Source organism: Shewanella sp. SM71, from assembly GCF_025653905.1.
GTDB classification, from domain to species: Bacteria; Pseudomonadota; Gammaproteobacteria; order Enterobacterales; family Shewanellaceae; genus Shewanella; species Shewanella oncorhynchi.
The window spans coordinates 57,672-115,342 of sequence record NZ_JAKKRW010000011.1; the positions used below are offsets into that span (position 1 = coordinate 57,672).

49 protein-coding genes (2 of these 49 cut by a window edge) are annotated in these 57,671 nt (G+C 47.0%); 28 read left to right on the forward strand and 21 right to left on the reverse strand.

Annotated features, from left to right (window positions below):
• Positions 1 to 703: the 3' portion of a heme o synthase gene (gene cyoE / locus L5L97_RS12330; RefSeq protein WP_263182183.1), read on the forward strand. Its footprint begins 230 nt before the window's first position; the window shows 703 of its 933 coding nt (coding positions 231-933); the start codon falls outside the window, past its left edge; it ends in the stop codon at positions 701 to 703.
• Between the two features lie 111 nt (positions 704 to 814).
• Here cyoE and L5L97_RS12335 read toward each other — a convergent pair whose 3' ends face one another.
• From L5L97_RS12335 to L5L97_RS12355, 5 genes are all read right to left on the reverse strand, one after another.
• Complete coding sequence (locus tag L5L97_RS12335; RefSeq protein ID WP_263182184.1) at positions 815 to 1,339, reverse strand: protein disulfide oxidoreductase; 525 nt, start codon at positions 1,337 to 1,339, stop codon at positions 815 to 817.
• A 25-nt stretch (positions 1,340 to 1,364) separates the two neighbouring features.
• Positions 1,365 to 2,249 carry a DsbA family protein gene (locus L5L97_RS12340; RefSeq protein WP_263147337.1) on the reverse strand — a complete coding sequence of 295 codons (885 nt, stop codon included), beginning with the start codon at positions 2,247 to 2,249 and terminating at the stop codon, positions 1,365 to 1,367.
• A gap of 122 nt (positions 2,250 to 2,371) precedes the next feature.
• Positions 2,372 to 4,483 carry a protein-disulfide reductase DsbD family protein gene (locus L5L97_RS12345; protein WP_263147335.1) on the reverse strand — a complete coding sequence of 704 codons (2,112 nt, stop codon included), beginning with the start codon at positions 4,481 to 4,483 and terminating at the stop codon, positions 2,372 to 2,374.
• A gap of 279 nt (positions 4,484 to 4,762) precedes the next feature.
• Entirely contained in the window at positions 4,763 to 5,191 is a 429-nt protein-coding gene (locus L5L97_RS12350; protein WP_263182185.1) for a hypothetical protein, read from the reverse strand.
• Between the two features lie 402 nt (positions 5,192 to 5,593).
• The gene (locus tag L5L97_RS12355) at positions 5,594 to 6,343 is read right to left on the reverse strand and encodes a 3-oxoacyl-ACP reductase family protein (protein WP_263182186.1); all 750 of its coding nucleotides are present in this window, start codon (positions 6,341 to 6,343) and stop codon (positions 5,594 to 5,596) included.
• Positions 6,344 to 6,528: 185 nt separating this feature from the next.
• Between L5L97_RS12355 and L5L97_RS12360 the strand changes: the two genes are divergently transcribed.
• On the forward strand, positions 6,529 to 7,449 hold the full coding sequence (locus L5L97_RS12360) for a LysR family transcriptional regulator (protein ID WP_263182188.1): 921 nt from the start codon (positions 6,529 to 6,531) through the stop codon (positions 7,447 to 7,449).
• A 46-nt stretch (positions 7,450 to 7,495) separates the two neighbouring features.
• Here the strand turns inward: L5L97_RS12360 and L5L97_RS12365 are convergent, their stop codons facing one another.
• Positions 7,496 to 8,143: a CatB-related O-acetyltransferase gene (locus tag L5L97_RS12365; protein WP_263182189.1), complete on the reverse strand. Its 648-nt coding sequence runs from the start codon at positions 8,141 to 8,143 to the stop codon at positions 7,496 to 7,498.
• A gap of 227 nt (positions 8,144 to 8,370) precedes the next feature.
• The gene (locus tag L5L97_RS12370) at positions 8,371 to 9,117 is read right to left on the reverse strand and encodes a class I SAM-dependent methyltransferase (RefSeq protein ID WP_063882138.1); all 747 of its coding nucleotides are present in this window, start codon (positions 9,115 to 9,117) and stop codon (positions 8,371 to 8,373) included.
• A gap of 266 nt (positions 9,118 to 9,383) precedes the next feature.
• Between L5L97_RS12370 and L5L97_RS12375 the strand changes: the two genes are divergently transcribed.
• Both L5L97_RS12375 and L5L97_RS12380 read left to right on the forward strand, forming a co-directional pair.
• Entirely contained in the window at positions 9,384 to 11,648 is a 2,265-nt protein-coding gene (locus tag L5L97_RS12375) for a GGDEF domain-containing phosphodiesterase (protein WP_105250693.1), read from the forward strand.
• Positions 11,649 to 11,741: 93 nt separating this feature from the next.
• Positions 11,742 to 12,587, forward strand: a complete 846-nt coding sequence (locus tag L5L97_RS12380; protein WP_263182190.1) for a 23S rRNA (adenine(2030)-N(6))-methyltransferase RlmJ — start codon at positions 11,742 to 11,744, stop codon at positions 12,585 to 12,587.
• Between the two features lie 57 nt (positions 12,588 to 12,644).
• Here the strand turns inward: L5L97_RS12380 and L5L97_RS12385 are convergent, their stop codons facing one another.
• The 3 genes from L5L97_RS12385 to L5L97_RS12395 are packed head-to-tail and all read right to left on the reverse strand — an operon-like array spanning position 12,645 to position 15,053.
• Positions 12,645 to 13,400: a lytic transglycosylase domain-containing protein gene (locus tag L5L97_RS12385; RefSeq protein WP_263162538.1), complete on the reverse strand. Its 756-nt coding sequence runs from the start codon at positions 13,398 to 13,400 to the stop codon at positions 12,645 to 12,647.
• Positions 13,400 to 14,437 (reverse strand): DUF3137 domain-containing protein, encoded by a 1,038-nt coding sequence (locus tag L5L97_RS12390; protein WP_131524448.1) that lies wholly within the window; start codon positions 14,435 to 14,437, stop codon positions 13,400 to 13,402. The genes L5L97_RS12385 and L5L97_RS12390 overlap by 1 nt, the downstream gene beginning before the upstream one ends.
• A gap of 49 nt (positions 14,438 to 14,486) precedes the next feature.
• Positions 14,487 to 15,053 (reverse strand): LemA family protein, encoded by a 567-nt coding sequence (locus L5L97_RS12395; protein ID WP_131524447.1) that lies wholly within the window; start codon positions 15,051 to 15,053, stop codon positions 14,487 to 14,489.
• 559 nt (positions 15,054 to 15,612) lie between these two features.
• Here L5L97_RS12395 and L5L97_RS12400 point away from each other — a divergent pair.
• On the forward strand, positions 15,613 to 17,235 hold the full coding sequence (locus tag L5L97_RS12400; RefSeq protein ID WP_263182192.1) for an AbgT family transporter: 1,623 nt from the start codon (positions 15,613 to 15,615) through the stop codon (positions 17,233 to 17,235).
• A gap of 56 nt (positions 17,236 to 17,291) precedes the next feature.
• On the opposite strand, the gene L5L97_RS12405 is transcribed toward L5L97_RS12400, so the two are convergent.
• The 5 genes from L5L97_RS12405 to L5L97_RS12425 all read right to left on the reverse strand — a co-directional run bounded on the left by L5L97_RS12405 (position 17,292) and on the right by L5L97_RS12425 (position 23,851).
• Positions 17,292 to 17,615 (reverse strand): hypothetical protein, encoded by a 324-nt coding sequence (locus tag L5L97_RS12405; protein WP_113940205.1) that lies wholly within the window; start codon positions 17,613 to 17,615, stop codon positions 17,292 to 17,294.
• A 37-nt stretch (positions 17,616 to 17,652) separates the two neighbouring features.
• Positions 17,653 to 17,916, reverse strand: a complete 264-nt coding sequence (locus tag L5L97_RS12410) for a hypothetical protein (RefSeq protein ID WP_263182194.1) — start codon at positions 17,914 to 17,916, stop codon at positions 17,653 to 17,655.
• Between the two features lie 141 nt (positions 17,917 to 18,057).
• Positions 18,058 to 21,192 (reverse strand): efflux RND transporter permease subunit, encoded by a 3,135-nt coding sequence (locus tag L5L97_RS12415; protein ID WP_105250702.1) that lies wholly within the window; start codon positions 21,190 to 21,192, stop codon positions 18,058 to 18,060.
• A gap of 9 nt (positions 21,193 to 21,201) precedes the next feature.
• Complete coding sequence (locus L5L97_RS12420; protein ID WP_105250703.1) at positions 21,202 to 22,347, reverse strand: efflux RND transporter periplasmic adaptor subunit; 1,146 nt, start codon at positions 22,345 to 22,347, stop codon at positions 21,202 to 21,204.
• A gap of 814 nt (positions 22,348 to 23,161) precedes the next feature.
• Positions 23,162 to 23,851, reverse strand: a complete 690-nt coding sequence (locus L5L97_RS12425) for a DNA-3-methyladenine glycosylase I (protein ID WP_173497830.1) — start codon at positions 23,849 to 23,851, stop codon at positions 23,162 to 23,164.
• Positions 23,852 to 24,057: 206 nt separating this feature from the next.
• Here L5L97_RS12425 and L5L97_RS12430 point away from each other — a divergent pair, with 206 nt between their 5' ends.
• On the forward strand, positions 24,058 to 24,705 hold the full coding sequence (locus L5L97_RS12430) for a glutathione S-transferase family protein (protein WP_131524442.1): 648 nt from the start codon (positions 24,058 to 24,060) through the stop codon (positions 24,703 to 24,705).
• Between the two features lie 24 nt (positions 24,706 to 24,729).
• On the opposite strand, the gene L5L97_RS12435 is transcribed toward L5L97_RS12430, so the two are convergent.
• Together L5L97_RS12435 and prlC are read right to left on the reverse strand one after the other, a co-directional pair.
• Positions 24,730 to 25,260, reverse strand: a complete 531-nt coding sequence (locus L5L97_RS12435) for a thioesterase family protein (RefSeq protein ID WP_011791203.1) — start codon at positions 25,258 to 25,260, stop codon at positions 24,730 to 24,732.
• A gap of 176 nt (positions 25,261 to 25,436) precedes the next feature.
• Positions 25,437 to 27,476, reverse strand: coding sequence for an oligopeptidase A (gene prlC / locus L5L97_RS12440; RefSeq protein WP_263182195.1), 2,040 nt, complete (start codon positions 27,474 to 27,476; stop codon positions 25,437 to 25,439).
• A gap of 269 nt (positions 27,477 to 27,745) precedes the next feature.
• Here prlC and L5L97_RS12445 point away from each other — a divergent pair, with 269 nt between their 5' ends.
• The 17 genes from L5L97_RS12445 (at position 27,746) to L5L97_RS12525 (ending at position 48,118) form a co-directional block, all read left to right on the forward strand.
• Positions 27,746 to 28,537: a hypothetical protein gene (locus L5L97_RS12445; protein ID WP_263182196.1), complete on the forward strand. Its 792-nt coding sequence runs from the start codon at positions 27,746 to 27,748 to the stop codon at positions 28,535 to 28,537.
• A 152-nt stretch (positions 28,538 to 28,689) separates the two neighbouring features.
• The gene (locus L5L97_RS12450) at positions 28,690 to 29,256 is read left to right on the forward strand and encodes a hypothetical protein (protein WP_263182240.1); all 567 of its coding nucleotides are present in this window, start codon (positions 28,690 to 28,692) and stop codon (positions 29,254 to 29,256) included.
• A gap of 146 nt (positions 29,257 to 29,402) precedes the next feature.
• Complete coding sequence (gene gorA, locus L5L97_RS12455; RefSeq protein WP_263182197.1) at positions 29,403 to 30,758, forward strand: glutathione-disulfide reductase; 1,356 nt, start codon at positions 29,403 to 29,405, stop codon at positions 30,756 to 30,758.
• A 182-nt stretch (positions 30,759 to 30,940) separates the two neighbouring features.
• Positions 30,941 to 31,141 carry a DUF1656 domain-containing protein gene (locus L5L97_RS12460; RefSeq protein ID WP_131524438.1) on the forward strand — a complete coding sequence of 67 codons (201 nt, stop codon included), beginning with the start codon at positions 30,941 to 30,943 and terminating at the stop codon, positions 31,139 to 31,141.
• A 6-nt stretch (positions 31,142 to 31,147) separates the two neighbouring features.
• Positions 31,148 to 32,011 (forward strand): HlyD family secretion protein, encoded by an 864-nt coding sequence (locus L5L97_RS12465; RefSeq protein ID WP_113940195.1) that lies wholly within the window; start codon positions 31,148 to 31,150, stop codon positions 32,009 to 32,011.
• Between the two features lie 5 nt (positions 32,012 to 32,016).
• Entirely contained in the window at positions 32,017 to 34,161 is a 2,145-nt protein-coding gene (locus tag L5L97_RS12470; protein WP_263182198.1) for an FUSC family protein, read from the forward strand.
• 84 nt (positions 34,162 to 34,245) lie between these two features.
• Complete coding sequence (locus tag L5L97_RS12475; protein ID WP_263182200.1) at positions 34,246 to 34,422, forward strand: hypothetical protein; 177 nt, start codon at positions 34,246 to 34,248, stop codon at positions 34,420 to 34,422.
• Positions 34,423 to 34,425: 3 nt separating this feature from the next.
• Entirely contained in the window at positions 34,426 to 35,922 is a 1,497-nt protein-coding gene (gene putP, locus L5L97_RS12480) for a sodium/proline symporter PutP (RefSeq protein WP_168826179.1), read from the forward strand.
• Between the two features lie 11 nt (positions 35,923 to 35,933).
• A complete protein-coding gene (gene proB / locus L5L97_RS12485; RefSeq protein WP_263182202.1) occupies positions 35,934 to 37,034 on the forward strand; it encodes a glutamate 5-kinase in 1,101 nt (366 codons plus the stop codon).
• Between the two features lie 48 nt (positions 37,035 to 37,082).
• Complete coding sequence (locus L5L97_RS12490; RefSeq protein WP_263182203.1) at positions 37,083 to 38,330, forward strand: glutamate-5-semialdehyde dehydrogenase; 1,248 nt, start codon at positions 37,083 to 37,085, stop codon at positions 38,328 to 38,330.
• A gap of 402 nt (positions 38,331 to 38,732) precedes the next feature.
• Complete coding sequence (locus L5L97_RS12495) at positions 38,733 to 40,919, forward strand: TonB-dependent siderophore receptor (protein ID WP_263182204.1); 2,187 nt, start codon at positions 38,733 to 38,735, stop codon at positions 40,917 to 40,919.
• Positions 40,920 to 40,958: 39 nt separating this feature from the next.
• On the forward strand, positions 40,959 to 41,600 hold the full coding sequence (locus tag L5L97_RS12500) for a DUF4198 domain-containing protein (protein ID WP_263182205.1): 642 nt from the start codon (positions 40,959 to 40,961) through the stop codon (positions 41,598 to 41,600).
• A 26-nt stretch (positions 41,601 to 41,626) separates the two neighbouring features.
• Positions 41,627 to 42,676 carry an efflux RND transporter periplasmic adaptor subunit gene (locus L5L97_RS12505; protein WP_263182206.1) on the forward strand — a complete coding sequence of 350 codons (1,050 nt, stop codon included), beginning with the start codon at positions 41,627 to 41,629 and terminating at the stop codon, positions 42,674 to 42,676.
• Positions 42,677 to 42,680: 4 nt separating this feature from the next.
• Positions 42,681 to 45,848, forward strand: coding sequence for an efflux RND transporter permease subunit (locus tag L5L97_RS12510; RefSeq protein WP_263182207.1), 3,168 nt, complete (start codon positions 42,681 to 42,683; stop codon positions 45,846 to 45,848).
• Entirely contained in the window at positions 45,841 to 46,209 is a 369-nt protein-coding gene (locus tag L5L97_RS12515; RefSeq protein WP_173248398.1) for a hypothetical protein, read from the forward strand. Before L5L97_RS12510 ends, L5L97_RS12515 begins: the two co-directional genes overlap by 8 nt.
• A complete protein-coding gene (locus L5L97_RS12520; RefSeq protein ID WP_263182209.1) occupies positions 46,206 to 47,795 on the forward strand; it encodes a PepSY-associated TM helix domain-containing protein in 1,590 nt (529 codons plus the stop codon). The genes L5L97_RS12515 and L5L97_RS12520 overlap by 4 nt, the downstream gene beginning before the upstream one ends.
• The gene (locus L5L97_RS12525) at positions 47,792 to 48,118 is read left to right on the forward strand and encodes a DUF3325 domain-containing protein (RefSeq protein ID WP_263173906.1); all 327 of its coding nucleotides are present in this window, start codon (positions 47,792 to 47,794) and stop codon (positions 48,116 to 48,118) included. Before L5L97_RS12520 ends, L5L97_RS12525 begins: the two co-directional genes overlap by 4 nt.
• A gap of 195 nt (positions 48,119 to 48,313) precedes the next feature.
• On the opposite strand, the gene L5L97_RS12530 is transcribed toward L5L97_RS12525, so the two are convergent.
• Entirely contained in the window at positions 48,314 to 49,222 is a 909-nt protein-coding gene (locus L5L97_RS12530) for a hypothetical protein (RefSeq protein WP_263182211.1), read from the reverse strand.
• Positions 49,223 to 49,769: 547 nt separating this feature from the next.
• Positions 49,770 to 51,302 (reverse strand): DUF3612 domain-containing protein, encoded by a 1,533-nt coding sequence (locus L5L97_RS12535; RefSeq protein ID WP_263173909.1) that lies wholly within the window; start codon positions 51,300 to 51,302, stop codon positions 49,770 to 49,772.
• A gap of 255 nt (positions 51,303 to 51,557) precedes the next feature.
• Here L5L97_RS12535 and L5L97_RS12540 point away from each other — a divergent pair, with 255 nt between their 5' ends.
• Both L5L97_RS12540 and L5L97_RS12545 read left to right on the forward strand, forming a co-directional pair.
• Complete coding sequence (locus tag L5L97_RS12540) at positions 51,558 to 52,121, forward strand: malate synthase (protein ID WP_011845404.1); 564 nt, start codon at positions 51,558 to 51,560, stop codon at positions 52,119 to 52,121.
• Positions 52,122 to 52,407: 286 nt separating this feature from the next.
• Positions 52,408 to 53,358 carry a YeiH family protein gene (locus L5L97_RS12545; RefSeq protein WP_263173910.1) on the forward strand — a complete coding sequence of 317 codons (951 nt, stop codon included), beginning with the start codon at positions 52,408 to 52,410 and terminating at the stop codon, positions 53,356 to 53,358.
• A 23-nt stretch (positions 53,359 to 53,381) separates the two neighbouring features.
• Here the strand turns inward: L5L97_RS12545 and L5L97_RS12550 are convergent, their stop codons facing one another.
• Together L5L97_RS12550 and L5L97_RS12555 are read right to left on the reverse strand one after the other, a co-directional pair.
• Positions 53,382 to 53,528, reverse strand: coding sequence for a hypothetical protein (locus L5L97_RS12550; protein ID WP_105253023.1), 147 nt, complete (start codon positions 53,526 to 53,528; stop codon positions 53,382 to 53,384).
• A 113-nt stretch (positions 53,529 to 53,641) separates the two neighbouring features.
• Entirely contained in the window at positions 53,642 to 54,187 is a 546-nt protein-coding gene (locus L5L97_RS12555) for a helix-turn-helix transcriptional regulator (protein WP_105250726.1), read from the reverse strand.
• Positions 54,188 to 54,332: 145 nt separating this feature from the next.
• On the opposite strand from L5L97_RS12555, the gene L5L97_RS12560 reads away from it, so the two are divergent.
• The 3 genes in view from L5L97_RS12560 to L5L97_RS12570 are tightly spaced (at most 1 nt apart) and all read left to right on the forward strand, a layout consistent with a single transcriptional unit that may run on beyond the window.
• On the forward strand, positions 54,333 to 55,556 hold the full coding sequence (locus L5L97_RS12560; RefSeq protein WP_263182212.1) for a metal transporter: 1,224 nt from the start codon (positions 54,333 to 54,335) through the stop codon (positions 55,554 to 55,556).
• Positions 55,553 to 56,581 carry a membrane fusion-like protein gene (locus L5L97_RS12565; RefSeq protein WP_263182214.1) on the forward strand — a complete coding sequence of 343 codons (1,029 nt, stop codon included), beginning with the start codon at positions 55,553 to 55,555 and terminating at the stop codon, positions 56,579 to 56,581. Before L5L97_RS12560 ends, L5L97_RS12565 begins: the two co-directional genes overlap by 4 nt.
• 1 nt (position 56,582) lies before the next feature.
• Positions 56,583 to 57,671: the beginning of an efflux RND transporter permease subunit gene (locus tag L5L97_RS12570; protein WP_263182215.1), read on the forward strand. Its footprint extends 1,965 nt past the window's final position; 1,089 of the gene's 3,054 nt are visible here — the first part of the coding sequence; it begins with the start codon at positions 56,583 to 56,585; its stop codon lies off the right edge, out of view.

Genomic DNA, 57,671 nt, shown 5'->3' on the forward strand with positions numbered 1-57,671 from the left:
CGACGCCAAGATGCAGCGAACCTGCAAACGCGTGACCGTCACGGGCGAAATTGCCGTGGGTAACGTACTCGCGTTTGGACTCGCCTTAGGCGTGTTGGGCTTTAGCATCTTAGCCTTGTTTACCAATGCATTAGCCCTGCTATTTGCCGTTATTGGTTACATCGTTTATGTGGGGGTTTATAGCCTCTACATGAAACGTAACTCAGTGTATGGCACTTTAGTTGGCAGCTTCTCTGGCGCAGTACCGCCCGTGGTTGGCTATTGCAGTGTGACAGGGCAAATGGACATGGGCGCAGCTATTTTGCTGTTGATGTTCAGCCTATGGCAGATGCCACATTCCTATGCCATCGCGATTTTCCGTTTTAATGACTATGCGACAGCCAATATTCCTGTGCTACCGGTTGCAGAAGGCATGACCAAGGCAAAACTGCATATCGTGCTTTATATTGCTGTGTTCGCCTTAGTCAGTGCGCTGTTGCCACTCGCGGGTTACACAGGTATCGCCTTTATGGCAGTCACCTGTGCCACTAGCCTGTGGTGGCTTGCCATGGCATTAAAAGGTTATCGCCACGGCGTCGACATGCACCGCTGGGCTCGCCAAGTGTTTGGTTTTTCAATCATCACTATTACGGCGCTCAGTGTGACTATGGCGCTCGACTTCCAAGTCGTGAGTCAGGCGCCACTGCTCACCTTAGTGAAGTAAATCCTAAGCTTTCAGCTAGTTGTCTAGTCCTGAAATAAGTTGATAATACAAAAGCGCTAACCTAGATTAGCGCTTTTTTTCTCCCTTAAAACAGCCCCTGATGTATCACTTCTAAGTGAACATCATTCGCCACCACATGCCTGGCAGGCTAGTAAAGCCAGTCGTGTAGTGTTTTAACTCGCCATCTTTAAAGATCATAATGGTTGGCGTCGCCTGCAATGACCAATCACGGGCAATCTTGCTGTCACTATCGTTAATAGTGTCAAAGCCATAATCCTGATGCTGAAGATATTTTCTCAGTTTCTCATCCTCCCCCGAATTCATGGCAACCGTCACCACGGGGTAATAGGCCGACATTTGATTGACCGCCGGGCTGACAAAATTACACACAGGGCACCAAGTGCCCCAGAAGTACACCAATACCGCCTGATCTTGGCTGAGCGTGGCAATATCAAGCATCTCCCCAGCCAACGTCGTCCCTTGGAGCTGCGGCAAATTATCCCGCGGAATATCTTTGCCGCGCCAGATGTCCATCACGCTGGTCACGATAATGACAATGAGCAGCAAAAGTGCCAGCTGCTTAATCCAGCCCAATATGCGTTTAGGTAAAGATGTCGAAACTTGTTCGGCGCTCATATTTTCAGTTTCCTTTGGCGGCATCTTAACTGCCCTTCTGCGTCTTATCTTTAGCGGCAATCGCGGCTTCAAGCTGCTCTTTTAACACTTCGTAAGGCACTAATCCGGGAATAAGCGTATCGGCCACTATCATACTTGGCGTGCCACCTATGCCTAACTCATTCATTAATTTCACATTATCATCGACCATTTTAGCGACGCGCTCATCTGTGTTGCCGACCCAGCGCTCGGTTGCCGTCAGTTTAGCGACCTTAGCGATGGCGGCGGCATCGAGTCCACGCGGGCTCGACATCAACATATCCTTCACCTTGAGATACTTTTCAGGCTCGTTTAACCAAACCGTTTGGGCAAAATCGACCGCCATTTTGGAGCCTTCGCCCTGCAGCGGCACCATTTTGACTATGATTTTTAACTGCGGAAATTCTTCAATCAGCTGGTTCAGCGAAGGCTCGATTTTCTTGCAGTATGGGCAGTTAAAATCGGTGAAGTACACCATCTCAATCTCAGGTGTCGCAGCGCCCTTCCACGGATCGCTTTTGATCTCATACATGGCTTTATGATGGGTCACAAGACTGGTTTGCATGGCTGTATTTGCCCCCTCTTGCTCCCTTGCTTGCCACGCAATAATCGCCTCTCTCATTAGGTCAGGATCATTGATCAAGGCATCTTTAAGAATCGCTCGCACCTCTTGTTGCTGCGCCGCCGATAAACTGCTGTCCTTGGCATAGGCCATGGTGCTCACCGAAGGCAAGGAAACCACCAGCATTGCCATGGCGACAACCGAGACAGCAAACATCTGCAACTTGCGATGTTTGAATAAAGAGCTAAATTTCGACATTTTGGTGCCTCCGATGACTTGAGTATTCTGCATTGATTCAGTGATGTTTTGTGCTTCAATTGTCTGTTTCATAATCAATTTCCATTGTTTCAGGTCAGGGGCTTCCTGACCTGAGTATTTGTTGAGTGTCACTCGGCGAGCTACCGTACGAGATTGGCTAGTGATATTGCCGAGTGAACGGCTAGTCGTTAGCGTTATTTCCCTGCCGCTACGGATGACTTTTCAGGGGACGCAGAGGCCTGTTCAATCGCAGCAAGCACAAGGTCAGTCGATAGAATTTCCGGTAACTCAATCCCTTGCGGTGCACCCGGGCCGTAAACCACGTTGAATGGCACCCCGAAACGATTATGGCTTTGCAGGTAGTGAGTTATGGGCTCAGAAGGCGTGGTCCAATCGCCCTTCATCGGCAAAATATGCGGCTGTTGCAACAGGCTATAGACTGGATCTTGCAAGATCACGCCAACTTTATTGGCCTTACAGGTAATGCACCAATCGGCAGTGACATCGACAAACACAGTTTTGCCTTTGGCAACCTGCTGATTAATCAATGCTTGATCCAATGGCGTCCAAGCAAGATCCGCAGGTAAAGGTTTAGCCCACTGGTTCGCCGTCATAAATGCAATAACCGCCGACAGTAAAATGCCGATACCTAAGCAGCTCACAATAGCAATCGCGCCATATTTCTTAGCCATAAACACCATAAATATCAGTGTAATGACACCCGCTAATGGCCACAGGTAGAGCACATCAATAAAGCTGGCCAACAGGCTAATCAGCCACAAACTGGTGATGAGCAACATGCCGGAGAAAAACACTTTGACTGTATTCATCCAGCGACCGGGTTTAGGGAAATAACCCGCCACTTGCGGAAATGCCGCCACAATCAACCAAGGGAACGCCATACCCACGGCCAACGCGGTAAAGATGGCAAACAGGCTCAGTACATCGGCGCCCAAGGCGAAGGCGACCGCAGTCCCCAAAAATGGTGCACTGCACGGTGTCGCCAGCAGCGTCGCAAACATGCCTTGTAAAAAATGGCCGCTGTTATTATTGCCGCCCGTTGTCGCCAACTTGGTTTGCACGTTAGAGGGTAAGTTGATCTCAAACACACCTAACATATTGAAGGCAAACACTGTGGTCACCAGCGCCATAAAGCCGATAAACCAAGGGTTTTGGAACTGCACACCCCAACCAATCGCTTGACCCGTGAGCTTAAGCATTAAGATAAAGCCAGCCAGTAACCAGAATGAGGCCAATATCCCCAGCGCTGATGCGATGAACTGTTGGCGGATTTGATTACGCTTCAGATCAGGCGCAGCAACCACTGAACTGAGCTTCATGCCGAGAACGGGTAACACGCAGGGCATGACGTTTAAGATCAAACCACCGATAAGCGCTAACAAAATCATGCCAAATATCGAGGTACTTGCTTGGGAAATCACCACAGGCTTAACCTCGGCGCTGTATTCCAACGCCCGCTCGCTATCGGCGACAGTTATGTTCAGTGATTTACCCAAAACTTCAGGCTCGCCCAGCCAACTTTTACCGCTAAAAATCCCAATCAATTGCTTGCCGTTAGCATCTCTTTCGCTTGGCTTTAAGCTCACTAGCTTGAATGTGGTATCTGGCTCGCCATCGATAATCACGGTTGGACTCTGCCAGTTGGCATCATTGAGTCTGACTTCAAGTTGACCTTTGGCGGCATCCCAACCCATTGTCACCGCAGGATTCTGGCCCTCTTGGGACAACACTTTTTGTGGCACAAGCGACACGGCCTTGTTATAAGCCAACATGGCATCGGTATCCGCTTGCAGCGCATTGGGCGTGAAGTCGAGACTAATCTGATAATCCGTCAGTACACAGATAGTGGTACAGGTCGACAAGGTCACTTTGCCACGCAGCTGAGTTGGAGCAGCGATATCATCGACTTTTAGGGTTAAGGGAAAGGTGGTATTACCTTTGTAACCAAAGGTTTGTAATCCCAATAATGAGAATTCCTCTGGCGCTGGCCACCTCCAATCTACTTGCTGTAGATTGCGAGAGCCATTCCATTTTATCGTCGGCGCGATACCGCCTTCACCAGGGCTGCGCCAATAGGTTTTCCAATCACCCTCAAGTTGTACTTCAAGCACCGCGGGCAAAGTATTCGTTGCGGGATCAACTTCGCCCGTCAGCATAAAGCGTACTTTGGCTGGCGGGTGATTATCGTTAACTAACCACCCCGTCGATGCGGCCAATAGCGACGGGCTCGTCACTATTAAGGCGAGTATCCAGAATCTGGTTAACATGGATTTTAATGTACTCATTTTGTCCCCATTGGCATGAACCGTTCGTTATGCCCTGTAAATGCTTGCTTTACTGCTTAACTCTGCCCCCATTACAAAGGGCGTGATGGCTTAAGAAAAATCAGTGTGATAGCAGGCTTAATTCAAGAAATTTGATAGGAGAGAGGATGTGTAAAAGCGGACGTTCTGCAGCTGGGTAATGGTCCTTTTAACCGGTAAACGGGTAAGAAAAGCCAACTATCGAGCTAGAGAATGGGCGTCAGAATAAACTCACCTATCAGTTTGATAAGTAAATTATTTCTATTCTTGAAAGCGACAGAGAGTGAGATGTATTCGCCTAGGTTTAGCTTGATAACCTTGTATGGGTAACAGTGTTATCACGCGGGAGGCGCGGGGAAGTAACGGCAGTAGGAACAACAGGATAAGAAATGGGATGCTACTCGGAGTGTCGATACAGGTTCGGATCGATTTCTCAGACAATTCACATTTTTTAGGATCGCTTTTGACCAGCTCAGTACCCGCCATTTGGGCATCGACGTGACTAGCCATATTGCTTGAAGCTGAGCTGCTGTTTAAAGCTAAACTTGAGTTTAAAACTGAGTTGGCGCCAAAACCAGCTCCAGAAAAAGACGTAGCCGACATCGCTTGCGCGCTCGACTCTTTGAGCAACAAGTTAAGTATTCCACTGTTTTGAGTCAAACAGAACAAGGTCAGAATGGTAAACACCATCACGCCCCATAAGTTGCCTGTTTGCTTAGTCAATAACGTAAAAATTTGGATTTCTCTTCGTCTTATTCTTTGATTATAAAGATAAAAATAAACGTCTATTAACAGCTAGCTGCAGATAAGACCGGCGGATTGTAACAATAGTTCATCAACAAGCAAATTATTTTGGCTTGCCTGAGTCAAACCATAGTCCACCATTTCAATAAAACCGCGCTTTGCTGACGGATAATTTGAGTAACAACGACCTAAGTTCTTACCATCATACCCAACAAGTTTTTATGCTCTAACATATTGATTCTAAATAACTAGCCACAACTTAAGCAAAGCCCGCCAGAGTGACTCTTGTGCAGGCTTATTAATGACTGGAATCAAACTTTTTGCCTAAAAGATAAATACAGACAAAGCTTATGCAGAAAACCCACCATCAATCATCAAGCTCGCCCCTGTGATATAGCCCGCTTCTGGGCCCGCAATAAAGGCGACAAAGCTAGCGATCTCTTCGGCTTTACCGTAACGCCCTAGTGCGCCTATCGCCTTAACGGGCTCAGATGAATCACCGTTATCAGGGTTCATATCGGTATCCACAGGTCCAGGCTGAATATTGTTCACCGTAATAGCTCGTGGGCCTAAATCCCGCGCTAATCCCTTGGCCAAACCGACTAAGGCCGATTTACTCATGCCGTAAATCGCACCACCTACAAACGGAATACGCTCAGCGTTCGTGCTACCGATATTGATGATGCGGCCGCCGTCATTCATGTGCAGCGCGGCTTCTTGGCTCGCCACAAACACACTGCGCACATTAATGTTAATGGTTCGCTCCCAGTCCTCTAACGTCAGGTTCTCGATGCTATCCCAAATCAACGTGCCCGCATTATTGACCACTATATCTAAGCCACCGAAATGCGCTTTGGTCTCGCGGATGGCACGACGAATCGCCTCCGGCTCTGTGCTGTCGGCCTTAATGGCAATGGCTTGACCGCCATGAGTGATAACTTCGTCCACCAGCAATTGTGATTGGGCCTCAGATGACACATAGGTAAAGGCAACCGCTGCGCCGTCACTCGCTAAACGTTTAACAATGGCGGCACCGATACCACGACTACCACCTTGTACAAAAGCCACTTTACCTTGCAGATTATTCGACGATTTCATAGTTTGCTCACTCAATAGGAGGTTAAGGTTTATTGTATAGAAAAACCTTTTTAATCAATTACAAAATGACGTTCGCTTGTACGTTAACGCTCATTTTCATACTGTGGTAGTAGCTTACGCGATTCACTTGCCATGATTAAGTCACTAAAATGACCTTCACTAAGTCCTATAAGGAATTAATTGCCGTGATAAATAATCAATTTGTTGAGATACGCCATTTCGTCACAGTTGCCCAGCTCGGCAGTTTTACCTTAGCGGCACAGGCGTTAGGCATGACTGGTTCGGCGCTCAGTAAAAGCATAGTGCGATTAGAAACCCGCTTAGGCACTAAGCTACTGCACCGCACCACAAGGCGTGTAAGCTTAACCAATGATGGCGATTCGTATCTCACAGATTGCCAAAATGCCATGGCAATCCTAGACAATGCACAGAGCCGACTCGGCAGCGAACAGCAAATTCCCTCAGGTCGAGTGCGAGTGGATTTACCCGTCACTTTTGGGCGGCGATATATACTGCCAACCCTATTATCACTATCGCAAAAATATCCCAAGCTCGAGTTATCCATTACCTTTAACGATAGAGCGACTGACTTGTTCAGTGACGGCATTGATTTGGCGGTGCGTGTCGGACAACTCGGCGACACTGTGGATTTAGTCGCCCGTAGATTAGGAGAACAACGCCGAGTGATCTGCGCATCTCCCGCCTATTTCGCTCGACTTGGCACTCCACAAGGCAAAGAAGATCTCAGCCAGCACCAATGCATTGTCGGCTGGCCGCTTGGGCAGCAACATCGCTGGTTACTTAAAAATGAGGATGGGATCATCGAGGCTTATGACATTCCAGTACGCCACGAAATCGCTGATTGCGAAGCCATTTTAGCGGCCACACTGGCGGGAGTGGGTTTAGCGCAAGTGCCAATATGGTTGGTTGAGGACTATCTTAAAACTGGTGAACTTATCTCGGTACTGGACGAACTCGCCAGTGACGACACACCCATCCACTTGATTTGGCTTAAAACCCCTTACCTCCAACCAAAGCTACGGGTGATCATCGAAGAACTGGTCGACTTAGCGAAAGCGCCCAAAAGCAGATTTAAGGCAGGATAAGTAAAAGGCCTCGACTAAGCGCGACCTTTCACTTTGGGACTAACGGCTATTTATTTTGATGTACAGATTGGTCATAGAGAGTGATCGCTTTGCTGAGCGCGTCAAAATCCGCCGAACACAAATACCGCTTTAAGCTTTCAAACTTTTCGGCAGGCCAATCGTAGATTTTTAACACCAGTAACTCAGTAATAACGTCTTTATCAAACCGATACTTGATTAATTTCGCGGGTGATCCCGCCACAATACTGTAGGGTTCGATATTTTGGGTGACAACACTATTTGCGGCAACAACCGCACCTTCACCTATCGTCACACCTGGCATCAACATACATCTCATGCCTAACCAAGCCCCATCACCAATATGAGTATCACCTTTGCCTACGTAGGCATCCTCGATGAAATCCATAAAGGGGTATAAACAAAACCAATCTGCTCTATGCGTATGATTTCCGCCCATTAAGATCACAACTTCGGCAGCGATACACACATAATTACCGATATAAAGTTTATCGATAGACCACTTAGGTTCCCACTCACGGCTCACTTCATCGCCATGAAGATATCTCACCGCTGCTCCCTCAAAGCCAGCATCCCAGCAATCACTGTAATAGCTATGCTGACCTTTGACTATGATATTGGGATTGGTGACCACCTCGTGCAATAACTGAACTTTTGACCAATGCTTGTTCCGCATTGCAAATCCTCTTTATAAACAAAATAGTTAATACGAAACATAATGTTATGAGAAGTTTCACATTAGAATAGTCAGTGAATACGCGGCTGTTTTAGCAGAGGAATGAGTTTCATATAAAAAATCACAAGTGGGTATAAAAAAGAAAATAGCCCATAAAACTGAAATATCGGCATGGGCTAGCCGTTGTCACTGAAAGCATACAATGTTCGCGATGAGAAAAATCTTCGCTATTTCATCGCGGCTTTTACGTAGACATCGAAACGGTTTTTCTTGGTTTCAATAACCGTATTAGGTTTAACCCCATCCAAATCTTCGGCATAATCAGGGCGCTTAACGACGACACGTTTAGTTGCTAAAGCTAAAGCTGGGGTGAGTAAGCCATCGGCATCTAAATCGGCACCGACTAAGGATTGGAATACACGCATTTCTTTTTTAACAAGGGCCGATTTATCACGGTGGGGGTACATAGGATCGAGGTAAACCACATCCACCTCTTGTGCCAATTTCGATAGTGCTTCTAGGCTAGATCCATGAAATAGGCGCATCCGCTCACGCATCCAATCGCCAATTTCAGCATCTTGATAGGCGCGGCGTAAGCCATCTTCAAGTAATGCGGCAACCACAGGATGACGTTCAACCATAGTTACTGTACAACCAAGGCTTGCGAGCACAAATGCATCGCGCCCTAAACCCGCAGTGCCATCGACCACACTCGGTGTTACCCCTTGCTTTAATCCCACCGCTTTAGCGATAGATTGGCCACGACCGCCACCAAACTTACGTCTATGAGCGACGGCGCCAGTCACAAAATCCACCACTATGCCATCGAGCTTAGGCTCATCGCGTTTATGCAGTGATAAAGTATCTGATTCAAAACGCAATTCGAAGGTCGCATTCGCATCGTAGACGAGTTGCCAACGTGCACAAATATCCACAAGTGTTGGGTATTGCTGATTGAAAAAAATCGGGGTCACAGGCTGTCTTCTAACCAACGAAAATGATGGCCATTATGCCTAAAAATCTCGTTTATGAATATGCTAGTAAGCAAAACACATCACCAAGCTCATCACTGTATTAGCCAATTTGTCTCAGTGCGCCCTTAATAATTCAAACAAGTATCACACTGTAATATACTGATTTATAAAGGCGGCAATCTATTTGTATAACAGTTTAGTGATTTATGTTATATGTTACGTCCCCAGCCAACCTGCGTGACTTCCGTACGGGATAAGGACTTTTTTTGCTTCAATGGCTAAAAGGTTTTTTGTTTATCAGGGAGCAAGATTTTTTAAATCCTGACAAAACTATATTAAAAACCAGCTTATTGCGGATTATTCTGCTCAGTGGTGCCATCTTGACCACTAGCATAGTGCTGCATAGCTCTTTAATTGCGTATGAGTTAAACCTCACTTTCATTATCAGCATTACGGTCAGTTTTTTAACCGTACTATTCCTGTCTTTATGGTTTACGCGCAAATATTTACTCGTCAGCTCTATCAGCCTGCTGGCTATGGTTATTGCAGCCTGTTTATCTATGCTGTTGTTTATCCCTGACTTTAACTTATCGCAGGTGGGTATTACTTTCTTATATACCTTGCCCTTGATGGCGCTTTTCCTGTTTGGCAGAAAAGTCGCTTTTATTATGATGTGTTTCAACGTATTGCCTTTTTTACTGCTACTGCGTAACCAAAACCTGCCCCCCATTATTGATATTGATATCAGCCTACCTGCGACCCACGCTTATCTAAACGGTTTGCTGTTTATGTTTTTTAATATCTGCATCCCGTTGTCGGCAATGCGCCTGCTAAAAACCCAGAAAATCCATGCGCAGCAAATGATCCAGCATCAAAATGCACTGCAACATACATTAGATCAATATGCTGAAATCTTTGAAAATAATGGTACAGCCTCCTTCTTCTGCAATGAGGATGGAGTCATTCTCAACCTGAATAATGCCGCGAGGGAAATCGCTGGAGAAGTCACACTAAACAGCACTCGCCTATGTGACATTTTTGAACTTACCGAAGATACCAGCACGAATTTACTGGCGGCCTCGTTTCCGACCCATTTAAAGAACAATAACAGCACTAAATATCTGCTGCAAAAAGCCTCATTACAGCACCATGATACTTTGTTGTTTCACTGCCACGATGTCACTGAACAGGCTAACCATGCGATTGAGCTGAGTCGACTTAAAAAGCACCACATCAGCACGCATTTCTATGATTTAGTGACGGGATTACCCAACGAAAATCACTGGTATAACCCAGCGCCAAGCTTGATCCATCAGGAAATGACCGTAGCCTTAATCAAAATTGATAATCTTAGCCAAATTAATGCTGCTTTCGGTATCAGCGTCGGAGATGCCATCCTAAAAGCCTTTGCTATTGAACTCAAAAATCGCTTTGGTCATATCGCAAAAATATACCGATTTAGAGGAGCATCGTTTGCACTCGAGTTTACTAGCCTGCCGCTTATCTCCCCTGAAAACCTAGCGCTACAATTACGCGAGCGTATTCCAACAAACCTACAACTTAAGCAAGAACAACAGACTGAATATCATCTCGAGTGCAGAGTCGGTTGCAGCTCAGGTAATAAAGCCTCACCGCAGCAAGCCGCAGAGCAATGTTTAATTGCCATAAAACAAACCACCCAAGCTAGCCCAGTGATGGTGTATTACATTGGTTTGATTAACAATCTTCTCGAAGCTTCATCGCAAAAAGCCAGAATCCGTGACGCACTGAAACACAACCGCCTTGAAATGTGGCTGCAACCTAAAGTGATGGCCAATGGCCACATTACTAGCTTTGAAGCGCTAGCCAGAATGTTTGATGAAGACGGCACTATGATCATGCCGAACACTTTTATCCCCATCATAGAGTCATCTCAATTGCAGGCGATTTTTGCGATAAAAGTCTTCAGGCAATTACTACAACTGATCCGTTCTTGGCCTAAAAATGTACCTCTGGTCAGGATTGCCTTTAATTTATCTGGGCAAGATATTCTGTCGGATCGCTTCTTTAAAGTGTTAATCCAAACCTATATGAATCATCCTGAACTCATCCCATTGTTGGAAATTGAAATTACTGAAACCTCTGTATTTTCAACCCATAAAGAAACAGGCCGACGCCTAAACACCTTAGCTCGCATGGGGGTTTCTATCGCTATTGACGATTTTGGCACTGGCCATGCGTCATTAAGCCAGCTCATTGATATCAGTGCCGACACAATTAAAATCGACCGTTACTTTGTCAGTCAAATGGGCATTAGTGAACGCCATACCCAAATTGTTAACGCTGCCATCCTGTTAGCCAAGAGCTTAAAACTCAACGTCATTGCCGAAGGTATCGAAACCGAAGCCCAGTTATTGCAACTCACTGCGCTAGGATGCGAACAATTTCAAGGTTATTTATTCGGTAAACCCGCACCAGCGAATCTCTGGCTGAAAACCTTTCAAATGCAAACCCCCACACATTGGTTTGCCAATAAAAAGAGCGCCAACTGAGGCATTAAATTTACGCCTAGAAGCATCGCAGGTATAATTGGCGACTGGCATTTGCCTCTCTTTGCTATGTTTGCAAATTACTAGGATTACCCCATGTTAAGTTACCGCCATGGTTATCACGCTGGCAATTATGCCGATGTGTTGAAACACGCCATCTTGCTACAAACCTTGCAGCTGATGCACAAAAAAGACAAACCACTCGTGTATATCGATACCCACGCAGGTGCGGGTGGTTATGCTTTAAGCGATGAATTTGCACAGAAAACAGGTGAATACCTCGAAGGTGTAGCTAAGCTTTGGGATAAAACTGACCTACCACAATCGCTGCAGGACTATGTCGCCGCCGTGCGCCATTTTAATGAAGAAAATCCAGAAGAACTCAACTTCTACCCAGGTTCACCCGCCATTATCGACATGGAGCTAGGGCCTAAAGATCGCATGGTCTTGCACGAGCTGCACAGCACTGATTATGTGTTATTGGATGATTATTTCTGCGAAGACAGACAAGTTAAAGTGATCAAAGGTGATGGCTTAAAAGGCCTTATCGCCGCAGTACCACCATTAGAGCGTCGTGCTCTGGTGCTAGTCGATCCTAGCTACGAGATGAAAACCGACTACCAAGATGTGGCCGAAACCCTGATAAAAGCACACAAACGTTTTGCTACGGGTGTGTTTATCCTGTGGTATCCAGTCGTAAATCGCGCTCAGACCGAAGGTATGCTATCGCGCCTAACCAACAGTAGCATTAAACGTCAACTGAGAATTGAACAAGCCATTAAGCCCGATTCAGATGAATTTGGCATGACTGCGGCAGGATTATGGATCATCAATCCACCTTGGCAGTTAGACGAAATCGCAACTGAATTAATGGATTACTTGGGTAAAACACTTGGACAAGTGGACGGTAGCATTACCGTAAAATGGGAAGTCGGCGAGTAACCTTCGACTCAAATAGCGGCGATGATCTCCGGATTTTCGCCACTTCATTTCAGCTTGCTAAACGTCCTTCTGCTCGCGGTAACGCTTCAATAAAATTTTCACACGCTCAACATAGGCTTGGGTTTCAGGATAGGGCGGAATGCCATTATACTGAACCACGGTCGTCGGCCCCGCATTGTAAGCCGCGCAGGCCAATGCGACATCACCATTGAACTGTTTTAGCATTTGTGCCAAATACTTACTGCCACCTAAGATATTCTCTTCAGGCAAAAATGCATTTGCCACACCCATCTCTTTTGCTGTTTCTGGCATCAATTGCATTAATCCCATGGCGCCAGTTCGCGAAAGTGCACGCGCATTAAAGGCTGATTCCGCGTGGATCACAGCGCGGATTAAGGCGGGATCAAGTTGATGCTTATGGGCTGCATGGGAGATCAAGGCATCATAATTAGCGGTAAATAGCCGAATACCATTCCAGTCTATGGTCGAATCGGGACGACAGGCAAAACAGTCATATAACAAAATTTGATACTGGTTATTTGCGGGGGCTTTGTCGGTAAATACGGTGACACCATTAGCTTGTTGGTATTGATAAATTTTGAGTTTTTCTAGACCTTCACTACTCACTATGCCGCTCTGTGAGTACCGCGCCACAATACGCGGCTTAGCTTTTTCGCGCGCCTCCTCAGCATTTGCATTTATCATCAAACTCGATATCAATAATAAGCACAGGCCTAGCCCCTCAAATCTGCAGGGCAATGAAAAGGCTGCAAAAGTCAGTGTACGAGCAAGCGCTGAGCGAGTAAGCAACATCAAAGTCCCGTGTACTGATTAAGTTTAAGTACTTCAATAATAGCAAAGAGTTGCTTCATTTCTCGGTTTATCTGACTAAATTCTACTGAAAAGGTTGCGCCATGAAAAATGGACTGCATTTGAAAATGCGTTCTGCGATTCGGCAGGAACAAAGTCAATTTATTGCGGAAAAATGCACATTGAATATTGCCATCGAAATGTTTGGCAAGCTCCTGTAAGCGCTCCATAAATGCCGTATTGAGCAAATAACGTGACTCGATTTGATCCGTTGAAAACACGTCGAACTCTTTTTCAAATTGCGGATCTTCAAGTTTGACTCGTACCAGTCCCGCATGGCTGTCGGACAGGAAATTGGCTAAACCACCGCGATCCCTCAGCACAACAGTATGACCCATAAACGCTTTATGGCTACTCAGCTCAACCACTAAGCCACGAAACTGGGTTTCCGTGCGGGTCACAGTTCTGCGCCTGCTGGTACTGACATCCAGCTCTTCGACTTGTACATTCTTGGTCAGGGTAAGCTCATTGACCGCCAACTCAACGCCCTTATAGCAGCCTTGTATATAGTCACCGAAGCTGACTTTGTCGTATCGCGGCAATACTTTAGCCGCAACGAGTCGATTCATGTCGAGGCGCATTTCGCGGCTATAAATAAAATCATCGCCGAAATATTTAAACATCAGCGGATAAATATCATTTTGAACCAAATGCTTAAACTCACGAGTCGGAGCAAAGCTCCACCAGCTTAATCCGACTAAAGCAAGCAATGGCAAAGGCGGGAAATAAGCGCCACCGCTGTAGTAGCCAATAACGGTGAGCAAGCTCAGCCCAAGCACTATCATCAAACTCAAATACAAACGTTTACGCGCCGCCTTAAGGCAAGCCACACGCTTAGTTTCATATTTGCGACTGATGGGCGCGATATGTTCTTCGTAATACGCTTCGAGTTGAGGTAGTTCGTCCAAATCCGCAGACAAACCAACAGGCCCCCGATAAGTCCGAATCGGGCTACCTAAAATAAAAGTGATGATATTCATATTGATGTCATAGTATTGCAGGGTGATAACTCACCCTGCACAGCTAAGCTTACAAGTATTCGGCCGCATCTATGGGCGCTTTTGCCGCTTCGCTCACCTCATAGAATGGCATCACTTTAATACTCGCCATAGAAGCGATAATCGAGCCGGGGAAGATTTCTACCGCAGTATTAAGCTCGGAAACTGCCGAGTTATAAAAACGCCTCGCAGCTGAGATATGTGCTTCGACCTCGTTATAGGTCTGCATCGCCTGCAACATAGTGTTGTCGGACTTGAGCTCAGGATAGTTCTCCACATTCACCATCAAGGTACTCATTTTGTCGTTCAACCGCTCAGCCTGAACTAAATGTTCTTTAACTGCGCTAGGGTCGGCCTTGTTGTAATTATGGCTTAGCAGAGTACGCAATTCGGTGATTTCAGTGAGCAGTGACTTTTCATGCTCCATAAATCGTTTAGCGATTTTTAGAATATTAGGCACAAGGTCGGCACGCTTGGTCAGCTGTACATCGATACCCGACAAGGCTTCGAGCGCTGTATTGCGCTTTTTGACTAGGCTGACGTACCAAAGATAGGTCACGATAAAAATCAGCGTTAATCCCAATAACAATTTTTCCATCTTCCATCCTTAGGTTTCTTATTCTTGTTAATAGGATACAGCTAACCATAAATGAGTGAAAATTTCACCTGCGGGCTGATTAAGACAATGAAATTACTCGCTGGTCAGAGCTGGCGATGTTATCTAACGAGCAATCATCAACGAAACTGGCCATATTCAACGATGAAAAGTGATCATCTGCATAAAAAACAGCATTTAACCTATAAATTTATCGATATTCAGCTCCGATACAGCAAACAACGTCTATAGTGATATGGCACAACATTAGAGCATCCAATTTTGCTCGTGAATACTGGACTCCTCGAGAGTCCATTTTTTTATCCTAATTTTCGCCCTCCTCACTTCAACACAGTCAATAGCAACATTTAAGTTTCAATTAAAACTTAACAATCATACTTTGCCGCTAATTTTTTAACTTTTACCTTAGCTTTCACTCCGAGTCTTGCATCTAGAGTTATCCCCTCAGCCACGTCATCCACAATCGGCCGTCGGCAATGTCTCGAGTCTGTTATAGGGTCAAAATATTGCGCTGCGTAAAGGTCGACATAAAGGAAGGACGATGAGTTTTAATTCCGGCGATATTCCCCCACAAAAAGCTTCTGAACCCAATCCACAACCGGGCGATATCAGCTCTAGTGGTTGGTTTATACGTTTTCTCAATATTGTTGAACGCTTAGGCAACCTGCTGCCCCATCCAATCACCTTATTCGCACTGTTCTGTGTTGCCGTAGTCATTATTTCAGGTATTGCGGGCTACTTTGGGTTAACCGTGGTCGATCCTAGACCTATTGGCTCACACGGCCGCAGTGCCGACGGTTTAATCCATGTGGTGAGCCTGATGAACGCCGAAGGTTTGCGGATGATAGTCTCGCATCTAGTGACCAACTTTACCGGCTTTACGCCGCTCGGCACTGTGCTCGTGGCACTACTCGGCGTCGGGATTGCCGAACGATCTGGCTTATTATCTGCGGCTATGCGCGCCTTAGTCATGGGTGCCTCTAAACGATTAGTCACTGTGACCATAGTATTTGCCGGCATTATGTCCAACACCGCTGCCGAGCTTGGCTATGTGGTACTTATCCCTATGGCGGCGATGATTTTCCACTCCCTTGGCCGCCATCCACTTGCAGGTTTAGCTGCCGCTTTTGCCGGGGTTTCAGGAGGTTATAGCGCTAACTTATTGCTTGGTACTGTCGATCCCTTGCTATCGGGCATTACCGAAGCTGCGGCGCGCATGATAGATCCTCAATACAACGTCGGCCCAGAAGTAAACTGGTACTTCATGTTTGTCTCCACCTTTGTGATCACTTTCCTTGGCGCCTTTGTCACCGAAAAAATCGTCGAACCTAAGTTAGGTCAATACCAAGATGATGATGCAGACGAAACCGTACTGCAATCAATGGAGAGCATCAGTGCTATTGAGAAACGCGGCTTAAAATGGGCTGGGTTATCTATGTTAGTGCTCGCGGTTATTTTAGCGATTTCAGTCGTACCAGAAGGCGCACCGCTACGCCATACTGAAACCGGTCTCATCTCAGGTTCGCCATTCCTCAAGGGCATAGTCGCCTTTATCTTTATCTGTTTTGCCATACCTGGCTTTATTTACGGCAAAGTCGTGGGCAGCATCAAAAATGATAAAGATGTCATCAATGCCATGTCCCACAGCATGAGCACTATGGGCATGTATATCGTCCTCGTCTTTTTCGCCGCGCAGTTTGTCGCCTTCTTCAACTGGAGTAATTTAGGTGCAGTATTGGCGGTGTTAGGTGCCGATGCTCTGCAATCCATTGGCTTGACGGGCCCGATCGTATTTTTGTTCTTTATTACGCTCTGCGGCATTATCAACTTGATGCTTGGCAGTGCCTCGGCCCAGTGGGCCATTACCGCTCCTATTTTTGTGCCTATGCTGATGCTGGTTGGTTATGCGCCCGAAACGATTCAAGCGGCGTACCGTATTGGGGATTCGGTGACTAACTTAATCACACCTATGATGAGTTACTTTGGTTTGATCTTAGCGGTTGCCTGTCGTTACCAGAAAAACCTAGGGATAGGTACGCTGATCGCCACTATGCTGCCGTACTCGCTCGTGTTTTTCGTGGGTTGGACAGCATTCTTCTTCCTGTGGGTATTTGGCTTTGGTCTGCCCGTTGGGCCGGGAGCCGCGACTTACTACACGCCTTAACCGCAATAAAAAGGGCGTCGATGATGAAGTCGACGCCCTTTCTTTATTCGATAGCTTTAGTCGTATAGCCATTCCATTAACAGACTGCAGATCATCAAAAAAATACCTAGATTAAACACATAGGTCTGTAGGGTAGATTTTAATGTCGAGTCCTCAGCTTGCGACACTATCTGGCTCACTGACATAAAAAATAATTGAGGTGCTAACCCCATGCCCACAAATAACACAGCAGCACCGACACAGCGAGTTAACTCTGGTAGTACAAGCTCCTGCAAGTAAAATGCATAAACGCCATAGGCCAAAAACGCCAGCGCTATACCATGGCATATCATTCCCACGATAAGTTGCTTAGTGGCAAGATTACCCCACGAAAACACCATGTCACTCCTACACTCAGCTTAACCAGAACTATTGATACTATTGGGCGCGAAGTTTATCTCGCTTACGATTAATCTGCACCCACACAAACCAACCAAATAAAATACCGCCAATGGGATAAATATAGAGCGCTCTTTGCAGTTCCGCCCAGAATGGATCGCCCGAGATAAAATAATGTATTAAGGCGACCACGAGGGACGTCAGCATACCCCAGAAAAATACGCCAAAGACCAAAATGACGTACATCTTACCCTTAGCAATGAGTGTATCTAGTTTTTGCAATTCCAACGCAGCATCATCCATGTTTCGTCCTCTTAACTGCCTCAGCGCAATATGCCAGAACTCGCGCACAATGCCTATCCATCTTTATAACTAACAGCATTAAAATAACAAAAAGCCCTGCAATTGCAGGGCGTTAGTTTAGAATTTTAGAAACGATCGAGCTTATTCAGCTGAGTTTGGCTTCTGTTCTTTACCTTTCTTCTCGCGCTTACTGAAGAGACGCTCCACTATCACGAAGAATAATGGTACGAAGAAGATCCCTAGGAAAGTCGAGCTCATCATACCGCCGAGTACACCTGTACCAATGGCGTTTTGACTACCAGAGCCTACACCGGTACTGATAGCTAACGGCACAACACCCAGACCAAAGGCTAGAGACGTCATTAAGATGGGGCGAAGACGCACACGCACCGCATGCAAGGTCGCCTCGACTAAGCCTGAACCTTTCTCATAGAACTCTTTGGCGAATTCCACAATCAAGATGGCGTTCTTAGTCGCTAACCCTACTGTGGTTAACAGCCCCACTTGGAAGAACACGTCGTTTGGCAAGCCGCGACCATTCATTGCAATCAAGGCACCGATGATCCCGAGCGGAACCACGAGCACAACAGCAAAGGGTACCGACCAGCTTTCATAGAGTGCTGCCAATACTAAGAAGACCACTAAGATTGACAGAGCATACAGCGCTGGCGCTTGGTTACCCGATAGACGTTCTTCATAAGATAGACCGTTCCACGCGACACCAAAACCAGGAGGAAGCTGCTTGGCTAAGTCTTCCATAATTGTCATAGCTGCACCGGTACTGAATCCAGGAGCCGTGGCACCTTGAATGTTCATCGATGGTAAGCCGTTAAAGCGTTCTAAACGTGGAGAACCGTATTCCCATGCACCAGTAGCAAACGCAGAGAATGGCACCATGTCACCCTTGTTATTGCGCACGTACCAAGAATCTAAATCTCCCGGTTGCATACGATACTGGGCATCACCTTGCACATATACTTTCTTCACGCGGCCACGGTCAATAAAGTCATTCACATAAGAACCACCCCAAGCCGTTGCAAGCACATTGTTCACATTAGTGATTTCAATGCCTAACGCACTCAACTTAGCGTGATCTACATGTAATTGATAAATTGGCGCATCTTCTTGACCATTTGGACGCACACCCACCAGATTTGGATTCTGTGCCGCCATACCAAGCAGTTGATTACGTGCCGCCACTAACTTCTCGTGGCCTTGGCCGTTCTTATCCTGCAGGTACATGTCGAAACCGTTCGCCGTCCCCAACTCGATTACCGCAGGCGGTACGAAGGCGAATACTAAGGCATCTTTCATCTGACCGAACACACCCATAGCGCGACCAGCAATAGACTTCACATCCATACCAGGCGCTTCACGCTCAGACCAATCCTTCAAACCAACGAAGGCGATACCCATGTTTTGCCCTTGACCCGCAAAACTGAAGCCTGCCACGCTAAACACCGATCTCACTCCCTCCTCAGCCATAAAGTGATCAGACACTTTCTCCAATACTTTTAAGGTGCTTTCTTGAGTCGAGTTAGTCGGCAAAATGGCTTGCGTGAACAAAATACCTTGGTCTTCATCTGGTAAGAACGCCGTAGGCATACGGATAAAGATCCAACCCACTGCAATAACCAGCACAACGTAAATCGCCATCACTCTAAAGCCGCGCTTGATGATCCCAGCAACGCTCGACTCATAACGATTAGTCAGTTTATCGAAACTACGGTTAAACCAACCAAAGAAGCCAGTTTCGATATGAGCATGGCCCTTCTTAATCGGTTTGAGCATAGTCGCACAAAGTGCAGGAGTTAAAATCAAAGCAACTAGAACAGACAACGCCATCGCAGATACGATAGTGATAGAGAACTGACGATAAATAACCCCCGTTGAACCTGACATAAATGCCATAGGGACAAACACTGCGGAGAGGGTCAGACCGATACCGACTAAAGCACCGGTAATTTGATCCATCGACTTACGCGTCGCTTCCAGTGGACTTAAGCCCTCCTCGGCCATTACCCGCTCGACGTTTTCCACCACCACAATCGCATCGTCCACCAGCAAACCAATGGCGAGCACCATAGCAAACATGGTTAAAGTGTTAATCGAGAAACCCGCTAACGACAGAATCGCAAAGGTTCCCAGCAATACCACAGGTACTGCAATAGTCGGGATCAAAGTTGCGCGGAAATTTTGCAAGAAGAGGTACATGATGATGAACACTAGTACAATAGCTTCAAGCAGGGTATGCACTACACCTTCTATCGATTTTTCAACGAAAGGCGTTGTATCGTAAGGATAAACAACTTCTAGCCCTTGCGGGAAGAAAGGTTTCATCTCAGCAATTTTTTCACGAACGGCTTCAGCAGTATCAAGCGCGTTAGCACCCGTTGCCAGTTTAATCGCTAACCCTGTCGCAGGTTGACCGTTATACAGTGACACCACAGCATAACTTTCAGAACCTAATTCAACCCGTGCCACATCACTTAGGAAGACGTTTGCGCCTGAAATATCCGATTTAAGGATAATTTTGCGGAACTCTTCTGCCGTTTGTAAGCGGCTTTGAGCCGATACCGTTGCGTTCAACTCTTGGCCAGCCACAGAGGGCGCGCCACCTAACTGTCCAGCTGAAACTTGAGCGTTTTGAGAACGAATCGCTGCTATAACGTCTAAACTGGTCAAGTTGTATTGAGTCAATTTCAACGGATCTAGCCATATACGCATCGCATATTGGGCACCAAACAGCTGAATTTCACCTACGCCAGGTACGCGACTCATAGGATCTTGAATGTTCGCACCAACATAGTCGGCGATATCGCCTTTATCTAACGAACCATCGGTCGATACGAAGCCTAATACCATTAAGAAGCCTGAACTCGACTTGTTAACGTTAACCCCTTGCGCCTGCACCTCTTGCGGTAACAGGGTCATAGCGCCCTGTAACTTGTTCTGTACTTGAACCTGTGCAATATCCGGATCGGCTTCAGCGTTAAAGGTTAAAGTGATCTCAGCATTACCAAAACTGTCACTGGCTGAGGCGATATAACGGAGGTGATCGATACCCGTCATACGTTGCTCAATCACCTGAGTCACAGAATCTTCAACAATCTTAGCGGAAGCGCCAGGATAGTTAGCACTGATCACCACGGTCGGTGGTGCAATGTTAGGATATTGGGACACTGGCAGCGAGCGGATCGAGAGGATCCCCGCCAGCATAATAATCAAGGAGATCACCCACGCAAAGATGGGGCGATCAATAAAAAAACGTGCCATAGCTATGCCCTATTGTGCTTGCGTTTCAGAAATAACTTTGGTGGTTACTGGAGCGCCGGGACGAACTTTCTGTAATCCTTCCACAATCAACTTGTCGCCCACAGTTAAACCAGAAGTGACTCGCCATTGGTTGTTAATCACTTCTGCGGTCGTCACTGTTTTCGCTTCGACTAAACCTTGGTCATTCACCACCATAGCCACAGCTTCACCCTTAGAGTTACGCGTAATCGCTTTTTGTGGAACCAAGATAGCCTGTGGATCAGTACCCGCATTTAACATAGCGCGAACATACATGCCAGGTAACAAGATACCTTCAGGGTTAGGGAATTCGGCGCGCAGAATAACTGAGCCAGTGTTTGGATCCACGCTCACTTCAGCGAACTGCAACTTACCCGGATGACTATATTGAGTGCCATCTTCAAGCAATAATTTCACGTCTGCATTTTCTGAAGCTTGTAGCTTACCTTGCTGCAACTTAGCTTTAAGACGTAACAACTGAGCACTCGATTGCGCGATATCCACATTGATAGGATCAAGTTGTTGAATCGTCGCCAGCGTTTGGCTCTGGTTGGCAGTGACTAACGCACCCGCAGTCACACTCGATTTACCGATACGACCAGAGATAGGCGCTAATACTTCAGTATATTGCAGGTTGATTTTAGCGGTGTTAATCGCAGCTTCAGCCACGGTTACATTCGCTAATGCTTCTTTATAAGCCGCTTCAGCTTCATCGAACTCTTGCTTACTGATGGCGTTGGTTTTTACCAATTGCTGATAACGTGCCGCCTTAGCTTTTGCTGAGGCTAAGCCCGCATTCGCTCTGGCTAAATCAGCATTGGCACTCACTAAAGCAGCTTTATAAGTTGAAGAATCAATCTGATACAAGGATTCACCCTGTTTCACATTGCCACCTTCAACAAAACTACGCTTAGTGATAATACCGTTAACCTGTGGACGAACTTCAGCCTCGAGGAAAGCTTTACTGCGTCCTGGTAATTCCACCTGAATCACTTGTGGCTGGGCAACAACATTAAGGATTCCCACTTCCATACTACGTGGACCAGCACCCGCCTGAGCGCTCTCTTCTTGAGGGCTGCAAGCTGCCATCCATAACGCCACGCTTATAACTGAGGCAAGTTTAATTGTCTGCCGCATGAGAACTCCTTCAAATATTAACTGCCCACATACCAGTACACTTATTGCGCTGACACGAGCCGTAATTGTAACTAAAATCAAATCCGTTATTTATCTCATAGCCTATATGAATCAACAAGGAAGATAACGAAACTAAATTGTAAACTAATGAAAATTTTCACTCATTCAGCATTACTATATTCATCGAATTGTTATTCGATTTAAAAAATCGGTTAACTTTGAGTGGCATTGTTAGGGAGATATGCCGTAAAACACCCAATAAGCCTACTCCATATTGAATATGTTGCAAATCTGTTCATATTCTAGACTTGCGGCAGGCCAAGGCCCACAGCTCAATGACGTTAGCTTAACCGTCACTTGTTGCAATAATTTGTACATAGAGACGAAAACGCAGCGCGCTTGTTTTTACTCAGGCCACTCTCAGCATCAAGTCGTTAAAAACGACCCTATTAAGACTGACAATACCGAAAGAGAGTAAGCAAAGAGCTGGCTTCAGACTGCTTGTGCGTAAAAACATGAATACATCCGATAGCGGATTGCTGTGCAGTTTATTACATCTACTATTTGTGCACGGCTAAAAGGCAGCGCCAGCGTTATGAGGTAACGCCACACAATTAAACAGTCACAAATAATAGCTAGCGGGCTATTTTAGTGGTTACCCCAAAACGGAGCAAACCCGAAATTCAGATTAATACCCCATTAAATGAAACTCAGACTCCCACAAATAATGCTTCTGTAATGACAAATATTGCTAGCAAAGCAATATTTGTCTATTAAAACTAATTTGTTCATCTTCAATCACAACTTAACAGGACTAAATTCGATTATCGCCCACGCTGCAAGCCAAAATACGGCTGATATCAGCCAAACAACGACCCGACTCCTGTTGCCACTGATTAAATACGGCTTGTACTTGCTTAAGCGCCGTTTGTGATGAAAAGCCCGCATCGACTAACTTATGTGCTTTAAAATAACCTTGTACATCATCGGTTAACAAAAAAGTATCTTTGCCAATACCGCGGAGAAAATAGGGACCCGTATTCCCGCCCAATCGAGTACCTCGTTTCTTTAAAAATGCCCACAACCCGATAATATCCTGCGTCGGCCAAGCGGCGATCAGCTGCGCCAAGCTGCCATGTTCGCGAGCAACATCGTGGATCATCAGAGCATTATCATAAATGGCTTGAGTCTTTTTAAGATGGCGAATCAAGGTCGCATCACTTGCCCGCGCTTGAATTTGCTCAGGCGATAACATTAATACTTTATGCGGTTCGAACCCAAAGAAAGACTTCTCATACTCGGGCCATTTGTTCACAACCACCCGCCATACAAAACCACTTTGAAACACCTGACGGCTCATCGCCGACAATAATTCAGCATCCCGATATTGGCGAATTTCATCATCAGACAGGCAACCAGACAATAAGGCTTCGAGTCCAGCAGGTCCGCCTTTGCGCTCACTGGCTCTGGCATAAATAGATGAAAAACGCTCTAACTGGCTCATATTATTACCTTTAAAATGATTAAATCCCGACACTTCCTATATGGGCTCATAATACCTATTTTTACCCCTGATGGATCACTTGGCTTTGCCAAGAAAAATTGTGTTTATTCCAGCATTTTTTAAGAAAACTCTTACAGCAAGCGCTTCAATTACGACTAAAGTTAAAACGTAAAGTCCGTAAAAGACTGGGTTTGGAGTGAGTGCCTATGGAGCTTTTTTATCACCCGTTATCACGCTATTCACAGAAAGTGCTCATCGCACTTTATGAAAAGCAGGCCAACTTCTACCCCAGAATCATAGATCTACGCGACCCTTTGTCCCGCAAGGAATTTCACCAACGTTATCCGCAAGCGCGAATCCCCCTGCTTAAAGCCCAAAATGAACAGCTGATACCCGAATCCAGCATTATTATCGAGTACTTAGATAGGCATTTTGAAAACAGTACCCAGCTGCTGCCACAAGAACCACAACGCAACTTACAGGTACGTTTGTTCGATCGCATCATAGACAATGATATTAACAACCCATTATTTCAATTAGAAAAGTTAAAGCACATAGAAGACAGCAATGAATTCGAAATCAAACAATTAGAGAAGCAACTACTGACACAGTTTCAACGCTTAGACGCGCAACTCACACAACATCATTGGGTCTGTGGCGACAGTTTTACCTTAGCCGACTGTGCACTCATCCCTTGTTTAAGCTATAGCTTCCAACATCTAAACCTGTTGGATTTAGATGAAATCGTGCGCTATTGGCAGCAGGCACAACTGCGTGGCGCTTGGATGTTAGTACAAGAAGAGGTGTTACTGGCTGAGATGGAGGAAACGGCAGGAATAAGAGGCATACCTTAGCGAGTAAGTCATGCCTCAACACAATCACATATTGCGTTCTTTCTTCAACTGCAAAAACGCTTTCCACTTCACGACTTCTGGCGGCAACTCAGGTGCAGGATCGGTATAACCCGCCTCTTTCACTAGTACATCTAACGGCACTTGCTTACCTTTGCACACAAACACACCGCGCACATGCACGATACAATGTAGGCCACGTTCGCTCACAAAGCGTTGTTCAATATAGAAATATTTTTCATCCCAACCGACGACTTTGGTTTCAATCTCAAAGGTTTTCAGCGGCTTAATATCGCGAATATAAGTAAATTCGGCGGCGTTGACTATCGGCATCCACTTCAACTTTAAGAAACGTTTCAGCAGACCCATCTCAGCCAACATATAAGTCCGCGCCAGATCCATAAACGCGGGATAGCGAGAATTAGTTAGATGGAAATTGATATCGCAATCGCTCGGTAAAGCACGATAAGTGATACGGCTTGTCCCTAGAAAATCGATCTTACGACAATGGCGCGTGCGCCAGAATAACAACCAAAACAAACGAAAATACAGATTCATAACGCGCCGCCCTTGAAATAAGAGCCACAGGCTAACAGAGGTCATACCACAGGGCAAGCGAGATATAGCTCACAAAAAAAGACGCCCTAAGGCGTCTTTTTATCGTGCGATTAAGCTAAATACCCTCAGATAATCATCCCATTAAAATGGGCTGATTTATCAAAACTCACAATTGCTTATGCAGCAATACCTGAATGTCTTAACAGGGCATCGATATTCGGCTCGCGTCCCATAAACTGTTTGAACAAGTCCATCGGCTCGGCTGAACCACCCATTTCGAGGATATTGTGCAGGAAACGACGACCCGTTTCAGGGTTGAAAATACCTTCCTCTTCGAAGCGAGAAAACGCATCCGCCGACAGCACTTCTGCCCATTTATAGCTGTAATAACCTGCGGCATAACCGCCCGCAAAAATATGGGCAAATCCATGTTGGAAACGGTTAAAATCCGGCGGTGTTAATACGGCCACCTGACGACGCACTTCGTCTAAGGTTTCTTGAATGCGCGCGCCTTTAGCTGGGTCGTATTCGTGGTGCATTCTAAAATCGAACAACGAGAACTCGAGTTGGCGCAGCATCATCATGCCAGACTGGAAGTTTTTCGCTGCCAGCATTTTATCTAACAAGGCTTTAGGTAATGGTTCGCCGGTTTCAAAGTGGCCAGAAATTTCGGCTAATGCTTCTTCCTGCCAACACCAGTTTTCCATAAATTGACTTGGTAACTCGACCGCATCCCAAGGCACACCATTGATACCCGACACGCCTGCAACATCGATTTTGGTCAGCATGTGGTGGATACCATGGCCAAATTCATGGAACAGGGTTGTCACTTCATCATGGGTAAACAGCGCGGGTTTGCCATCGACCGGACCATTAAAGTTACAGGTCAAATAAGCCACTGGCTTTTGTAATCCATTAGCGGTTTGACGGCGCACACGGCAGTCATCCATCCAAGCACCACCACGTTTACCTGTGCGGGCATATAAATCGAGGTAGAAACTACCTCTGTGTTCGTCAGTTTCGTCGAAAATATCGAAGAAACGCACGTCTTTATGCCATCGGTCAAAATCCTTTTGCTCAAGGATTTTAAGGCCGAACAAACGCGATACTGTGTAGAACAAACCCGAGAGCACTTTATCTTCGGGGAAATACGGACGCAGGATTTCCTGTGAAATCTCATACTTATGCTGCTGCAACTTCTCAGCATAGAAACTTAAGTCCCAAGAGGCCATTTCAGTCACGCCATATTCGGCCTCGGCAAACGCTCTCAGCTCAGCCAGTTCTGCCTTAGCTTGATCCTTTGAGCGCAGCGCTAACTCATTTAAAAATGCCATCACCTGCGCCGGCGTTTCAGCCATTTTCGTCGCCAGAGATTTGTCAGCAAAACTGTCAAAACCGAGTAACAATGCGAGTTCGTGGCGCAAAGCAAGAATTTCGTCCATCAGCGGGCTGTTATCAAACTCTCCGGCATTGGGACCTTGATCTGAAGCGCGAGTGACAAACGCACGGTAGCATTCTTCCCTAAGACTGCGGTTTTCGCTGTAGGTCATGACGGGTAGATAAGATGGAAAATCTAAGGTAAATAACCAACCTTCTAGCTCACGCGACTGCGCCATCGCTTTAGCGGCGGCTTTGGCAGACTCAGGCAAACCAGCAAGCTCAGCTTCATCTGTGATCAACTTAGTCCAAGCTTGCGTCGCATCCAGTAATTGATTCGAAAAACCACTGGTGAGTTCAGAAAGACGTTTTACAATCTCGCCATAACGCACTTTTTGCGCGTCATCTAAACCAATACCCGATAGTTCAAAGTCGCGCAGGCTGTGCTCTATCACCATCTGCTGGGCTTGGCTCAATTGTGCAAATTCATTGGATGCTCGCAGCGCTTTATAGGCTTGATACAAACCTTGGTGTTGGCCAACGTAAGTACCGTATTCCGATAAAAAAGGTAAACAAGCATCATGGGCGGCACGCCACTCATCTGTGCTAGTCACTGAATTCATATGAGAAACGGGCGACCAAATTTGGCTTAGCTCATCGTCAACCTGTTCTAATGGCGCGACCAAGTTGTCCCACGTAAAAGGACCTTGGTTCTGCAGCACTTCATCAATCTTAGTGCGGCACTGAGCAATGGCATGCTCAACGGCGACTTGAATATGTTCCGGTTTAATCTGTGAAAAAAGCGGTAATTTTGCGCCGCTAAGCAAAGGGTTGCTCATATTGACTCCTCAACAATCTGTATCTGTTATAAATAAGGGCTAATGGCCTATTTATCAAGGCGAGAAAACCGATTGTCCCCTTCGAACGCCTTACTTAACCCTATTTCCCCTGAAAAAAAGTGAACTAGTTCGCATTTAGGATTTACGTTTTATTTACCTACACATTGTTGCAATCTCGATCGCAAATCGAATCAATTCGCATTAATGTTTGTATGTGGGCAAGGTATTATCTGCATAACTAACGTACCTCGACCAAAATCAGCAAAAATATGGCAACACACTCAGTGAAACTTATCGCCAGCGTCCTCTGCACATTAGGGATCAACTGCCTTAGTCACAACGCAGTTGCTAATGAGGGCCTAGAACAAGTCGATAGTATTTCAAACACTATATTACCCCGCCAGATGACAGAACCTTTGGCGGTGACGCTGGATTTAGGTTGGGACAGCAAATATGTCTCACAGGGTCGCAATAACTTGCAAAATGGGGGTATTTATTGGCTCAATGCTGCCGTTCAACACGGCAACTTAACCACTTATGCCTTAGTCGGACGCGGTGATAGCCAAGCCTATACAGAGTGGAATATCGGCCTTGAATATGGGTTCAACTTAGCCGAAAACCTCGAGGCCAATCTGGGATATCAGCGCATTGAAGGCTATAGCAATAGCCGCTGCCAAGATAACGAGCTATTTGCAGAACTCGCCTACAGCGCCACAGCTTGGTTGGTACCATCGGTGAGTTATGTCTATTCCACAGAGGCAGCAGGCTACTTTGTTGAAGTGAGTTTGCACAGTTATTGGAATATCACAGACCAGTTCAGCCTCACGCCCTATATCACTCAAGGGTTTGATTTTAAATACCGCACAGAAGAACACGATGGCAGTAATAACCTGCAGTTTGGCCTCGAAGCGAATTATCAACTGACCCCAAGCATGAATATTAGCGGACACATTAGCCACAGCATTGCCCAGAGTGATATTGAGCAAGAAGCCTCAGCCAATGGCGATATGAGTTCACAGGATCAAACCTATGCCGGCATTCACTTTGCGATAACGTTTTAACGTCGTTTTAGCTCTGTGTTTCTAGCGCTGTATTGCAACCTTCCTCTGTCAATTTATCCCGTGACATTTGGCAAAAACAAAGCTCACTAACTAAACTCAAAATGTCGACGGAGCGACTCACTATTCATATCGATTTTGCCGAGGAACAGGGAATGTTAACGCATCATTTCTATCTTATCCGAACCGCTGTCATTACCTTGCCCCTGCTTTTTATCCCAGTGACAAACTCGACAAATGCGCAGCAGGTATCTGAGCCTGAACCGAGTCTAGAGTCCTTAGCGCAACCGGCACAAACCGCGCCTTTGCCCCTAGGCACTTTGCTCGACAATGAAGGTAAGCCGATTAATGTGCCTAACCAAGTGCAAAGTGCGTTCGAGTATTCGCCCCCCACTGTCACACCCACAGAGCCATCCAAAACCACTAAATCAACTAAAGCCACTCAATCGAACAAAGCCGCTAAGAGTAAAAAACTCAGTCGCAAACAACAGCTCGCCAGTCGTGCACATGTCGCCAATGATCCTAACTGCCGTTGGCTCGATAAACGTATGGATCAGCTAGAGTCCCTACTCGGCGACAAGCAAGATAACGCTGCTAAGCATCAAGCCGACGAACTCAGCGCCCGCCAAAAAGAGTGGCAGTGTTTGAAATGTGGTGCAGAAGGCCCAGCTCAAAACGATCACTCTAAGTGCCAATATCGCCGCGAAACAGCCACACGATAACAACTGAATGCAACTTTAGGAGTATTTTTATTAAAAGCAATGCCTTATACGTTAGTGATGCAATAGGCTGGTCTGTTACCGCAAAGCCCCCTACAATGACCTTCTGCTGTAAAGCATCTCATCCTTGAAGTAAGACGGAGAAACTCATGGCTCAACATTTTGACTATATCTGCCTAGGCGCAGGCAGCGGCGGTATCGCCTCAGCAAACCGAGCGGCAATGCGTGGTGCTAAGGTTCTACTCATCGAAGCCAAACACGTGGGTGGCACCTGTGTAAACGTAGGTTGTGTGCCCAAAAAAGTCATGTGGTATGGCGCCCATGTTGCCGAAGCGATGAACCTTTACGCCAAAGATTATGGTTTCGACGTCACTGTTAATAAATTCGATTGGAACACTTTGGTCGAAAACCGCGAAGCCTACATTGGTCGTATTCACGATGCCTATGGCCGTGGTTTTGCCAACAACAAAGTGACGCTGTTAAATGGCTACGGCCGTTTTGTGGATGGCAGCACCATCGAAGTGGACGGCGAACATTACACCGCCGATCATATCCTCATCGCCACTGGCGGCGCACCGACGATTCCGAACATTCCTGGCGCTGAATACGGTATCGACTCCGATGGTTTCTTCGCCCTACGCGAGCAACCTAAGCGCGTTGCCGTTGTTGGCGCGGGTTATATCGCTGTTGAAGTCGCTGGCGTGTTACACGCTCTGGGCAGTGAAACTCACTTATTAGTGCGTAAACATGCGCCGCTGCGTAACTTTGACCCTATATTAGTCGATGCTCTCGTCGATGCGATGGCAACCGAAGGCCCAACATTGCACACCCATAGCGTACCAAAAGCTGTGGTTAAAAATGCCGATGACAGCCTGACATTAAACTTAGAAAACGGTGAAAGCATTACAGTCGATTGCTTGATTTGGGCAATTGGCCGCTCACCTGCAACAGGCAATATCAGCCTAGAAAATACTGAAGTGCAATTAGATAGCAAAGGCTATGTCATCACTGATGAGCAGCAAAATACGACTCACAAAGGGATTTACTGTGTCGGCGACATTATGGCGGGCGGCGTAGAGCTCACTCCTGTTGCGGTTAAAGCGGGCCGTTTGTTGTCCGAGCGTTTATTTAACGGTATGACAGATGCCAAAATGGATTACAGCCTGATCCCAACGGTCGTGTTCAGCCATCCACCAATCGGCACTATGGGCTTGACCGAACCAGAAGCGCGCACTCAATACGGCGACGATAACGTCAAAGTGTATACGTCGACGTTTACCTCAATGTACACAGCCGTTACGGCCCATCGCCAAGCCTGTAAGATGAAGTTAGTCTGCGCTGGCAAGGACGAAAAAGTCGTCGGTATTCATGGTATTGGTTTTGGTATGGACGAAATCCTTCAAGGTTTCGGCGTCGCCATGAAAATGGGCGCGACTAAGGCCGATTTCGATGCGGTCGTTGCTATCCACCCCACGGGCGCGGAAGAGTTTGTTACTATGAGGTAGAAGCGATTTTCGCTTTGATTTCATCATATTTAGGGCCAGCTTATGCTGGCCCTAATTGATCACAGATAGCATAAAACCATTAACTCTCACGCGACTTTCCTATAATCTCGACTGAGTACTTTGCATTTTAAACACTTAGTGCGGTTATCGCTGCGCCACTGTCATCGGGGATGAATAGCGTAATGCTTAAAGAACTCGCGTTCGATGGTTTGTTATTTAGTCCATTAATTATATTTATCCCCTTAGCTTTTCTGCTTTCCTGCATCACTCGCGGGGTACTCTATCAAACTGGGCTCTATCACAAGCTGTGGCGCGCAGCTTGGTTCGAAGTTGGGCTGTTTATCTGCTATCTGGCTTTGGTCATTTACTTGCTTGGGAGTTGATTGTTCATGGGAAAAATCTTTCGTATCAGCCTCACCCTTATTGTGGTCGCGATTGCAGGTATCGCCGGACATTGGATATGGTCGCACTACCTTTATTCTCCTTGGACCCGCGACGGCCGAGTTCGCGCCGAAATCATTACCATAGCGCCAGATGTATCCGGTTGGGTAAACCAACTGAATGTAAAAGACAATCAAGTCGTTAATAAAGGTGATGTATTGTTCACAGTGGACGATACCCGCTACAAAGCCACGATTGCCGAATTGAATGCCAAAGCGGAAAGCCAAAAATTGGCATGGGAACTGGCAAAACACAAATACAAACGCCGTATCGGTTTGACCAACGCCAACTTAGTCAGCAAAGAAACCTTCGACGAAGCCTTTATCAATACCGAACTGGCAAGAACCAGTTATGAACTCGCACAGGCACAATTGAATACCGCCAAAATTGACTTAGCGCGGACGCAAATTCACGCTCCCGAAAATGGCACCCTGATCAATTTAAGCCTGCGTAATGGCAACTATGTCAGCAAAGGCAACTCAGTATTTTCGCTCGTCAAACAAGACTCTCTCTATATCACAGGGTATTTTGAAGAAACCAAAATCCCCTTGGTTCACATAGGTCAAAACGCCGATGTCAGCCTAATGAGTGGCGGCCATGTCTTGCACGGCAAAGTGGTCAGCATAGGTAAAGCAATCGCCAATACCAATGTCACCACGAATGGACAGTTATTGCCGCAAATCGGCCAAACCTTTAATTGGGTGAGGTTGTCGCAGCGTATTCCGGTCGATATCCAGCTAGATAGCATTCCTAAGGACATAGAGCTGAGCGTCGGCATGACAGTTTCCATCCAGCTACAGACTGAAAAATAGTCATTATGACGCTGTTACTTAAGAGTTTATTTTTTCCTGACCGACGAACCCTCATCTTCGCGATTAAAGGCGTGATCTCGATGGCGCTCGCCTTATATGTGGCCATGTTTTTAAATTTAGAACGGCCATATTGGGCGCTGGTGTCAGCGGTATTTTTGCAAATTCGCCCCGAAAGTGGACTCGTGATCGAAAAGGGCTTATGCCAAATTGGCGGCACCTTAGTCGGCGCGCTCGCGGGGATTGCCATACTCAACGGGTTTACGCCCTATCCCGAACTCGCCTTAGGATTACTCGCCTGCTGGATAGGGTTAAATTCTGGGTTGTCGGCCATGGTGCGCCAGCAAAACTTTGTCTATGCCTTTGCTATGGCGGGCATGACAGCCTGCTTGATAGTGCTCATTGTGATGGCGAGCCCGAGCACAGCCGATAGTGCAAAAATATTCGATGTGGCGCAGGCGAGGATCAGCGAAATTATCGTCGGCGCAATTTGTGCCGTCTTGGTCAGTTCGCTACTTTGGCCGACTAAGGTAAAACATGGTCTGCAACTGCATGCTAAAAACACAATTAATCAAACACTTAAATATCTTGCATTAGAACTCGATTTACAGGGCGTACATGCGAGCCGCCATGAACATATCGACACTATTATGGAATCAGTATCGGCGCTGAGTGACGACTCCAGCGCGGTGATTTATGAAGGTCCAGAAGGACGCGGGCAGAGCCATGCGGCGAACTTTCTCTGCAATAAAACCCTTTCGCTGTTGGCGGCAATCCAAATATTTGGCCGACTACAACGTAATCACTCCCATCTGGTCAGCGAACCGCTCGCGAAAACCTTAGCCAATATGCGCAGCAGTTTTACCCTGATGGCGCAATCTACTGATGACAAAGAATGCTACAAAATGGCGCGCACTTTAAGGTATCAACTCCAACAAAACCTGATGCAATACCGCGACCGAACCCCATTAGAGACTCGCTTACTCAAAGTTGCGATGGAGTTAAGCGCCGATCTCATCATGGTGCTCAAGAGTTATAACGTACTGACAAGCAATTCTGCGGTACAACTCAACGCGCCGCCAATGGAATTTCACCGAGATCCACTGATAGGGTTTACGACCGGTCTACGCAGCATGGCGGTATTTGTCATTGGTGCTTCGCTGTGGATCGGCACAGGGTCGAGCGCGGTACTCATGATGATCCTGATGCCTGTGGTCTTTTCCATGATGATGGCGCGCCAGCCACTGCCGATGCTAACCACGATTTTGCGCCGTATTCTTGTTGGTATCACTATCGCTGTACCCCTCACAGTGTTTTACGCTTTACCTTTGCTGGCAGAGAGTAGCGGCGATTTCGAAATCCTCATTTTAGTGCTCGCAGGCCCCTTTTTTATTGGGCTACTCGCCTTAGCGAATCGACCGACCTTGCCCTATGGTCTCGGGATTTGCGTGCCGTTTGCGGTATTAGTACAGCCCAGTAATACCATCTCATTTGCGATAGAAAACACTGTCAGCAATGCCTTAGCGATTTTTGTTGGCGTTACTGTGCTGTATTGGCTATTTAAATTAATCACCGAACCTAGCCAGCGGCTGATGCAATATCGTCTGCTGCAATCTATCCAAAAAGATCTAGTGCATATCGCGCAACATGATGATCCTGAGCCTTGGTTTAACGCCCGCATGGGCGATCGACTCCTGCGGATCGCCAGTTACGAAAAAGGTTCAGGCAAGAGTTCGAGGGTATTTACCGATCTGGTGTTCACTGCACTTAATCTAGGCCATGTGTCGATTCGAATGCGACGCATGTTGCAGGGGATTTCAGATACGCACTCAGACTTAGAAAATGCACTCAACCTCTGGCAACACAATTTAGGTCAGGCATTTATCGCCTGCGCCCACGGCCAAGTCGCAGAAGAGTTTAACACCAGCAGCGAAGCCTTATTACAAGCGCTGGCGCAATGCCCGTTACCCCACGAACAATTCACTCTGATTACTGGGATGTTTGAACGCATCACCTTAACCTTCGAACGTACCGCCCACAGTATCGCCGAGCAGAAAAACACCTCTGAAAATAGTCAGTTCTCAAACTATTTTCCGCCCCAAAAGCCACTCTCGCACCGCCGCCAAAACCATTTAAATCCAATAGAAGCTTGATATTTGGCCGATAAAATGCCTTAATATAATTAGATCACTAACTATATTGGTGATATAAATTCAATTATCAACCAAGGAGCAATTATGCCTACGGAGAACCCACCAGAGGAAAATCTTATCTCGCAAGTAGCAAGCTTTACCCGATTGCACGCCAAGGAAACCATGCAGTTTATGTGTTTATGCGCAATATTAAGCACCTATCTCTTTGTCATTTTGAAACCGAGTATTATTCAAAATAACAAAGCGTTAGGAGAAAAATAACCAATGAATTACCTGGCTTACGTTTCCTTAGCGATTTACTTTATCGCCATGCTTGCTATTGGCTTATTCGCCTATAAAAAATCCACCAGCGATGTATCCGGCTATATTTTGGGCGGCCGCAAGGTGAGCCCACAGGTCACCGCACTCTCAGCGGGTGCATCTGACATGAGTGGCTGGATGCTAATGGGTCTTCCCGGCGCAATGTTTTTGGTTGGTTTCGAAACCATTTACATCGCTCTTGGACTATTGATTGGTGCTCTAATTAATTACTTGGTTGTTGCACCCAAATTAAGGGTCTATACCGAAGTCGCGGATAACGCCCTTACTATCCCAGAGTTTTTTGCTAAACGCTTCGGCAATGCCAACAGCAGTATCCGAATTATCTCGGCCGTGATCATTGTGATCTTCTTTACCTTGTATACCTCAGCGGGTTTAGTGGCTGGCGGTAAGTTATTTGAGTCAGCATTTGGCCTGAACTACGACATAGGTTTAGTCGTCACCCTCGGCGTAGTGGTTTCTTATACCTTGTTGGGCGGATTCTTAGCAGTGAGCCTCACTGACTTTGTCCAAGGCTGTATCATGTTTGTCGCTTTAATCTTAGTGCCTGTGGTGGCATATCAAGAGTTTACCAGCGCTGACACTATGCTGAACTTTGCGTATCAATCGATTCCACACTTCACCGATGCCATGCAAAACGTCACTATGTTAGGGCTTATCTCAAGCTTATCTTGGGGACTCGGTTACTTTGGCCAACCGCATATTATTGTGCGCTTTATGGCAATTCGTTCAGTCGCTGACATTAAAACAGCCAGACACATAGGTATGGGCTGGATGACAGTGACCATTGTGGGTGCACTGGCAACAGGTCTTGTCGGTATCGCTTACGCCAATAAATTTGGCATGAAGCTGACCGATCCTGAAACCATCTTTATCGTGTTTTCTGAGTTGTTGTTCCATCCGATCATTAGTGGCTTCTTATTAGCCGCAATTCTAGCCGCGATCATGAGCACCATTTCATCGCAACTATTAGTGTCATCAAGCTCGCTAACGGAAGATATTTATCGCGTGATCTCGAAGAAAGAATCTAGCGAAAAAGACATGGTGAAAATGGGACGCTTTGGCGTAGCTGGCGTAGCCATTGTCGCAAGTCTACTAGCGCTTGACCGCTCTAGCAGTGTGCTGTCATTGGTGAGTAATGCATGGGCAGGATTCGGTGCCGCCTTCGGTCCATTAGTCTTGTTTAGCTTGTATAAAGCTAACCTAACCCACAAAGCCGCGATTGCCGGCATAGTGTCAGGCGCAGCTACAGTGCTGTTTTGGATTTATGCACCAGTACTTGCTGACGGTAAAGCTTTAACCACAGTGGTGTATGAGATGATCCCCGGCTTTGCCGTGAGCAGTGTGGTGATTTGGATAGTCTCGTTACTCGATACTGATCCTTGTGCCAAAACCACTAAATTATTCCATAAGGCTGGCCGTGTTTTAGCCGAAGACAGATGAGGCGCGCAGGTATGACTGACTTACCCTGGAAACGCATTGTCGTTAAGGTAGGTAGTGCCCTGATTGCTCCACACAAACAAGGTTGCAGCAGCCACTACTTACTCGGCATTGCCCAATTTATTACTTATTGTCGTGCCCAAGGGATCCAAGTTGTCTTGGTCTCTTCGGGCTCAGTCGCTGCAGGATGGCATCACTTTGGCGAGGTTGATAAACCGAGCGTCACAGTGAAAAAAGCCATGGCTGCAGCGGGTCAGGCCGATATGATGGCCACATGGAACAAGTTATTTGATTTCCCAACCGCACAGCTACTGTTAACCCACGGTGATTTACGCAATCGAGATCGTTACATCAGTATTAAAGACACGATTTTCAGCCTACTCGAGCATGGGCTACTGCCAATCATCAACGAGAACGATGCCGTCACCGCCGACAAGCTCAAAGTTGGCGATAACGATAATCTCTCGGCCATGGTCGCCGCAGCGGCCGATGCCGATACGCTGATTATCTGTTCGGATGTGAATGGGTTTTACACACAAAACCCCCATGAATATCCCGATGCACAGCTTATTAAGCAGGTGACCGAGATTAATGCCGAGATCTACGCCATGGCGGGCGGCGCCAGCAGTGCCGTCGGTACGGGGGGAATGCGCACTAAGATACAAGCCGCCAAGAAGGCGATTTCCCACGGGATCGAAACCTTTATTATCAATGGTTTTGATGCCGACTCATTCAACCAATTGTTGAAGGGCCAAAACCCAGGAACCTTATTTACCCCCGATGAGAAGCCAATGCAGGATCACTTGCACTGGATGACACATACCTCGCAGGCTCAGGGCGAAGTCATTGTTGAAAATGACTTTAATATCGCCCTCGATATCCATAGCGAGCAATTGACCAGTGACGATGTCGTTGCCATCAATGGGGACTTTTCTGTCGGTGACACCATTTTAGTACGCAAAGACGATGGCACTAAATTGGCCAAGGCCAAATCCAATTACAGCAGTTGTTTACTTAGCTTTATTACGGACCAAGACGATCGCGAGTTTGCCAGTGAATTTCAGCAAAAGACTGGGCCGATTATTTCCGAGAAAAACATCGCCATTCTCGAATAAGCATCAGCCGAATAAAACTAAGCGAGTAAACATCTAAGCGGAGTAAATATGACTTTAATCAAAAACTTATCTCAAGAAGCTGCCAAAGCGGCTCTTATTCTCGCCCAAGTTGATGAACAGCTTAAAAATACTGTACTCCTCGACATGGCGCGTTCATTACGTGAAAAGTCCTACGAAATCCAAAGCGCTAACTTGATTGACCTACACAGAGCAACAGCCGATAACGTTGCCCCTGCTATGCTCGACCGCTTAACGCTAACACCAGAACGCGTAGAAGCCATGGCAGTAGGCATTGAAACCATCGCTGCCTTGCCCGATCCCATTGGCAATGAACGTTATATTGGTCAACGACCTAACGGCTTATCCATCAGCAAGATGCGCGTGCCATTAGGCGTAGTTTGTATGATTTATGAAGCGCGTCCGAATGTTACCGCCGATGCGGGTGCCCTGTGCTTTAAATCCGGCAATGCCGTGATTTTGCGCGGTGGTAAAGAGGCGCTGCACAGCAGTAAAATTATCGCCACCATTTTGCAAAGTGTATTGAAACAGTACGGCTTGCCCGAGGCGTTAATCACAGTAGTGCCCGATCCTGACCGTGCCCTGATGTTGGAACTGATGCAGCAACGAGATTATATTGATGTAATCATTCCCCGTGGCGGCGAAGGCTTGATTAACTTTGTGTCTGACAACAGTAAAATCCCAGTGATCCAGCATTTTAAAGGCGTGTGTCATTTATACGTCGATAAAGATGCCGATCTGGATATTGCTTTGGACTTACTGCTCAACGGTAAAACCCAGCGCACAGGCGTTTGTAATGCCCTCGAAGCCCTATTAGTGCACCAAGAAATTGCTTCGCAATTCCTGCCTAAAGTGGCCAAAGCGCTGGCCGAGCATAAGGTTAAAATCAATGCTTGTACCCAATCCGGTGGCTACTTCGAAAACTGTACTTATATGGAAGAAGACGATTTCGGCCAAGAGTATTTAGATCTCGAAATCGCCATTCGCCAAGTCGATCACTTCGACCATGCAATCCAACACATTGCCCGTTTTGGTAGCCAGCACACCGAAGTGATTTGCACCGAAAACGAAGTCACAGCCGCACGCTTCCAACGTGCAGTCGATGCTTCAGTGGTGATGGTCAATGCTTCTTCGCGCTTCTCCGACGGCAGCGAACTCGGTCTTGGCGCCGAAATTGGCATCGCGACCTCTAAGCTACATGCCTACGGCCCAATGGGACTCGAGTCCTTGACCGCTGAGAAGTATTTAGTCTCAGGCACAGGCCAAGTGCGGGCGTAAACCTAAGCTGTAAATCACACTTTTAGGCTTAACAAGTCCGTTGGATTTCGATTCAATTGTAAAGATTAAAGGCCACAGTCGGTAACGACTGTGGCCTTTTTGTTGGCTAAATTGACCCTATCCACAACAGCCTGAGTTCCAAGTCGATGCCCTGAAACCGAGTTATAGTAAGGCATGCGCTAAAAGTGCAGATCCCACTGCGACGGCTTATCACAGCTCGCTGACAAGCTATTCGCCAATAAGTTACAACCCAGCTTAAACAATTTACACATTGAGCATATTGCATTTATTTTCAACAAACCTATCATGCGATCGATTCTCATTTGCACCTAAACGCTTTATTTGCACTCAGGATCACCAATCATCATTTAATCTGAAATCGCCTGAAAGGATTGAAATACCATGCCTCCCCTATCTGTTTTAACGTCTTGGCGCTCGCCATTGATCCCTGTACTTCTCAGCACACTTACTCTGACGGTTCAAGCCAATACTGACCCTAAGCAAGATGAGAAAAAAGATACAGAACAGATAGAAAGATTGAACGTGGTAGGAACATACACCCGCGCGGCAATGAATAGCGCCACGGGTTTGTCTATGTCACTCAAAGAAACCCCACAAAGCGTCACTTTGATTACCGAAGAAATGATCAGTGACAAAGGTTTGGTCACTATGGAGTCAGTGTTAAATCACACTCCTGGCGTCACTATGGTAGGCGATGCCTCTGAAAATAGTCAGATTTTCGTGCGCGGTTATGCACTCGACAGCGGTGTCCAAATTGACGGCTTAATCACAACCTCTTCATCCCATGTTTACAGCGGCTCAATTGATCAAGGTTTAGACCCCGTGATTGCCGAACGGGTTGAAGTATTAAAAGGGGCGGCAGGGATTTTAAGCGGTTTAGGTGAACCTTCTGCCACGGTTAATTTTATTCGTAAACGTCCAACGGATGACACCCGCGCCACGGCAAGTGCGAGTTATGGCTCATGGAATACCTATAGACTTGAGGCCGATGTTTCTGGCTGGCTCACGGATTCAGGCAATGTGAAAGGTCGATTCGTCAGTGCGGTGAAGAAAGGCGATTCTTTTATCGACCGCTATCAGCGCGATACCACAGTGCTTTATGGCGTGGTTGAAACGAGTCTAGGCGTAGATACTAGCCTGTCACTGTTTGCGGACTATCAAAAATCGCAAACCGATGGCGTGTATAACTGGAACTCTAATCCCGCATTTTATACCGATGGCACAGCTGTCGATTTCGGCCGCAGCTACTCTAGCTCACAGGACTGGACCCATTGGGACGTGACCCAAAAGAGTCTTATGGCCGAATTTAAACATAGATTCGATAACGACTGGTCACTCGTCAGTGCCTATCGTATTGCTAACGCCACCATAGATGCATTGGCCTTTTACCCAGGCGATTATATCGTCAAATCAACCGGCGAATTTGTTGGCCCTTGGGGCAATACTTATGCCGCCCAACATGATCGCGAGTCAGATACCAACAGTTTCAACCTGTATGCAACGGGTAACTTCGACTTACTCGGCCGTGAACATAGCGCTGTGATCGGTTTTAACTACGGTGACAACGAGTTCGATAACATCAACACTGAATCTGGACGCCAACGTCGCTATAACGTCGCGGATCAGGGCAATTACCCCAAGCCTAATATTCCTAATTCACCCACCAATGGCCAAACCAATGAGCAAAGCCAATCGGGTGTTTACGGCACTGTCCGTGTCAATCTGTTGGATTCACTGAAATTAATGGTCGGTGGACGCGTAAGTAACTGGTCCTATGAAAAGCATGATCTCGTGGGTAACAGCACAGATGCGACCATGGAAAAAACCGGTATTTTCATCCCCTACTACGGCCTAGTCTACGATGTGACCGAGCAGATCTCTGTCTACGCTAGCCGTACTGAAATCTTCAAACCTGGCACCTATTTTGGTGAAGATGGCCAACTGCTCGAACCTGCAGAAGGCACAAACGTCGAAGGCGGCGTCAAGGTCGCGCTGTTCGATGACACGCTAAACATGTCAGCCGCCATCTACGAAACCAATAAAGACAACGAACCCGAGTATGCAGGTAAAGGTCAGCTACCTTCCGGTGACTCTATCTACGAAAGTGTGGATGGGATTACCACCAAAGGCTATGAGTTAGAAATTGCCGGACGTCTTACCGACTTATGGGATATCAGCGGTGGTTATACCCACAACAATGCAGAAGATAAAGATGGCCTACGTCGTCAAACTTATCTGCCCGAAGATATCTTCAAACTCACCACTAAATATAACTTTGAAGATATTCTGCCGGGCATTACTGCAGGTGCGAGCTGGCGCTGGCAGAGCAGCACCTTCTATCAAGGCACTATTTGGGGTGTCGATGGCGCGCCGAATGTGGCTTACCGCCAAACACAATCCGCCTACTCACTCGTTGACTTAATGTTTGGCTACCAAATCACACCTTCTATTTCTATGCAAGTGAACATTAACAATATTTTCGACAAGAACTACAACCGTTCACTCTGGGGTTACGCCGACTTTGGCGAGCCACGTAATGCCACACTATCACTACGTTGGACGCTCTAAAACATAGCCCTAAACCGAAATAATATTAAGGATAATCAAATGAAACAAGCACTTGCAATACTCACTTTACTCGGCGGTATCGCTTTTTCGGCTCAAGCACATGAAGTATGGCTTGAGCGTAATAACGATGGTTCGGTTAAAGTGCAATTTGGCGAACCGGGTTCAGAGCAAGCTTCGGCAGAAGAGTTAGCATCGTTAAGCGCGGCGCGTATTTTCGCCGCCAATGCCAAGACACCGTTAACCGCCAAAACGCAGGCCAATCATCTACTGGTCAAAACCCAAGATGGCAAAAGTGATGTCAGTTTCTATGCCGATACCGCGTGGCAACCATGGAAAACTGAGACCGGATTGCAGGCCGCAATACTCTATGCCCGCACGGGACAAGAACACACAAAAGCGCTGCAAGATTTTGAATTTACGCCAGTAAAGTCAGGCGTTCCCGAGTTTGTGCTTAGCTATAAAGGCGCACCACTGGTGAATCATCCAGTACAAGTTTATCGCCCCGGTTTTTGGAGTAAATCTTTCACCACCGATGCCCAAGGTAAATTCGCCCTCGATACCCCAGATGCGGGACGCTATTTGCTCGTCAGTAATCACACCACAGAAGGTAAACAAACACTCGCAGGCAACGAGGTTGATAGCGTTTTACACATCACCACCACGAGTTTTATCACTCAGTAATAATCTTATAGTGAGATGGAGTTAACGTGCGTTATTTAATGATAGGTTTATACATGCTGTGTTCTGCAGTACACGCAAGCACAGCACCTGTAACAGTCGCCTTGCCCCAAACAGGCAGTACCAATGAACTTTTGCCACTCAGTGGCTCCATTAAATCCGCACGGGTAGCCCGCTTATCTGCACGTACCGATGGCTTAGTTGCCAAAGTACTGGTCGATGCGGGCTCTAACGTTACCGCTGGCCAGCCTTTGCTCGCACTCGATGACACCTTAGCCATACACCAATTAGCACAGCGTCAGGCCGATGTAATGGCCGCTAAGACCATGCTGGCAGAAAAGCAGCGACTCCTCACCGAGGCACAAACGCTCAGTTCTCAGCAATTATTTCCCGAAACTGAGCGCGCGATTCGCCAAGCGGCAGTCACCGAGGCCGAAGCCAATCTGCAAAGTTTAACGGCGGCATTAGCACACCAAAAAGAGGTGGTCGCCCGCCACCAACTGATCGCGCCGTTTGCGGGAGTGATTGCAAGTAAACAAACTGAAACCGGTGAATGGGTTAATGTCGGCACTGAAATCTTCACCTTAGTATCCCAAGAACAGCTCTGGCTCGATATTCAAGTCCCACAGGAAATGTTCCAAAACATAGCCACTGCAACTCAAGTCGATATTGCCGCAGATATGCTGCCTGAACAGCAGTTTATCGGCCATGTGAATGCACTCGTCCCCGTGAGCGACCACAATGCTCGCAGCTTCTTGGTGCGCTTAACCATTCCTGATGCGAGTGGACTTTTGATGCCCGGCACATCGGCCACTGCGACATTCCACTTACAGCGGGCGCAACACAGTGTTGTCGTGCCGCAAGATGCGCTAGTCCGTCACCCCGACGGCCAGTTCAGTGTCTTTACCGTGCAAAACAACATAGCCCAACGGCATACAGTTCAAGTGGGCCACACGAGCGCCATCGGGATTGAAATCCTTAGCCCATTACCTAAAGACGCACCCGTGGTGATCCGCGGTAACGAGAGCCTACAAGACCAACAGCCAGTCTCTGTACTCAACTCTGCAGTAGGAGGTTAGTGGGATGCTAAAGTTTGGAATTAAACATGGCACCTTACTGTCGGTCATCGTCTTGATATTTTGCGTATTGGGCACGGCTGCCGCACTGCGTATCCCAATCCAAATGATCCCCGACTTAGATGTGCGCACCATCAGCGTGGCCACAGGTTGGCCGGGGGCAACGCCGCAAGACGTCGAGAAAGAAATTCTGCTTGAGCAGGAACGCTACCTGCGCACCCTGCCCAACTTACAACGCATGACATCTTGGGCTGATACGGGTTCGGCATGGATAGAACTCGAATTCCCCCAGAGCACTGAGATCAGCGACGCGCTTATTCGTGTTAGCAATGCGCTCAGCCAAGTATCGTCCTACCCTGAAAACATCGATCAACCAAGGCTTTACAGCAGTTCATATTCAGACAACGCTTTCATGTATTTCCGCCTCGTGCCTGTCGCGGGGAACCCGCTGAATCTAGACATAGACATGATGCGCGATTTTGCTAACGACTTTATTCGCCCACAAATGGAGCGCGTCAAAGGCGTTTCCTCCGTCACTATTCAAGGCGGCGCTGAACGGCAAATTCAAATACGGCTCGATCCCGCCAAACTCGCCCAACGCGGCATCAGCATTATGGACGTGCGCCAAGCCATTCGAGATCGCAACAAGGACACTTCTGCGGGCGATATCGACAGTGGTAAAAAACGTTATTTACTGCGGGTAATTGGCCGTTTTGAGGATTTAAATCAACTTAAGCAACTGATTTTAAAACGCCAAGGTAATACGAATATTCTGCTGCAAGACGTTGCCGAGATAAAACTCGACCACGCTGAGATCCGAGAACTGTCCTTTGCCGAACAAGAACGCACCCTCAGCTTAGCGGTCAAACGGGATGTCGGTTCTAACGTTATCGCCATCAAAGATGCCATGATGCCCGTGATTGCGCAGATCAATCAAAATCAACTCGCCCAGCACGCCATGCAGTTAGAGTTATTCAGTGATGATGTGCGCTATGTGCAAGATTCGGTTGCAAATGTCTGGGTCAATTTAGGTCTAGGTGCCTTACTGGCAACCTTAGTGATGTATCTCTTCTTGCGCTCGAATCGAGCCACCCTGATTGGTGTTATCGGTATTCCGCTGTGTACCTTAGCCGCCTTCGTCGGGCTGCTGGTATTTGATCGCACCATTAATGTCATTTCATTGGCGGGTGTTGCCTTTGCCATAGGCATGACGGTCGATAACAGCATTGTGGTGCTCGAAAGTATTGAACAAGCGCGCAGACGCGGATTAGAGCGTCTCGAAGCAGCCATAAGTGGTATTTATGATGTCTGGCCCGCAGTATTAGCCTCGACGCTCACCACAGTGCTAGTGTTTGTACCCATTCTATTTATCAAACAAGAAGCGGGGCAACTGTACTCGGATATCGCGATTGCCATCGCTTCATCCATTATCGCTTCTATGCTGGTCGCGGTGTTCATCGTACCCGCCGCTATTGCCCGTTTTGGTTTCGGTAAGATGCACTCGGCGCAGACAAACCAAAGTGAGCCGCCCAAAGCATCACGCATATTGAGCTTAGTCAGCCAACTTGTACTGTCGGCAAGACGCCGCGCCTTTGTGATTGTGCTGTCACTCGTCTCGACGATCGGGCTTGCGGCTTGGCTGATGCCTCCGGCCGAATATTTACCCGAAGGCGAAGAACCAAAAGCCTTTACTTCTATGGTCGCGCCGCCGGGTTACAACCTATCGGAAATGGCTAAAATTGCAGAAGAATTAACGACTCAGCTATCCGCGAGAGTCAATGCCGAGGCGGCATCCTTTGAACGTGGTGAGCAAAAGATCCCGCCGCTAAAATACTATACCCTCAGCGTGGGTGTCGGCAGTATTTGGGTGATGAGCGAACCCGTTCGCAGCCAAGATATGGATGCCATGATGAGCTCACTCACCGCCTTGTTTGAGCAATATCCGGGCATGCGCGCCTATTCATCGCGGGGTTCCATTATTTCCAGCAACGATGGTGGCACCCGCGCTGTCGCCTTGGATATTTCAGGCCCAAATCAAGCCAGCCTCTACCGCGCTGCCGAAGCGGCGTATCAAGCGGCAGAAAAAGTGTTTGCCGAGCCGCAGCTGTATTCAGACCCATCGACCTTATCGCTAGATCAACCGCTGTGGCAGATTTCCCCTCGCTGGCAACGTCTTGTAGAACAAGATTTTAGCGGCAGCGAGTTTGGCTATGCGGTTTCGGCACTGAGCGATGGCGCCTATGTCGACGAGTTTTTCCTCAATGATAACAAGGTTGATATCTTCCTCTTTAGCCTTGCGGGCAATCAACAGAGCCTGTCGCAATTGGCGCTCGCACCGATAGTGACACCTAAGGGCAATGTGTTGCCACTGCAAGCCTTGGCCGATATTAGCGAGCAGATGGATAGCGACAGTTTACGCCGCGTCGATGGCCGCAGAACCGTGACTCTTTACATTATTCCGCCGCGTTCCATTGCGTTAGAAACCGCTGTGGCTAAGGTGCGGGAAGAATTAGTCCCCATCCTCTATCAACAGGGTGCTGTCGGCAAAGATGTCAGTTTGGATATTTCGGGCGCAGCCGATCAGCTCGAAGCGACGAAAGCGGCACTCTCCAGCAATTTTCTGGTCGCCGTGTTGATCATCTACTTGTTATTAGTCGCGATTTTTAATCACTGGGGTTATCCGTTATTTGTGCTGATCACTATCCCGCTAGGACTTGCTGGCGGTTTAGTCGGCTTACAAGCACTTAATTATACTGGCAGCTTATTTGCGTATTTTGGCGGCCAAGGTTGGCACCAACCCTTTGATATGATTACTATGCTTGGGTTTTTAATCCTACTCGGCACTGTCGTTAACAACCCGATTTTGATCGTGGAACAGAGCCGTAAAAACCTGCAATCGGGTCAGTTTGGTGTCGTTGAAGCCGTCAAATCTGCCGTCGCCAGTCGATTACGACCGATTCTAATGTCTACCGCGACGACCTTGTTTGGCTTATTGCCGCTGGTGTTATTCCCCGGTGCTGGAAGCGAACTCTACCGCGGCGTTGGCATAGTGGTATTGGCAGGTCTTATCGTGGCAACGCTACTTAGCTTAACCTTTTTACCCGCCCTGTTAATCTCTGTGCTATCCCGCACCCACAAGACAAATTCAGCAGAAGTGGCACACCATCATGACTGAAAAAACCAACATGACTCCGCCGTTAACACAAAGACTGATGCGCTGGAAAACGTCAGCCATCTGGAACGATAGCCTGCACATAGGCAATCGCTGCCTCGCAGCAACCTTTGGCGGCTATTTGTTAAGTGCAGTAGCGACTATTTTGCTCGCACAAATCCTGCCGTTATCTCAGGTTGATCGGGTGTTAACCGCCATGATGCTGTCATTTACTGTGTACACCTGCGCCGTGATTTGGGTGTTCAGCGTTAAATCAACATGGCGATACTGGCTGGATTTATTCGCGCTCAGCGGTCTGCTGTATTTAGCTTACCTCGCCGCTAAAGCGTTTGATGTTACAAGTGTTCAAGGGAGTGGATTATGAAAGACTCCTTTTTTCGTTCAATGACTTGGCTACACACTTGGGTTGGATTGCTCACCTGCTGGGTGTTGTTTCTGGTTTTTTTCGCCGGAACAGCGGCCTATTACCGTGCTGAAATCAACCTGTGGATGCAACCCGAAAACCACGGCAGCCAATATGATGCCAATGCGGATAATCAACAATTGATACTTAAGGGCCTCACGTCCTTGGCACAACAAGCGCCTGACGCTGAGTCATGGTGGATTTACTTACCCACACAACGGATGCCATTACTGACCTATGCATGGAGCGATCCCGCCGCTGAAGGCCAGCGATTTGGTGATTATCATCAAGGCTTTATTAACCCTGCGACAGGTGAAGCCTTACCTAAAGCACGGGAAAGCCGAGGGGGCGACTTTCTCTATCGACTGCATTTCGACTTGTACTACATGAGTGTACTCACGGCGCGTTGGATCGTCAGTTTTTGCACTATGTTCATGTTGGTCGCCATCATCAGCGGGATAGTGATCCACAAACGTATTTTTAAGGATTTTTTTAGTTTTAGACCCGGCAAAGGCCCGCGCTCTTGGTTAGATGCCCATGTCGCCAGCTCAGTTCTCGCATTGCCCTTTCATCTTATGATCACTTATACCGGCCTAGTGACTTTGATGTTTATGTATATGCCATGGGGACTTAACACACAATATGGTGATGAAACTCAAGCCTTTTATTCGCAATGGAAACCCATTTACCAAACTCCCGCCGCCACTGGCACGCCAGCCACTATGCTCGATAGTCAGAGTTTACTCAGTGCGATTCACAGTGTCGTGGGTGAGTCGCCACTTGAAGGCTTGCAGTTTGATAATCTCAACGACAGCAATGCCAGCGTAACAGTCAAAATCGCCCCTGAGCACAGCTTAAATCAGCAAGCGCCTTGGTATCACTTGTCTACTGTGACCGGTGCTGTGTTGGCGCAGTCGGCTGTGACTTCGGGAGCGAATCAAACCCAAAGTGCCATGATAGCCCTGCACAGTGGTCGCTTTGCTGGCCAAGGCCTACGTTTACTGTATTTACTGGCGGGATTAACGGGCTGCGTGATGATCGCCAGCGGCGCGATTATGTGGGCCGATAAGCTGGCACAAAAGCAGCTTAAAAAAGATAAGAATCATAGCGGGCTCACGCTAGTGAACATGTTGAATCTCGCCACCTTTGGTGGCCTGCCCATTGCGCTAGCCTGTTATTTTTATGCCAATCGACTCTTACCCGTCACCTTTGCAGATAGAGAGAACTGGGAAATCCATTGTTTCTTTATCAGTTGGGCTTTAGTCGCACTGCTCGCTTGCTTCAAACGAGATAAACAAACATGGCAACGACTTTTTTTACTCACAGCCTTGCTTTATGGCCTGCTACCCCTGCTCAATGCCATGACTTCGCAGTATCAGCTGATAAGTAATCTACAGCGCCAAGCCTATGTTCTCGCAGGATTTGATCTCATGATGCTCGCACTTGCAGCGCTGTTTTGCATGGCAGCCAAACGCTTGCGTAGCCCTAAAAAAGTACTGGCTACACGGGTAACCAAAGCGACGGCAGAATTAGGAGTTGAATCATGACAGCAACAGGCGAATTGTTAACCTGTTTTATCGCCATGGGGCTGTTGGCCTTATCTTATTTTAACCACCACCGGGCCGTGCGTAACCGCCAGTTAACCGATGCACAGGCACGCGGATTTCGCACCGCTGGTACTGTAACGCTCGTCCTGTGCTATTGGCTTGCCAGTCGTCATTACGGCCCAGCGTACGCCAGCGTATTACTGCTCGGCTGGGTATGTTTGAGTTCGATAATTCTAGTGATTTTACTCAGTTACAAACCACGCTGGTTACAGCCCATATTACCCGCCAGCACCGTAGTGTGCTTGCTCGGTTTGTTGTATTAAGTCAATCATAACCGAAACTAAGATGAGTTAGGCTTGATAGCAAATCGCAGAGAGTGAGGTGGATAGCCAAACCCTAATCCAATATGATCATACTGAAAATGATTAAGCACTCACACTCCAAAGACAAACAGCACTTTTATTTTATAAGAAATATCCCTATAAGTTAGACGGCTACAAATATTTAACAAACACATCCTACTGATACGGTATGTGAGTAAAGCGTTTGAAATTTAATGAGTGTAAGTTCTTTTTTTGCAGATGCTCAACTACACTAAACCATTCAACGTGTAGTGAGAATAAACTTACTCCTTGTTCAGTATCAACAACGTTGATATCACATAATGAGCTACTATGTTCTAACCCTATCTGACGCCTCTTCAAGTTAATTACTTCTAAACTTTTTTCCATATAATCCTTTATTAGCTGTCTACTCTTCAAATGCATTTCTGAAATTGCGTAAATATAACCATCCATAATTTGATGCAAATCAATTTTTTCACCATATTTTAATAACATCTGTTGTGAAAAAATACCGCTATCGATTAGCTTTTTCTTAGCAAGTGGCACATGAAAAATAGCAACACTTTGATTATCTTCTGGACTCCAGCGAACACCTGTAGTGAACGTTTTTACGGGCAACGAAGCATGCTGTACATAATTCCTTAATTTGCATCCAAAAATATAATCAGGATTATTCTTTGATATATCTTGTCGATGCTTTTTAACCTCGTCGTGACTACTTTCTGAAGCAGTAATACTTTTAACGAATGATTTCTTATCCCCATCATGAAAGTGGCGATCAAGATATAGTTTACTGAAGTTTAAAACATTGAAATAAAAGCGATTTAGCTTACTACGATTATTATGATTCTTTATGTAATCATATTTAACACTGTCAGAAATAGCTCTGACACTCATTTCATACATTGTAGACTTAGCTTCAACATAGGATTCTATTACCTGATCATATAATTCTTCATGGTCAAGTATTTTAGATAGAATCTCTCTAGCATTACTCAACTCTAAATATTCACAATCACTTAGCTTTGCCTTATGGGTTTTCAGCAAACTGTCGCTCACTATACTAAAGTGTAATTCTTTCAATCTATCAACCTTGATGATGCTATTTATTAACTCAACACATTAGATACGTTAGTAGTATTAAGTCAAATAACAAATCATTCTGATGTGGACATTAATATTAAAAATAAAAAATAAAACAGGTAGTTCTCAGCTGGTCCTAACCCCGGCTCAATTCCGCAGAATGTAACTCCCCAAAAAATTACCATAAAAGTATATATATCTCACTATGGTCGCTCATGTGCATCCATGCACTTCACGACATTCAGACATCCTGCCTATCAAATAGCGAGCTAGCTTTCACAGGTGCAGGGGCGAATGAAAATCGGTGATTTTCGCGCTTATGAGCGAGAGGCAGGGATTGCCGAACTGGAGTGCTTTACATGGATGTAAAGCGAGGACTTCGGAAGCGATAGCAAATTTGCCAATGAGCACAAGGAGCTTTCAACTCCGTTGGGGGCGAGCATCCAGGAGGATAGGACGAGCAGTCCTCCTTGGTCGGGTGTGGGGTGAAGCCCCACGACTTTCTCGGCTGTAAGCCCGCAAAACTCAACGTAAATCAGATAGTGATTTACGTTGCCCCATCACACTGTGACTTACCTGCTTGATAGCAACTGGGTTGGCGTGGGCATACGGCGCCGCGGGAGCAAATAAGGCGGGCGTCGTTTTTGATCCCGCGTTCTATCCAGTTGATATTGAGGATTTTTGCGACGCTCACCAGATCGCTTTTAATGTGTTTGGGAATAGTGACTGAACCGCCGCTGGCGACACAGGCATCTTTCAAATCGTGGGCGATAGACAGGGCATCTTTGCCTTGGGCTTCAATGGCTGGATTTAAATCTATGCCGGCACAGAGAACATGGGGATTGCCTGCCGAGTCTTCGACTTTAATCGACTCGCAGCAGTAAATGCGTGGTTCGTTGCCGACGTTTAAAATCGAAATCTGTGCCGAAGTACCGACCGTCGGCTCACTGATCATCCTAAAGACGGCCCAATGCTGACAAGGGTCTTCCACTAACCGCATATTGCCCCAAGGCAGTGGAATACCGTTACCACGGTAAACGGCTTTGAGCTTGCCCGGTGCGTAAGCGTCGAAATAATGCCAATGAGGATAAGGAGATACCACTGTCATGCGCCGCATGGCGACTGAGGCTGACACTTGCAGTTGCTTGTGTACCTCAATCTCATAGCCGTGGCGGTCGAGTAATTGGCGATAAGGCACTTTAGGGCACAGCAGCGCACCGGCGAAGAAGCTCGATTCAAAATCGCGCCACGCATGCAAGATATCCTGCGCGTTCAAGGTATTGGACTGCATACCCGCCTCTTCATCCACTTCTAATTTACGGCCTGAGATCATCACACTCTTGAGGCCGTCCTTGTTGTGCAACACGCAATGACCTATGTGCACGGCTAAATCATATTTGAGTCTATTGGGACGATTTTTGAGGATTTTATTTACATAAATCGTGCTCGGCGGCTCAATAAATGAGGTGACCAACTGACGTGAACTCACGCCCATTTCATCGATAACTTCCTGCGGTGTACTGTCTATCCACTTGATTTTTAATCCCATTCCATTAGCGATATCCAACATATCGTCCAGAGATAAGGGCATACGTTTGAGGCCGACTTCTTCGGCGGCCCGTTCAAGATCGGGGAAATGATTTTGATGGTGTTCTTGATGGGCGCGGATCAATAAATGGGCAAACTGCCGACCAGAGATCCCCGTCTGCGACAGCATTTCTGGAATCGCGATTTGTAAAATATCATTGGAAAACAAAAAGCTGGGTTCGAGTGCCATACCACTTATGCCACCACGTCGACCCTTGTCTGGCGTAATGGCGTTTTCTTCGGGCACATCGTCTAAGAACCATTCGGCGTCTTTTTGAAAAACCGCGGCGATCACAGCCAGCATTCCGGCACTCGGCACACGCTTGCCACGTTCGATCATCGACAAATATGACACAGAGGGCGCACTTCCTGCGTCGACTCGAATGCATCGTGCCGACAAATCTTCCATAGTTAAATTATTACGTTTCCGTAGGTTACGTATTTTTGTGCCTAGGAAATGTGATTTTCTCATCAAGCTCTGGTCATTGCGCATTTTGTAAAATTCACAGTGTAAAATTTTTATTGTGAAATTGTAGTCAAAAAAAGACTAGACTACAAATCAAGCAATCAAGGAAAGGCTAATGCGAACAAGCTAAGCCATTCCAGTACAAGAAATGCTTAACCACTCACACTTAAAGTGGCTAAGCACTCAAAGCGGACAAACCAAATTGAAGACAAACTTTGATAAGCCAAAAGTTAAATCAAAACCCTGAATTTTTTTAAATTGAAAGAGTAAGAGGAACAAGCGATGAATATGTCAATTATCAAGAGCAACCAGATCCAACCGAATCTAAACAGCCTCATCGCAGAAGAAGTACTAGCCGTGGCCCAAGTGAATGTCGCCGAGCACGAGAAGATCGCTAATGCGAAACAATTCCTCGACCGCCTCTTTCCACTTAACTCTGGTTCACACCAAGATGTGAGCAGCTATGTGGTTTACTATCAACACCTGTTGGCCTTTTTTGCCGATGGCAGCCACAGTGGTTTACGTCAGCCAAAACAGTTTGTGGCCTTTAACGGCACTAAAGATGCGCCTTGCGCCATAGTGTTACAGGACCTAGGTTGCCACGTTGAACTCAGTTTCGACCGCAGTGGCATGATAGGTGCGAGAGACGTTGCCAATCTGGAAGATATCCAAATCGGAACGTCATTAAACATGGTAGTCGGAACACCAGAGTCACGTTCTGCCGCATCGCGCCATTGGCTCAGCCTATTACATGCGGGTATGTCCAGCGCCAACGACACCCAAGATAAGTTGTTTACCGCAAAGGATGGCAGCGATTACAACTTGAAAAGTATCGTAAATTTATAATTTCACGTTTTGTAACCTCGCCATTTATTATCTAGCTAAGAAGATGAACTGAGCTCAGTTCATCTTCTTCAATTTACCCTCCTGCTTTGCACAATCCTCTGATAGTCAATAAAACTGACTGACTAGATAAGTTTAATTGATTTTATTGAGGCTCATACACCCAGCTATAATGCCCTCTTGCATCTGTCTCCATGATCAATCCAATTGATCGCCATTTTGTATCCGTCGCTTAATGTGAAGATCTGTGGTTGGAACGATAAACCGAATCGCTCGAGCCTAAGGCGTTATGAATTCTTCATCGACATCACAGCAAAATAATAAGACTCATCGCATCGTTTTCATCTGTGCGGGTTTGTTATGCCTCGCGCCTTTTATCTCATCGCCCATGGCGCTAGTGTTAGGTTTTACCTTAGCCAGCCTTGGTTGGGTGCCAGTGCAATGGAATATCGCCGCACTCACCAAAAAACTCCTGTCTTATTCGATCATTGGCTTAGGGTTTGGGATTAACTTAAACGCGGCGATCGAGGCGAGCACCCACAACTTCGGCCTGATTGTTGGCTCAATCTTTTTCACCCTCAGCTTAGGGTTTATGCTCACCCGCGCCCTGAAATTTGATCATGTCACGGGCCACTTAATCGCCTCTGGTACCGCTATTTGCGGTGGCAGCGCCATTGCCGCAGTCGCTCCGGCCATCAATGCGCGTAACGATCAAACCGCCACTGCATTAGCCTGCGTATTTGTGCTGAACTCAGTCGCGCTATTTTTATTCCCTGCACTCGGCCACTTGCTCAATATGAGCCAATACGATTTTGGCGTGTGGAGTGCTATCGCCATCCACGATACTTCGTCGGTAGTCGGCGCGGCTTCGGCCTACGGCGATGAAGCCTTAAAAACCGCAACCACTATAAAACTCGCCCGCGCCCTGTGGATTATCCCGATCGCATTGGTCAGCGCTATGTTGTTTGGTGGCGATAAGCGCAAGCTTAACCTGCCGTATTTTATCGGTTTTTATTGTTTAGCCATTGCCGTAGCCCATTGGTTGCCACAATTCCACGCTGTTTATGACACCTTATTTATGGTGTCGAAACGGGCATTAGTCCTGTGTTTGTTTTTGATTGGTGCAGGAATTACAGTGCAGAAAATGCGGGCGAGTGGCCCCAAACCTTTGTTGCTTGGGGTGATGCTGTGGGCAGCGATTGGTATCACGTCTTTAGTGTATATTCTTTATTTTCAATAGCTAAGATTTAACTCAAAGCCAATCTACTCTGCTGTCGGCTTCATTCGCCAAGCCCAGTAGAGGACGCCAACAAAGGCGGAGAATTCGATAAGTGAGCGCACGAGTCCTGTGGTTTGCGTCGAAGCGACCAAGGCAATCAGGCAAAACACGATAATCAGCCAGTTTTTCAATTGCATCTTCCTGCAAACTTAGGGGATGCTCATTATTGTTTAGAACTAAAAACTCAGCAAATATCGATTTTCAATAACAAATAGCTATAACAGCTAAGCCAATCCAGCGTTGATTAAGCTGCCTTAGGGCTTGATGCCGCTTCATTCGCAGCAAGATCTTGATTATGTTCTTGAATAAAATCTTCCATAAACCAAGCGCAAAAAGTATGGCGTCCATCGACTGCCGCTTTACCGTAAATGGTCGATGCCTGTTGTCTGACGGTTTTTTCTTTAGTCTGGCGCACTTCGGCAATTTCTTTAAAACTTAAACCCTTAAGCAGTAAAAATGCCACTTGCTGCTCACTCTTAGTAAAGCCCCAAGTTTCGAATTGCTGCGACACCGCTTGGCTGTATTCTTGTCTGGCAGAACGCATTTGCGTTGACATATTGTCGATTTTTTTATCCGCATGCTCCAACCGTTTAGCCAATGCTTTCACTTCGCGGGAGCGACGAATAAGGTCATAACTTAAGTACATGGCACCAATCACAGTGAGCACTAATAACATGGCTTCCTGGGCAATATGCCATTGGGGAATGCCCAATTGAATGTCGGAAGTGATGTCAAAAAGCTTAAAGCATATGATCAAGGCCAACAGACCAATAATGACAAGATCCTTCATCGAAAAACTCCTAAATAAAAGCAAAATCAACCCATTAATTTATGGGACATATGTACCATAGACAGTTTTATGATACATGTCCCCCACGACTTTCGCCCACCAATCCCTACACTGACAACACACTTTATTACCATAGAATCGTCCTATGTCTGTCAGTACGTCTTGTATCAAGTTATGTCTGTTGGCGACCTTAGTCAGCAGCAGTTTCCTGTGCCACGCCGCGCATTCCGAGCTATCTCAAGCACTCACCACCAGCCAAGCAAGATTACATTCTCTATCTCAATCAGGCGGTCAGTTACCGCAATCACAAATAAGCTTAAGCAGCTCATCTTGGCTCAATGGCCTGCCGAGCATTAGCTTGAGTCACTTAGGTAGCCTAGATAATGGTAACAGCTACGAGCAGGAACTCTCACTCAATTTGCCAATAAAATCCCCTGCTTTGCACAGCAGCGATAAGCAAATTAAACAACTCGCCCAAGGCATTCAGGTGCAACAAGCCGCGCTGCAAGGCCTGTATTTATCGGGATTATTGCGACAAAGCCTGTGGGAACATCGCCTTGCCGCAGTAAAACTGGCCCAATTAGATCGCAAGAGCCAATTACTCGACAAACTCCATAATCAGCAAAAGCAACTCACAGATGCGGGCGAACTGCCTATTGCCCACATACTCTTGTTAGAGCGCGAACTGGTAGATATTGCACTGGAGCGGGTCGACCTTAACCAGCAACAGGCCGAGGCGCGTGCCCTCTATCAACAACTCACCGGACAAGAGCAAATACCGCAGAACATAGCCGAAACCGCGCGGCCACTTTCTGCCAATAACCAACCCAATGACATGCTCGCGCAGCATCCATTATGGCAACTATTGAACCTGCAGAAGCAGCAACAGCTGTTGATCATCCAGAGTCAGCAAGCAGGGAATAACGATCCTTGGGCAGTCTCACTCACGGCCAAAAATACCGCCGATAATCAAGTCGATGATCAACAGCTTGGCATCGCCGTTTCTGTACCACTGACCTTAGGTTCTGCCCTATCACAAACCGAATTATCCCAATGGCAACAAGCCAATACCGAGCACACGCTCAACCTCGACCGTACCTATATCGAGCTAAAAACTCAGCTTAAAAAGCTAGAGCAACAGCAACAAAACTTACTCGACCAACAAACATTGCTAACCCAAGCCTTACACCTTAGCCGCACCATCACTGAAGAGCTGGCCAAGGTCAAAGACCAAAATCAAGTTAGCTACGAAGTCTGGCTGCGCCGCTATATGGATGCCCTCGATACCGAATCCCGCTTAGCACTGAACCAAGTCGCGCAGCAACAACTGCACTCCCAACAACTGCAAGCCTTAGGAATTTCATTATGATGGCCAAGTACGGCGCATGCCTTTTCTGTTTATCCGCCAGTGTTGCCACTTTAGTGCAGGCTGAATCCTTAACGATAAGCTCCCTCGGTAATTTAGACCTGAGCTACGTACAACCACAGAAAGTCGCCAGTTATGAGGGCAGCCCGTTGCCCGCGCAGGTTGAAATCCTCCCCGGTAACGATTATTGGATCAGCACGCCGGAGAATATCCAGCAGATCAGCTTTCTCGTCGGCCAAGGCCAGCTCGTCACTAAAGGCCAAGCGATTGTCAAACTGACTGGGCCAGAAGTGTTCCACTACCTCGCCCAAGTCGAAGCCGCCAGCAGCTTGTATCAACTAGCCAAAAGCCGTTATGAGCGCAATAAACCCTTATTAAACAATGGCAGTATCAGCACAGAAAAATGGCAAGAGATCAGCCAAGACTACTTCAGCACTCACCTCGAATACGAGCACATGCAGCATTTTATGGAGATAGTCAAAAGCACAGATGCCACCACAGACTCCCTAGTGGTAGGCACGCCAGTGGCGGGGATCGTTAAACTCAACCAAGTGAATGGACCTTATATGGCGGGTTCACAGCTATTCTCTCTGGTGCCCAGCGACAGCATTCGCGTCAAGGTCAGTGTGCCAATGAGTCAGTCACATTCGCTCTCGGCGGTGAATATCAATCAGTGCCATATCGCCATTGAGTCCGTGTCGGCCATCGCCGAAGGTGCGTTTGTGACCGCTTGGTCATCACCCTTGCCGCAGGAGTGTAACTTACTGTTAGGACAACAGATCACTGTGATACCCGAGTATCAAAAGGCGGTGTATTTATTGCCTAAAAATAGCGTATTCAGTTGGGAGCAAGACAGCCAAGTCTTCACTAAAACCGCAGACACGCTCACCTCGATTACGATCGATATTCTCGGTTCAACCCCAGAGCAATATATCGTTGAAAGCGATCAAGAACTCAGCCAAATCCAAGTGTTATCCCAGTCGGTTGCTGCAGTCAAAGGCATAATGCTTGGCCTAGGAGGCGAATAAGATGCTGACCTCAGTCATCCGCTTTTCGCTTACGCAGCGCTTATTTGTGCTGATTGTGGCGCTGATCATCATGTTAGCGGGAGCGCGAGCCTGGTTTTCCATTCCCTTGGATGCCTTTCCCGATATTTCGCCCACCCAAGTGAAGATCATCCTCAAGGCGCCCGGCATGACGCCGGAGGAAATTGAAGCGCAAATTACCGTGCCGATTGAAACCGAACTGTTAGGTATTCCCCATCAATCGATTCTGCGCTCGACCACTAAATACGCCATCAGCGATATCACCCTCGATTTCGACGAAGGTACAGATATCTATTGGGCGCGCCAGCAGGTGAGCGAGCGCATCGCCGCCGTGTGGGACAGTTTCCCTGAAGGTGTAACGGGCGGCGTAGCGCCAATGAGTACGCCGCTCAGCGAAATCTTTATGTTTTCACTCGAAAATCCCAATCTTTCGCTGATGGAAAGACGGCAGTTGCTCGAATGGGAAATCCGTCCGCTACTGCGAACCGTTGCGGGTGTCGCCGATGTGAATATCCTCGGTGGCTATGCCAAAAGCTTTAGTGTGACCCCCAAACCTGCGGCTATGGCGGCCGCGGGCGTAAGTTTTGCGGCGCTGCAACAGGCGATAGTGGAGAATAATCACAACGAAGGTGCGGGCAAGCTCACGATTGGTACAGATACCATCATAGTGCGCGCCGAAGGTCGCATCGATGACATCGACGAACTCAAACAATTGGTGATCAAGGCCGATGATGCCAGAGTCTATCGACTGCAGGATTTGGCCGATATTCAAATTGGCCACTTAGCCCGCTATGGCGCAGTCACTAAAGACGGTAACGAAACCGCCGAAGCGTTAATCATCGCCCTAAAAGACGCCAATACCGCACAAGTAGTCAAAAACATTAAAGAAAAACTCGATCAAATCAGCCTAACCTTGCCAGAAGGGAGCCAGATCAACACCTTTTACGACCGCGCCAATCTGATCAATACCGCGATTGATACCATCTCCAATGCCTTGTTCGAAGCCGTAGTGCTGGTGATCATTTTGCTGGCGCTATTTTTAGGTAACGTGCGCGCCGCATTGGTCGTGTCA

Excerpts from the sequence above, each read along its gene's own strand:
- L5L97_RS12335 (WP_263182184.1), bottom strand. The coding sequence starts at position 1,339 with ATGAGCGCCGAACAAGTTTCGACATCTTTACCTAAACGCATATTGGGC.
- L5L97_RS12340 (WP_263147337.1), bottom strand. The coding sequence starts at position 2,249 with ATGAAACAGACAATTGAAGCACAAAACATCACTGAATCAATGCAGAAT.
- L5L97_RS12345 (WP_263147335.1), bottom strand. The coding sequence starts at position 4,483 with ATGAGTACATTAAAATCCATGTTAACCAGATTCTGGATACTCGCCTTA.
- L5L97_RS12350 (WP_263182185.1), bottom strand. The coding sequence starts at position 5,191 with ATGGTGTTTACCATTCTGACCTTGTTCTGTTTGACTCAAAACAGTGGA.
- L5L97_RS12355 (WP_263182186.1), bottom strand. The coding sequence starts at position 6,343 with ATGAAATCGTCGAATAATCTGCAAGGTAAAGTGGCTTTTGTACAAGGT.
- L5L97_RS12365 (WP_263182189.1), bottom strand. The coding sequence starts at position 8,143 with ATGCGGAACAAGCATTGGTCAAAAGTTCAGTTATTGCACGAGGTGGTC.
- L5L97_RS12380 (WP_263182190.1), top strand. The coding sequence starts at position 11,742 with ATGTTAAGTTACCGCCATGGTTATCACGCTGGCAATTATGCCGATGTG.
- L5L97_RS12385 (WP_263162538.1), bottom strand. The coding sequence starts at position 13,400 with ATGTTGCTTACTCGCTCAGCGCTTGCTCGTACACTGACTTTTGCAGCC.
- L5L97_RS12390 (WP_131524448.1), bottom strand. The coding sequence starts at position 14,437 with ATGAATATCATCACTTTTATTTTAGGTAGCCCGATTCGGACTTATCGG.
- L5L97_RS12395 (WP_131524447.1), bottom strand. The coding sequence starts at position 15,053 with ATGGAAAAATTGTTATTGGGATTAACGCTGATTTTTATCGTGACCTAT.
- L5L97_RS12400 (WP_263182192.1), top strand. The coding sequence starts at position 15,613 with ATGAGTTTTAATTCCGGCGATATTCCCCCACAAAAAGCTTCTGAACCC.
- L5L97_RS12405 (WP_113940205.1), bottom strand. The coding sequence starts at position 17,615 with ATGGTGTTTTCGTGGGGTAATCTTGCCACTAAGCAACTTATCGTGGGA.
- L5L97_RS12410 (WP_263182194.1), bottom strand. The coding sequence starts at position 17,916 with ATGGATGATGCTGCGTTGGAATTGCAAAAACTAGATACACTCATTGCT.
- L5L97_RS12415 (WP_105250702.1), bottom strand. The coding sequence starts at position 21,192 with ATGGCACGTTTTTTTATTGATCGCCCCATCTTTGCGTGGGTGATCTCC.
- L5L97_RS12420 (WP_105250703.1), bottom strand. The coding sequence starts at position 22,347 with ATGCGGCAGACAATTAAACTTGCCTCAGTTATAAGCGTGGCGTTATGG.
- L5L97_RS12425 (WP_173497830.1), bottom strand. The coding sequence starts at position 23,851 with ATGAGCCAGTTAGAGCGTTTTTCATCTATTTATGCCAGAGCCAGTGAG.
- L5L97_RS12430 (WP_131524442.1), top strand. The coding sequence starts at position 24,058 with ATGGAGCTTTTTTATCACCCGTTATCACGCTATTCACAGAAAGTGCTC.
- L5L97_RS12435 (WP_011791203.1), bottom strand. The coding sequence starts at position 25,260 with ATGAATCTGTATTTTCGTTTGTTTTGGTTGTTATTCTGGCGCACGCGC.
- prlC (WP_263182195.1), bottom strand. The coding sequence starts at position 27,476 with ATGAGCAACCCTTTGCTTAGCGGCGCAAAATTACCGCTTTTTTCACAG.
- L5L97_RS12445 (WP_263182196.1), top strand. The coding sequence starts at position 27,746 with ATGGCAACACACTCAGTGAAACTTATCGCCAGCGTCCTCTGCACATTA.
- L5L97_RS12450 (WP_263182240.1), top strand. The coding sequence starts at position 28,690 with ATGTTAACGCATCATTTCTATCTTATCCGAACCGCTGTCATTACCTTG.
- gorA (WP_263182197.1), top strand. The coding sequence starts at position 29,403 with ATGGCTCAACATTTTGACTATATCTGCCTAGGCGCAGGCAGCGGCGGT.
- L5L97_RS12460 (WP_131524438.1), top strand. The coding sequence starts at position 30,941 with ATGCTTAAAGAACTCGCGTTCGATGGTTTGTTATTTAGTCCATTAATT.
- L5L97_RS12465 (WP_113940195.1), top strand. The coding sequence starts at position 31,148 with ATGGGAAAAATCTTTCGTATCAGCCTCACCCTTATTGTGGTCGCGATT.
- L5L97_RS12470 (WP_263182198.1), top strand. The coding sequence starts at position 32,017 with ATGACGCTGTTACTTAAGAGTTTATTTTTTCCTGACCGACGAACCCTC.
- L5L97_RS12475 (WP_263182200.1), top strand. The coding sequence starts at position 34,246 with ATGCCTACGGAGAACCCACCAGAGGAAAATCTTATCTCGCAAGTAGCA.
- putP (WP_168826179.1), top strand. The coding sequence starts at position 34,426 with ATGAATTACCTGGCTTACGTTTCCTTAGCGATTTACTTTATCGCCATG.
- proB (WP_263182202.1), top strand. The coding sequence starts at position 35,934 with ATGACTGACTTACCCTGGAAACGCATTGTCGTTAAGGTAGGTAGTGCC.
- L5L97_RS12490 (WP_263182203.1), top strand. The coding sequence starts at position 37,083 with ATGACTTTAATCAAAAACTTATCTCAAGAAGCTGCCAAAGCGGCTCTT.
- L5L97_RS12495 (WP_263182204.1), top strand. The coding sequence starts at position 38,733 with ATGCCTCCCCTATCTGTTTTAACGTCTTGGCGCTCGCCATTGATCCCT.
- L5L97_RS12500 (WP_263182205.1), top strand. The coding sequence starts at position 40,959 with ATGAAACAAGCACTTGCAATACTCACTTTACTCGGCGGTATCGCTTTT.
- L5L97_RS12510 (WP_263182207.1), top strand. The coding sequence starts at position 42,681 with ATGCTAAAGTTTGGAATTAAACATGGCACCTTACTGTCGGTCATCGTC.
- L5L97_RS12515 (WP_173248398.1), top strand. The coding sequence starts at position 45,841 with ATGACTGAAAAAACCAACATGACTCCGCCGTTAACACAAAGACTGATG.
- L5L97_RS12520 (WP_263182209.1), top strand. The coding sequence starts at position 46,206 with ATGAAAGACTCCTTTTTTCGTTCAATGACTTGGCTACACACTTGGGTT.
- L5L97_RS12525 (WP_263173906.1), top strand. The coding sequence starts at position 47,792 with ATGACAGCAACAGGCGAATTGTTAACCTGTTTTATCGCCATGGGGCTG.
- L5L97_RS12535 (WP_263173909.1), bottom strand. The coding sequence starts at position 51,302 with ATGCGCAATGACCAGAGCTTGATGAGAAAATCACATTTCCTAGGCACA.
- L5L97_RS12540 (WP_011845404.1), top strand. The coding sequence starts at position 51,558 with ATGAATATGTCAATTATCAAGAGCAACCAGATCCAACCGAATCTAAAC.
- L5L97_RS12545 (WP_263173910.1), top strand. The coding sequence starts at position 52,408 with ATGAATTCTTCATCGACATCACAGCAAAATAATAAGACTCATCGCATC.
- L5L97_RS12555 (WP_105250726.1), bottom strand. The coding sequence starts at position 54,187 with ATGAAGGATCTTGTCATTATTGGTCTGTTGGCCTTGATCATATGCTTT.
- L5L97_RS12560 (WP_263182212.1), top strand. The coding sequence starts at position 54,333 with ATGTCTGTCAGTACGTCTTGTATCAAGTTATGTCTGTTGGCGACCTTA.
- L5L97_RS12565 (WP_263182214.1), top strand. The coding sequence starts at position 55,553 with ATGATGGCCAAGTACGGCGCATGCCTTTTCTGTTTATCCGCCAGTGTT.